Here is a 40,923-nt window from a genome sequence, read left to right as displayed (position 1 = left end):
GAACCGGAAACCGGTTCCGCGCCCCTCGTCATGTCCGGCCCCGGTAGGCCCGGACGCCCGGTACCCGCGCTGCCGCGCCTAGGACGCCTGCCGTGACGGCCGCCGGACCGCGTCCGCGGCCCGCCGGACGGCCGCCGACCAGCGCCGCGTCGCCACCGACCACTGCTCCGACAGCCGCCAGATCACCCGTGCGGCCGAACGTGGCAGGAGAACCGCGCGCAGCCGTCCGCGCCGCCCGGCCGTCCGGTGCAGCCCGGCCCGTACCTGGTGCACATCCGCCGCCAGCCCGGCCACCGGCCGCGGCCTGGGCGAGTACAGCACCTGCTCCACGGCGGCCGCGACCTGTCCGGCGGCCAGCGCCGCCGCCTCGTCGAGCTCGCCCTCCCGCACCAGCCGGGCGGTGGCCCGGCGCGGTGTCTCGGAGTCGTCGGGCAGGATCCCGTAGTCCCACGCGGTGTCGACGAGCTCCCGCCAGGCCGCGAGCGTCCTGGCACCGTCCGCCTGGCCGTGGCCGACGCCGAGCCGCCGGGACCGCTCACGGCGGCGCCACAGCAGCGGCAGCAGGGGCGCACCGACCACCACCAGCGCCAGCAGGGCGATGCCCGCCAGCCGGCCGGCGCTGATCCCGGTGTCGGTCGGTCCGCTGCCCGTGTCCTGGCCGACCGGGGTGCAGTCGCCCAGCGCCTTGTCCTTGACCGAGCAGCTCGCCGAGGCCGAGGCGCCTACGCTCGGTGCCGCCGATTTGCCGGGCTCCGGGACGACCGGGCCGCCGCCGGGGTTCGACGGCTGGTCCACCGTGTAGCTGGGGGCGGTGCCGCGGGACGGGGTGGGCTCGAAGCGGGTCCAGCCGACGCCCTCGAAGTACAGCTCGGGCCAGGCGTGCGCGTCCTGGAGTCCCACCGAGACGCTGCCGTCGGACCGGGGCCCGTTGCCCGGCGCGAAGCCGACCGCGACGCGGGCCGGGATGTGCAGGGTGCGGGCCATCGCCGCCATGGTGAAGGCGAAGTGGACGCAGAACCCCTGCTTGTCCCGGAGGAAGTTGGCGATCGCGTCGACCCCGGTGCCCGAGCGGACCTGCGTGCTGTACCGGAAGTCCCCGGAGTGGAAGTACTTCTGCAGGGCCACGGCCTGCTCGTAAGGGTTCGCCGCACCGCGCGTCACCTCCAGCGCGGTCCTGCTGACCACCTCCGGCAGGGTGTCCGGGACCTGGGTGTACTCCTGCTTGAAGGTGGCCGCCGGATCGGGTGCCGTGGCGAGCTGCGCCGCCGTCGGCTGCACCAGCAGGCTGGTGACCTTGTACTTCACGCCCTTGGTCGTCTGCTTGCGGTCACCGACGACCGTGCGCCCCTCCTTGTCGAACCGCCAGCGGCCGTCGACCTTCAGCTTTTCGACGGGGTAGGGGAGCGGCAGCCAGCTCTGCGCGTAGTTCCCGTCGGCGGCGAGCGAGGTGACGACCTCGGTCGACTTCACCTCGGGGCCCAGCCCGGCCGGGACCGGGAACACCTCGGGGATCTCGGTCACCGGGCGCTCGGAGGAACGCCACTGCGTGCCGTCGAACTTGTCGAGCGCGACGATGCGCAGATACATGTCCGTCGTGCTGGGCGCGTTCGTGCGATACGACAGGACCTCGCGGTTGGTCGGCTGGTTGAGGCTGTCCTGCAGCGCCACCACCGGGTTGACCGACGAGGAGTTGGCACCGCCGAAGCCGGGGCCCGTGCCGGTGCCCGACGGGTCGAGCAGCCCGCTGCCCAGCGAGGGCAGCACGGCGGGGGCGATCAGCGCGATGCCCAGGGCCATCGCCCCGATCCGGCGGCCGGTGCGGACCGGTGCCACGACCGAGCCCTCGGACCGGGTCCCCGAAGCGCCCGCCCAGCCGGTGGACGGCGGACCGCCGCCGAAGACCCGGCCCCAGCGCGACAGCCGGTCCCGGCCCTCGGCGAGGAGCAGCAGCAGATAGCCGGCCGCCGCGATCAGGAACCACAGCCAGCGGCTGCCGCTGCCGGCCAGACCGGAGGCGACGGAGTACAGCGCGAGCAGCGGCAGCCCGGCCGGGGCGGCGCTGCCGTACGTCACCGCCATCGCGTCCACGGCCAGCGCGATCACCAGTACACCGGCGACCAGCAGCAGCCGGATGCCCGGGGTCACCGGGGCGGGGATGGCGAACTGGCTGACGTCCCGCAGTCCGTCACCGAGCCGGTCGCCGAGCCCCACGAACGCCTTGGACCCGGGCAGGATGCCGCCGACCGCCTGCTTCGAGACGAACATCATGGTCAGTATCAGCAGGCTGACCAGGGCCTGCGCCAGCACGGTCAGCGGCCTGGCCAGCGGTACCCGCCGGGCCAGCGCGCCGACGCAGGACTGGAGCGTGACGAGGAAGGCCGCCTGCAGGATCCAGCCGGTCGGGGTGGCCAGCGGCAGCAGGGAGCAGGCCGCCATGATCGACGCCACCGCGGCGCAGACCGTCAGCCGTGCGCGTCCGCTCATGAGCTCGCTCCCGCCTCTTCACGCGAGCGGTACCGGTCCGCCAGCTGCCACAGCGAGGGCAGTCCCTCGCCCGGCGGCACCGGCAGTACCGCCCAGCCGGCCTCGCGCAGCATCCGCACGGCCCGCCGGGCACCGGTGTCCGCGGCCGTGCCCGGACCGTCGCCGCCGTTCACGCCGGAGCCACCGGGGGAGCCGGAGGCCGCGGGGCCGCCGCCGGCCGCCGGTACTTCGGGGTACGGGTCCACGGCGTCGCGTGACGCCCATGCGGAACTGTCCAGGACGAACGCCACCGCGCCGCCGGCCCGCTGGCGCATCCGTCCGACGATCGTCGCCTGCTCCTCGTCCAGGTCCCCCAGGAAGGCCACCAGCAGCCCCTCGCTGCCGACCCGCAGCACGTCGTGCGCCCGGGAGAACCCGCCGCCGTCCGAGTGCTCGACCACCGCGAGGGTGTCGAGCAGCACTCCTGCGGTGTCGGAGGAGTCGCCGCCGAAACCGCCCTCGGGGCCCGGGACGCTGCTGCCGGTGTCGGTCAGCAGCCGCACCGAGTAGCCGCGCTCCAGCATGTGCGTCGAGACCGAGGCCGCTCCGGACACCGCCCATTCGAAGGCGGAGTCGGGTCCGGCGCCGTAGAAGGCGAGCCGCCGGGTGTCCACCAGCACGGTGCAGCGGGCCTTGTGCGGCTGCTCCTCGCGGCGCACCATCAGCTCGCCGTACTTCGCGGTGGAGCGCCAGTGCACCCGCCGCAGATCGTCGCCGTGCCGGTAGCCGCGCGGGATAGCGTCGTCCTCGCCGGCCAGCGACAGCGAGCGGGTGCGGCTGTCGCCGTAGCCGGACGCCTCGCCCGCGAGCCGGACCGCGGGCAGCGGCTCCACCCGGGGCACCACGGTCAGGGTGTCGAACGCGCTGAACGACCGGGTCAGCTCGCACATGCCGAAGGGGTCCGTCAGCCGCAACTGCAGCGGCCCCAGCGGATAGCGCCCGCGCAGATCGGAGCGGACCCGGTAGGACACCTCGCGGTGGCCGCCCGGCTCCACCCGGTCCAGCACGAAGCGCGGCCGCGGCCCGAGCACGTACGGCACCCGGTCCTGCAGCATCAGCAGTCCGGTGGGGATGCGCGAGACGTTGTCGACCCGCAGGTGCACCCGCGCCTCGGACATCGCGGGCACCCGCGACGGCGCGAGCCGCCGGCTGCCCGCCACCCGGTAGCGCGTGCGGTACAGGACCGCGACGCAGACCAGCGGCAGCACCGCCAGCAGCAGCCCGACCCGCAGCAGGTCCGGCTGCCCCAGCACATACGCGCAGATGGCCGCCGCGACCCCGGCCGCGAAGAAGGACCGTCCGCGCGTGGTCAGCCCCGACAACGCCGTACGGAAACCTCCCGCGGCCTGCGGGTCGGTGGACATCACAAGCCCCGGACGCCGGGCGGCTGGGCGCTCTGCGCCTGCCGCCATTGCGCTGCGGACGCCGCCGTGGCCGGGGAGGCGGACGGGTCGGGGACCGGTGTGCGCTGCAGGATCTCCGCGACGACCTGCTCGGGCGTCCGCCGGTTCAGCTGTGCCTGCGCGGTCGGCAGCAGCCGGTGCGCCAGTACCGCGGGGGCGAGCGTCTGCACGTCGTCCGGCAGGACGAAGTCCCGGCCGTCCAGCGCCGCCGAGGCGCGGGCCGCCCGCACCAGGTGCAGGGTCGCGCGCGGCGAGGCGCCGAGCCGCAGGTCCGGGTGGTGCCGGGTGGCACCGACCAGGGCGACGGCGTAGCGCCGCACGGGGTCCGACACATGCACCGTCCGCACCGCTTCGATCAGCTTCACGATCTCGTGGGCGTGCGCCACCGGCTGCAGATCGTCCAGCGGCGGCGTACCGCCGTGCACGTCGAGCATCTGCAGTTCGGCCTCCGGGCTCGGGTAGCCGATCGACACCCGGGCCATGAAGCGGTCGCGCTGCGCCTCGGGCAGCGGATAGGTGCCCTCCATCTCCACCGGGTTCTGGGTGGCGATGACCATGAACGGGTTGGGCAGCTCGTACGTGGTGCCGTCGACGGTGACCTGCCGCTCCTCCATCGACTCCAGCAGCGCCGACTGGGTCTTCGGCGAGGCCCGGTTGATCTCGTCCCCGACCACGATCTGCGCGAAGATCGCCCCCGGCTTGAACTCGAAGTCCCGCCGCTGCTGGTCGAAGACGCTCACTCCGGTGATGTCGGAGGGCAGCAGGTCGGGCGTGAACTGGATACGCCGCACCGAGCAGTCGATGGACCGCGCGAGCGCCTTGGCCAGCATCGTCTTCCCGACCCCCGGCACATCCTCGATCAGGAGGTGCCCCTCTGCCAGCATCACGGTCAGCGAAAGCCGTACGACCTCGGGCTTGCCCTCGATCACGTTCTCCACGGACCGGCGCACCCGCTCCGCCGTCGTGGTCAGATCGCTGAGGCTGGCTCGCGCGTCATAGGTCGTCACCCGGTTCTCCTCGGCCTGTTCATTGGGGCGCGGCCAACCACGGACCGGCCCCTCCCCGAATGCGGTGCACCACGCGCCCTGACGGGCGAGGGGGTGCCGCACGTTGCATTGTTCCCTTGAACAGCGCCCCGCGTCACTCGCCTGCCGTTACTTGGCCGTGATTTCCCGCATCAGACCGGTGTGGACGTCGAACACAAAACCGCGTACATCGTCCGTGTGCGCCAGGAACGGGGACGTACGCACCCGCGCCATCGACTGGCGTACGTCCTGGTCGATGTCGGTGAACGCCTCGACCGACCAGGTCGGACGCTGGCCGACCTCGTGCTCCAGCTCGGTCCTGAAGTCCTCGGTGATGCTCTGCAGGCCGCAGCCCGTGTGGTGGATGAGGACCACCGAACGGGTGCCGAGAGCCCGCTGGCTGATGGTCAGCGAGCGGATGGTGTCATCGGTGACGACACCGCCCGCGTTGCGGATGGTGTGGCAGTCGCCCAGGTCGAGGCCCAGTGCGGCGTGCAGGTCGAGGCGGGCGTCCATGCACGCGACGACGGCGACGCCCAGGACCGGCCGGGCATCCATGCCGGGGTCGTGGAAGGCGACGGCGTAGCGCTCGTTGGCGCCCACGAGCCGGTCGATGACGGAGGCGGATTCGGAGGCGGGCTCGGAGCCGGGTCCGGATGGCTGCGCTGCGGATATCGACATGTGACTGACGTTAGAGGGCGCGGACCCGTCCCACCTGCTGCAGGGGCGGGAAAAAGTCGGTCAATTGGCCGCTGTGTGAGGTAACCCACAGGCGTCGTGCCCCTCGCCCCTGGGGGTGAGGCGCGCGGGCCGTTGATTGCGTTGACCGTGGGGCTTAGTGGAGTAAAGTGGCGCGAAATGGGGTCTCCCCGCCGCAGGTAGGGGCAGCTCCCGTTCTCGACAGGGGTCCCGGTTTCCCGACGGGGATCCCGTCCGGTTACCGACAGGGCCCCGGCGGGCCCGGCTGCGGGAGGTGTGGGTGTTCCTCGGAACGTACGCGCCGCGACTCGACGACAAGAGCCGCCTCGTCCTGCCCGCGAAGTTCCGGGAGCAGCTCGCCCAGGGCCTGGTGATCACCAAGGGTCAGGAGCGCTGCCTGTACGTATGGCCGCTGCGCGGATTCCAGGCCGTCACCGAGGAACTGCGCCGGGCGCCCCTGACGTCCAAGCCCGCAAGGGACTACATGCGGGTGCTGTTCGCCGGAGCCACCGACGAGGTGCCCGACAAGCAGGGACGGATCACCGTCCCGCAGCCGCTGCGGGAGTACGCCGGGCTGGACCGCGACTGTGCGGTCATCGGCGCCAACACCCGGGTCGAGGTGTGGTCCGCCCAGGCCTGGGACCGCTACCTGGCGGCGCAGGAAGACACCTTTTCGGCCCTGTCCGAGGAGGTTCCGACCGGATTACTGTGACCCCGGCCCCTACTCGCAGCGTCACCACGGTGTACGTATGGCTCGGCCTCCTCCCGCTCTCCGGCTCCACTGGCACTACTTCCCCGGCGCCAGAGGGCCACTTCCCTCCCGAGCGGGCGGGGACCAGGCCATATGTCGAAGCAGTCGAAGAAGTCGAAGAACCGAGAAGGGCCCCATGAGCGCCGTCCCCGCCCCGCAGTCCGAGCCGCATGGCGCCCCCGAGGACCCCGCCACCACCGAGCCCACCGGGTCCAGCGAGTCCGCCGAGGCCACCCCCGCGAAGCATGTGCCCGTGATGCTGCGCCGCTGCCTGGACCTGCTGGCTCCCGCGCTGGCCGCACCGGGCGCCGTGGTCGTGGACGCGACGCTGGGGCTCGGCGGCCACAGCGAGGCGCTGCTGACCACGTTCCCGTCGGCCCGGCTGGTCGCCATCGACCGCGACCCCGCCGCGCTCAAGCTCTCCGCCGAGCGGCTGGCGCCGTTCGGCGACCGGGCCACGCTGGTGCACGCGGTCTACGACGAGCTGGCGGACGTCCTCGCCCGGCTCGGCATCCCCAAGGTCCAGGGCGTGCTGTTCGATCTCGGCGTCTCCTCCATGCAGCTGGACGAGGCGGACCGCGGCTTCGCCTACGCGCAGGACGCCCCGCTCGACATGCGGATGGACCAGACGACCGGCATCAGCGCCGCCGAGGTGCTCAACACCTACCCGCCGGGCGACCTGGTGCGGATCCTGCGCACCTACGGCGAGGAGAAGTACGCCCGCAAGATCGTCGACGCGGTCGTCAAACAGCGTGTGAAGGAACCGTTCACCAACAGCGCGCGGCTGGTCGACCTCATCCGCGAGGTGCTCCCGCAGGCGGCCAAGCGCACCGGCGGCAACCCCGCCAAGCGCACCTTCCAGGCGCTGCGCATCGAGGTCAACGCCGAGCTCGCCGCGGTCGAGGGCGCGATCCCCGCGGCGATCGGCGCCCTCGCGGTCGGCGGCCGGATCGCCGTGCTGTCGTACCAGTCGCTGGAGGACCGCATCGTCAAGCAGGCGTTCGCGGCGGGCGCGGCCAACACCGCCCCGCCCGGCCTGCCCGTGGTGCCCGAGCAGTACCAGCCCCGGCTGAAGCTGCTCACCCGCGGCGCGGAACTGCCGACCGAGGAGGAGATCGCGGAGAACAAGCGCGCCACCCCGGCCCGGCTGCGGGGCGCGGAACGGATCCGCGAGGAGGCGCTGTGAGGGCGGCCCGGTCGGCCACGGCGGCCCGCGCGCCCTTCGTCCTGCTGGTGGTGGCGCTGCTGGCCGGCGGCCTCATCTCGCTGCTCCTGCTGAACGGGGCCGTCAACCAGGACTCCTTCGAGCTCAACCGGCTGCAGAAGGACACCACCACGTACACCGACGAGGAGCAGGCGCTCCAGCAGGACGTGGACCGGTACAAGGCGCCCGACGCGCTCGACCGCCGCGCCCGCGAGCTGGGCATGGTGCCCGGCGGCAACCCCGCCTTCCTGAACCCGGACGGCACCGTGCGCGGCGACCCCACCGAGGCCGAGGCCGCGCCGACCGCGGCACCCGTCCGCACCCAGGCGCCGTCCAGCACGGCCCCCACCACGAACGCCCCCGCCACGAACGGCACCCCCGCCACGAAGCCGTCCGGCGGCGCGCCCTCGCCGACCCCCCACGGCTCCCAGACGTCCCAGACCACCGGCAGGTGACCTCGTGACCAGTCCCCGCATCCTGCGCACCGCTCCGGGGGACGGTGCGCATGAGTGAGCCGAGGCGCCCGCAGCGCGGGCGGCTGCCGGGCCCCGGCGGGCCGCGGAAGGCCGGGGCGCCGGGAGCGGCCGGACAGGGCTCGCAGCGGTCGCAGGACGCCAGGAGACCGGGCCGTCCCGCCCCGGGCGACGTCCGCCGGCCCGCCGCCCGCCGCCCGCGCCCGCCACGCCCCCCGGCCCCGCTGCGGCTGGGCCGCCCCAGGCCCCGGCTGCGGCTCGTCAGCGTCGCGCTGACGCTGGTGATGCTCGCGTTCGTCGTCCGGCTGCTGCAGGTGCAGGCCGTCGACGCGCCCGCGTACGCGGCCAAGGCCGCCGTCAACCGCTGGGTCTCGCACACCGTCGCCGCCGACCGGGGGACCATCACCGACCGGTCGGGCACCGACCTGGCGACGACCGTCGACGCGTACGACATCACCGCGGACCCGTTCCTGTTCACCTCCGCCCAGACGAAGACCGCGGACGCGCCCGCGCAGGCGGCCGAGCTCCTCGCGCCGATCGTCGGCGGCGACGCCAGGACCATCGCGAAGAAGCTCGCCACCCCGAACTCCCGCTACCAGGTCATCGCCAGGCAGCAGTCCCCGCAGGTCTGGAACCAGATCAAGGACCTCAAGCGGGCGCTGAACGACAAGGCCGCGAAGACCAAGGGCGGCGGCGGCAGTGTACTGGCCGGCATCTTCAGTGATCCGCACACCAAGCGGATCTACCCCGGCGGCGACCTCGCGGCCGGAGTGATCGGCTTCGTCAACGGCGAGGGCGCCGGCGGCGGCGGTCTCGAGGCGATGCTCGACCAGGAGCTCGCGGGCGAGGCCGGGAAGATCCGCTACGCCCAGTCCAGCGGCCGCCAGGTGCCGACCGCCGGAGTCCAGGAGCACCCCGCCGTGCCCGGCTCGGACGTGCAGCTGACCATCGACCGCGACATCCAGTGGGCGGCGCAGAGCGCCATCACCGCGCAGGTGCAGAAATCCCGGGCGGACCGCGGCTACGTCATCGTCCAGGACACCCGCACCGGCGAGATCCTCGCGATGGCCAACGCCCCCGGCTACGACCCGAACGACCTCACCCACGCCAGCGCCAACGCGCTGGGCAACGCGGCCGTCCAGGACGCCTACGAGCCCGGCAGCGTCAGCAAGCTGATGTCGATGGCCGCGGTCCTGGACCAGGGCGTCGCGACCCCGGAGACCCACGTCACGGTCCCCGGCACCCTGCCGCGCGCCGACCGGATCTTCCACGACGACATCGACCACGGCACCTGGTCGCTGACCCTCAACGGGGTGCTCGCCAAGTCCAGCAACATCGGCACGATCCTGGCGACCGGCCAGCTCGGCAGGACCCAGGCGCAGGCGAACGCGGTGCTGTACTCGTATCTGAAGAAGTTCGGGATCGGCGATCCCACCGGGCTCGGCTTCCCCGGCGAGACCCGCGGGATCCTGGCCAAGCCGCAGAACTGGAACGCCTCCCAGCAGTACACGATCCCGTTCGGCCAGGGCCTGTCGCTCAACGCGCTGCAGGCCACGTCGGTCTACTCGACGGTCGCCAACGGCGGCGTCCGCGTGGAGCCCAGCCTGATCCGCGGCATCACCGGTCCCGACGGCCGCTTCGTACCGTCCGAGGCGCCCAAGACGTCCCGGGTGGTCAGCGAGAAGACCGCCAAGACGCTGGCGACCATGCTGGAGTCCGTGGTCGGCGACGAACAGGGCACCGGAAACAAGGCGCAGATCGCCGGATACCGGGTCGCGGGCAAGACCGGCACGGCCAACCGGGTGGACCCGGTCACCGGCCGGTACAAGGGGTACACGGCCTCGTTCCTGGGCTTCGCGCCCGCCGACAACCCGCGTGTCACCGTCTCCTGCGTGATCCAGAACCCGACCAGCGGCAGCTACTTCGGCGGGCAGATCTGCGGCCCGGTCTTCAAGCAGGTCATGGAATTCGCCCTCAAATCCCTGCAGGCCGCGCCCTCGGGCGCGGAGGCGCCGCACCTGCCCGTCGAGTTCGACCCATCGAAGAGGTGACAACGATCACATCCGACGGCGACCGCCCCGGCCGGGACCGGGGGTCTTTTGGCCCCGACCGGGGCCAGCCCGGTAACCTCACCGCCGTGCCAAAAGCTGATCAGTCCCCCCTCAAGCAGCCGGGCGCGCCCCGCCCGTCCGCAGTCCGTCCCAAAGCGCTGGCGGAGCTGGCCGCGCGGCTCGGTGCGGAGCCGCCCGCGGACGGCGCCCCCGCCACTGGCATCACCCACGACTCCCGGGCGGTCCGCCCCGGCGACGTCTACGCGGCACTGCCGGGCGCCCGCTTCCACGGCGCCGACTTCGCCGTCCAGGCGGCGGACCTGGGCGCCGTCGCGATCCTCACCGATCCAGCGGGCACCGAGCGTGCCGCGGCCACCGGTCTGCCGGTCCTGACCGTGGACGACCCGCGTGCCCGGATGGGCGCGCTGGCCGCCTGGATCTACGACGAACCGGGCGAGGACCTGCTGCAGATCGGCATCACCGGAACGTCGGGCAAGACCACCACCGCCTATCTCGTCGAGGGCGGTCTGCGGGCCGTGCACGGCAAGGCCACCGGTCTCATCGGCACCGTCGAGTCGCGGATCGGCGACGAGCGGATCAAGAGCGAGCGCACCACCCCCGAGGCCACCGACCTCCAGGCGCTCTTCGCCGTCATGCACGAGCGGGGCGTCCGGTCGGTCGTCATGGAGGTCTCCAGCCACGCGCTGGTGCTCGGCCGGGTGGACGGCGCCGTCTTCGACGTGGCGGTCTTCAACAACCTCAGTCCCGAGCACATGGAATTCCACACGGACATGGAGGACTACTTCCAGGCGAAGGCGCGGCTGTTCACGCCGCAGCGCAGCCGGGTCGGCGTCGTCAACCTGGACGACGCGTACGGCCGCCGGCTCGTCGCCGAGGCCGGGGTCCCCATCACCACGTTCTCCGCCGAGGGGGACCTGGACGCCGACTGGCGTGCCACGGACGTCGAGACCGGCCCGCTGGGCAGCACCTTCACCGTGACCGGGCCCAAGGGCGAGACGGCACGGGCCGCCGCCCCGCTGCCCGGCCCGTTCAACGTCGCCAACACCCTCGCCGCGATCACCGCGCTGGTCATCGCCGGCATGGACCCGCAGACCGCCGCGGACGGCGTCGCAGCCGTCCCCGGGGTGCCCGGCCGGCTGGAAGGTGTCGACGCGGGCCAGCCGTATCTCGCGGTCGTGGACTACGCCCACAAGACCGACGCCGTCGAGTCCGTGCTGCGCGCCCTGCGCAAGACCACCGAGGGCCGGATCCACGCCGTGCTCGGCTGCGGCGGCGACCGCGACCAGCACAAGCGCGGCCCGATGGGCGCCGCCTGCGCGCGGCTCGCGGACACCGCCGTACTGACGTCCGACAACCCGCGCTCCGAGGACCCGCTCGCGATCCTCGCCGCGATGCTGAACGGAGCAGCCGAAGTACCCGCCCACGAACGCGGGCACGTCATCGTCGAGCCCGACCGGGCCGCCGCCATCGCCATCGCGGTAGCCCGGGCCGAGCCCGGCGACATCGTGCTGGTCGCGGGCAAGGGCCATGAACAGGGCCAGGACATCGCCGGAGTGGTACGCCCCTTCGACGACCGGGAAGTACTGCGCGCCGCCATCGAGAAGGACCAGGAACAGCTGTGATCCCACTCACCCTCGCCGAGGTCGCTGACGCGGTCGGCGGGAGCATGCACGACATACCGGAACCAGGGACGCGCGTGACGGGCCCCGTGGTCATCGACTCCCGTGAGGTGGTGCCCGGCGCGCTGTTCGCCGCCTTCGCCGGCGAGCGCGTGGACGGCCACGACTACGCGGTGGGCGCCGTGAAGGACGGAGCGGTGGCGGTACTCGCCTCCCGCCCCGTCGGCGTGCCCGCGATCGTCGTCGACGACGTCGTGGCCGCGCTCGGCGCCCTCGCCCGGACCGTCATCGCCCGGCTCGGCGCGACCACCGTCGCCCTCACCGGTTCGGCCGGCAAGACCAGCACCAAGGACCTGATGGCCCAGTTGCTGGAACGGCACGCTCCCACGGTGTGGACACCCGGCTCGTTGAACAACGAGATCGGGCTGCCGCTCACCGCGCTGCGCGCCGAGGAGTCCACCCAGCACCTGGTGCTCGAGATGGGCGCCCGCGGCATCGGCCACATCCGGTATCTGACGGAGCTGACCCCGCCGCGGATCGGCGTGGTCCTGAACGTCGGCGCCGCGCACATCGGCGAGTTCGGCGGCCGGGACCGGACGGCCATCGCGAAGGGCGAACTCGTCGAGTCGCTGCCCGCCGCGGAACAGGGCGGAGTGGCGGTCCTCAACGCCGACGACCCGCTGGTGCGTGCGATGTCCTCGCGCACCTCGGCCCGCGTCGTGCTCTTCGGCGAAGGGCCCGACGCCGAGGTCCGCGGGGAGAATGTCCGGCTCAACGACCGAGGTCAGGCGCTCTTCACACTCCGCACACCCACCGGGTGCGCCGAAGTGACCTTGCGCCTGTACGGTGAGCACCACGTGTCGAACGCGCTCGCCGCGGCCGCCGTCGCCGGTGAACTGGGCATGCCCGTCGAGGAGATCGCCACCGCGCTCTCCGCCGCGGGAACCCTTTCGCACTGGCGTATGGAGGTCACCGAGCGGCCCGACGGCGTGACGGTCGTCAACGACGCCTACAACGCGAACCCCGACTCCATGAGAGCCGCTCTGCGCGCGCTCGCCGCCATGGGGCGCGGGCGCCGTACGTGGGCGGTGCTCGGCGAGATGGCCGAACTCGGTGAGGAGTCCCTCACCGAGCACGACGCGGTCGGGCGACTGGTCGTCCGGCTCAACGTCAGCAAGCTCGTGGCCGTGGGCGGCTTGGAAGCCGCCTGGTTGGATATGGGCGCCAAGAACGAGGGTTCGTGGGGTGAGGAGTCGGTGCACGTGTCCGACGCGGAGACGGCGATCGACCTGCTGCGCAGCGAATTGCGCCCGGGGGACGTCGTGCTGGTGAAGGCATCTAGGTCGGTCGGACTGGAGCGCGTGGCGCTGGCGCTGCTCGACGGCACCGAAGGTGAGGTCGCCGCGCGATGAAGCAGATTCTCGTATCCGGTGTGCTCGGTCTCTTCCTGTCGCTGATCGGCACCCCGCTGCTGATCCGGCTGCTGGCCCGCAAGGGTTACGGGCAGATGATCCGTGACGACGGTCCGAAGGCGCACCACAGCAAGCGCGGCACTCCGACGATGGGCGGCATCTCGTTCATCCTGGCGACCCTGGTCGCCTATGCCGCGACCAAGGTCATCACCAGCGAGCGGCCGACCATGTCCGGTCTGCTGGTGCTGTTCCTGACCGCGGGCCTCGGCCTGGTCGGGTTCCTGGACGACTACATCAAGATCGTCAAGCAGCGGAGCCTGGGCCTGCGGGCCAAGGCGAAGCTGGGCGGCCAGCTCATCGTCGGCATCGCGTTCGCGGTCCTGGCGCTGAACTTCTCGGACTCGCGCGGCCAGACCCCGGCCTCCACCAAGCTGTCCTTCACCCAGGACTTCGGCTGGACCATCGGCCCGGTGATCTTCGTCATCTGGGCGCTGTTCATGATCCTGGCGATGTCCAACGGCGTGAACCTCACCGACGGCCTCGACGGTCTGGCCACCGGTGCGTCCGTGATGGTCTTCGCCGCCTACACCGTCATCGGCGTCTGGCAGTACGGCCAGTGGTGCGGCGCCCCGCTCAGTGCCAACGGCGCCTGTTACGAGGTCAGGGACCCACTCGACCTGGCGGTCGTCGCCGCGGCCCTGATGGGCGCGTGCTTCGGCTTCCTGTGGTGGAACACCTCACCGGCCAAGATCTTCATGGGCGACACCGGCTCGCTGGCCCTCGGCGGCGCGCTCGCCGGTCTGGCGATCTGCTCGCGCACCGAGATGCTGCTCGCGATCCTCGGCGGCCTGTTCGTCCTCATCACGCTCTCCGTCGTCATCCAGGTCGGCTCCTTCCGGCTCACCGGCAAGCGGGTCTTCCGGATGGCGCCACTCCAGCACCACTTCGAACTCAAGGGCTGGAGCGAAGTCCTGGTCGTGGTCCGCTTCTGGATCATCCAGGGCATGTGCATGGCCATCGGCCTCGGACTGTTCTACGCCGGCTGGGTGGCCGCCTCGTGACAGCGCCGCACCCGGTGGCGACCGAACTGGCGGGCGTCCGCGTCACCGTCGCGGGCCTGGGCGTCTCCGGCGTCCCGGCCGCACGGGCACTGCACGCCCTGGGCGCCGTCGTCACCGTCGTGAACAGCGGCGACGGCGAGCGGGAGCGGACCGAGGCCGAGGGGCTGCGGGAGCTGGGCGTCACCGTGCGCCTGGGCGACGGCGACACCCTCCCCGAAGGCACCGGGCTCGTCGTCACCGCACCGGGCTGGAAGCCCACGAGCCCGCTCTTCGCGGCCGCCGAGGCGGCCGGTGTCGAGGTGTGGGGCGACGTGGAGCTGGCCTGGCGACTGCGGGACGAGAGTGCCGCGCCGTGGCTGGCGGTCACCGGCACCAACGGCAAGACCACCACCGTCCAGATGCTCGCCTCCATCCTCAAGGCCGCCGGCCTGCGGACCGCCGCCGTCGGCAACATCGGCGTCTCGGTCCTGGACGCCGTGCTCGGCGAGGAGAAGTACGACGTCCTGGCCGTCGAGCTCTCGAGCTACCAGCTGCACTGGGCGCCCAGTGTCCGGCCGCACTCCGCGGCCGTCCTCAACCTCGCGCCGGACCACCTGGACTGGCACGGCTCCATGGAGGCGTACGCCGCCGACAAGGGCCGGATCTACGAGGGCAACCAGGTCGCCTGCGTCTACAACACCGCGGACCCGGCGACCGAGGCACTGGTCCGCGAGGCCGACGTCGAGGAGGGTGCCCGCGCGATCGGCTTCACCCTCGGCAGCCCCGGTCCCTCCCAGTTCGGCGTGGTGGACGGCATCCTGCTCGACCGCGCCTTCGTCGAGGGACGGCACAAGAACGCCCAGGAGCTCGCGGAAGTCTCCGACGTCCAGCCGCCCGCCCCGCACAACATCGCCAACGCGCTGGCCGCCGCGGCGCTGGCCCGCGCCTTCGGCGTCGAACCGGCCGCCGTACGCGACGGGCTGCGCGCCTTCCGGCCCGACGCCCACCGCATCGCCCTCGTGGAGACCGTCGACGAGGTCGCCTACGTGGACGACTCCAAAGCCACCAACACGCACGCCGCCGAGGCCTCGCTGGCCGCCTACGAGTCCATCGTGTGGATCGCCGGCGGCCTCGCCAAGGGCGCCACGTTCGACGAGTTGGTCATCAGGTCCGCCCCGCGGCTGCGCGGCGCGGTGCTGATGGGCGCCGACCGCGCGCTGATCCGCGAAGCGCTCGCGCGACACGCCCCTGAGGTCCCGGTCACCGACCTGGAACGGACCGACACTGGGGCGATGGCCGCGGCGGTGGAGGCGGCGAGGGAGCTCTCCCGGCCCGGTGACACGGTTCTGCTGGCACCGGCCTGCGCCTCCATGGACATGTTCACCAACTACGGCAAGCGTGGCGAGGCATTCGCCGAGGCCGTGCGGGCCCTGGTACCCGAGAGCGCGGGGCACGACAAGTAGCCGGGCGTCCCCGCTCCCCAAGTCGTAGACCCCCGGCGCTGTACCACTGGAGGGGACGCATGACGGCAGACCGTTCCGCCGCCCGCGGCGTGGAACGCCGTTCCCGCGAAGGGGCGGCCCGCGTGCTGCCCGCCAAGCGCGTCGCTGCGGGCCCCGCCAGGCCCGCCGTACCCGCCCCGGCACGCAAGGAGGCCAGGACCCGGCGGTCCGGCCCCCTGGGGGGCGCACGCAGGCTCCACGACCGCCTCCAGGCGGCCTGGGACCGGCCGCTCACCGCGTATTACCTGATCCTCGGCGGAAGCCTGCTCATCACCGTTCTCGGGCTGGTGATGGTCTACTCCGCGTCGATGATCCAGGCGCTGCGCTACGGCTACCCGTCCACGTACTACTTCCGCAAGCAGTTGCTGGCCGCCGCCATCGGCACCGTGCTGCTGATCTCCGCCGCGCGTATGCCCGTCAAGCTGCACCGCGCGCTGGCGTATCCGCTGCTGCTCGGCGCCGTTTTCCTGATGTGCCTGGTCCAGGTGCCGGGAATAGGGGAAACGGTCCACGGCAATACCAACTGGATCTCTCTCGGCGGGCCTTTCCAGCTGCAGCCCAGCGAATTCGGCAAGCTCGCACTCGTCCTGTGGGGCGCCGACCTGCTGGCCCGCAAGAGCGACAAGAACCTGCTGATCCAGTGGAAGCACCTGCTGGTGCCCCTGGTGCCCGTGACATTCATGGTGCTCGGCCTGATCATGCTCGGCGGCGACATGGGCACCACGGTCATCCTCACCGCGATTCTCTTCGGCCTGCTCTGGCTGGCCGGCGCCCCCACCCGGTTGTTCGTGGGAGTACTTTCCGGCGCCGCCTTCCTCGCGTTCCTGGCCATCAAGACCAGCCCCAACCGGATGTCACGGCTCGGCTGCATCGCCGCCAGCGATCCGGGCACCAACGACCAGTGCTGGCAGGCCGTGCACGGGATCTACGCCCTCGCATCCGGTGGCTGGTTCGGTTCCGGACTGGGCGCGAGTATGGAAAAATGGGGCGAACTGCCCGAGCCGCACACCGACTTCATCTTCGCCGTCACCGGGGAGGAACTGGGTCTCGCGGGGACGCTGTCGGTTCTCGCCCTCTTCGCGGCCCTAGGCTATGCGGGTATCCGCGTGGCCGGTCGTACGGAGGACCCCTTCGTCAGGTTCGCAGCGGGTGGCGTGACAACCTGGATCACGGCTCAGGCCGTGATCAACATTGGTGCGGTGCTCGGCCTGCTGCCGATCGCCGGAGTCCCGCTTCCGCTGTTCTCCTACGGAGGTTCGGCCCTCCTGCCGACGATGTTCGCGATCGGGTTGCTCATCTCCTTCGCTAGGAGTGAGCCCGGGGCGCGAGCGGCACTGGCCGTGCGCGGACCCGGGGTGATGTCACGGACGATGAGACGGTTCGTCAAAGGACGGCCGTCCGGGAAGCGGTGAATTTCGGTGCATGTCGTACTCGCCGGTGGGGGGACCGCCGGCCACATCGAGCCTGCGCTCGCGCTCGCCGATGCCCTGCGCAGGCAGGACCCGACCGTAGGAATCACAGCGCTCGGCACGGAGAAGGGCCTGGAGACCAGGCTCGTCCCGGAGCGCGGTTATGAACTGGCGCTGATCCCGGCCGTTCCGCTGCCACGCCGCCCCACGCCCGAACTGATCACCGTCCCCGGACGGCTGCGCGGCACCATCAAGGCCGCGGAGCAGATCCTGGAACGCACCAAGGCCGATGTGGTCGTCGGGTTCGGCGGCTACGTCGCGCTGCCCGGCTATCTCGCCGCCAAGCGGCTCGGTGTGCCGATCGTCGTCCACGAGGCCAACGCCCGCCCGGGCCTCGCCAACAAGATCGGCTCGCGCTACGCCCACGGCGTCGCCGTCAGCAGCCCGGACAGCAAGCTGCGCAACGCCCGTTACATCGGCATCCCGCTGCGCCGGACGATCGCCACCCTCGACCGGGCCGCCGTGCGCGCCGAGGCACGGGCCTATTTCGGACTCGACCAGAACCTGCCGACGCTGCTGGTCTCCGGCGGCTCCCAGGGCGCCCGCCGGCTGAACGAGGTGATCGCCACGGTCGCCCCGCGACTGCAGCAGTCCGGCGTCCAGATCCTGCACGCGGTCGGTCCGAAGAACGAACTCCCGGTCCCCGACAACATGCCCGGAATGCCGCCCTACCGCCCGGTTCCGTACATCGACCGGATGGATCTCGCCTACGCGGCCGCCGACATGATGCTCTGCCGGGCCGGCGCGATGACCGTCGCCGAGCTGTCCGCGGTCGGCCTGCCGGCCGCCTACGTCCCGCTGCCGATCGGCAACGGCGAACAGCGCCTCAACGCCCAGCCGCTGGTCAAGGCGGGCGGCGGGCTGCTGGTGGACGACGCCGAGGTGACCCCGGACTGGGTCGTCGGCAACGTCCTCCCGGTGCTGACCGATCCGCACCGGTTGTACGAGATGTCCCGGCACGCCGCCGAGTTCGGCCGCCCCGACGCCGACGACCTGCTGGTCGGCATGGTGTACGAGGCGATCGCCGCCCGCCGGGCAGGATAGGAGCCCCCCGGCGGGCTTGGACAGCAAGCCCGCCCAGGGGCGGCCCCCGGTCACGTTCCGGGGGCGGCCAGGGCGCAGGAAGGGGCGAATGCATGGCCGGACCGACCACCGCGGAACGCGGCGGGAAGGCGGAGCCGACCGCCCCCCCGCGTCGCACGCCCGCCCGCCGCAAGCGCGCGCGCCGCGCCGTGCTGATCCTGCTCGTCCTCGTCACCGTGCTGGCCGCCGCCGGGACATGGCTGGTCTACGGCTCGTCCTGGCTGCGGGCGCAGCACGTCACGGTCAGCGGCACCAAGGTGCTCACCGCCGACGAGGTGCGCGCCGCCGCGGCCGTACCGCTCGGGGGACCGCTCGCCTCGGTCGACACCGGCGCCGTCGAACACCGGCTGCTCGCCGCCCTGCCGCGGATCGCCGAGGTGACCGTCGAACGGGACTGGCCGCACGGCATCGGCCTGAAAGTGACCGAGAGAACGCCGTCCGCGGTACTCAAGAGCGGCGAAAAGTTCATCGAAGTGGACGCGGAAGGCGTACGTTTCGCCACCGTCGTCACCGCGCCGGCCGGTGCGCCCCTCGTGGAATTGACTCCGGATCAGTCTCCGAGCCTTCTCCACTTCGGAACAAAGAGCCTGCTGCGGGCGGCCGTCGAAGTCTCCGCGAGTCTCCCCGATTCCGTCCGCAAGGATGCCCGTGTCATCAGGATGCGGTCCTATGACAGCGTCACCGTCGAACTCTCCGGCGGCCGGACGGTGGTGTGGGGGAGCTCCGAAGAGGGTGAGCAGAAGGCGTCGGTGCTGATCGCTCTGATGAAGGCGGCGAAAAACGCGAACAGATTCGATGTAAGTGCTCCCAGCGCCCCTGCGGCATCGGGAAGTTGACGCCGAGTATCCCGGTTCGCCCCCTGGTTCGCCCGACCGGGCCGTGATCACATAGGGTCAAAAGAAAAACGGGAGGTTCGGCGTGTTCGTTGAACGCACACCGCTTGTCGACTTAGTGTCCTGTCCCAAGGAACGCATGGGACAGGCATACTGGTAACCCTAAACCTCAGCGTTAGGGTTCGGGGCAGCACCGGCGAACGTACCGACCGTCCCACAGGCATACGTAACTCGAGGCGAGAGGCCTTCGACGTGGCAGCACCGCAGAACTACCTCGCAGTCATCAAGGTCGTCGGAATCGGCGGCGGTGGCGTCAATGCCATCAACCGGATGATCGAGGTCGGTCTCAAGGGCGTCGAGTTCATCGCGATCAACACCGATGCGCAGGCCCTCCTGATGAGCGACGCCGACGTCAAGCTCGACGTCGGCCGCGAACTCACCCGCGGCCTCGGCGCCGGCGCGAACCCCGATGTCGGCCGCAAGGCCGCCGAGGACCACCGCGAAGAGATCGAAGAAGTGCTCAAGGGCGCAGACATGGTCTTCGTCACCGCGGGCGAGGGCGGCGGCACCGGTACCGGCGGCGCACCCGTGGTCGCGCATATCGCCCGCTCGCTGGGCGCCCTGACGATCGGTGTGGTCACCCGGCCCTTCACCTTCGAGGGACGTCGCCGCGCCAACCAGGCCGAGGACGGCATCGCCGGTCTCCGCGAAAATGTCGACACTCTCATCGTGATCCCGAACGACCGGCTGCTGTCCATCTCGGACCGCCAGGTCAGCGTGCTCGACGCGTTCCGGTCCGCGGACCAGGTGCTGCTGTCCGGCGTGCAGGGGATCACCGATCTCATCACCACCCCGGGTCTGATCAACCTGGACTTCGCCGATGTGAAGTCCGTGATGTCCGAAGCAGGTTCCGCCCTGATGGGCATCGGTTCGGCCCGTGGCGACGACCGCGCGGTAGCGGCCGCGGAGATGGCCATCTCCTCGCCGCTGCTCGAAGCGTCCATCGACGGCGCCCGCGGCGTGCTGCTCTCCATCTCCGGCGGCTCCGACCTCGGCCTGTTCGAGATCAACGAGTCCGCCCAGCTGGTGAGCGAGGCCGCGCACCCCGAGGCCAACATCATCTTCGGTGCGGTCATCGATGACGCGCTCGGCGACGAGGTCCGGGTCACCGTGATCGCGGCCGGCTTCGACGGCGGCCAGCCGCCGCCCAAGGGCAACCGCGACAAGGTGCTCGGCGCGTACAGCGGTCGCGAGGAGACTCCCGCCACCGGACCTGCCCGGGTCGGCAGCCAGGCCGAGGCCCCGCGCCCGACCTCCTACAGCGGTCTCGGCAGTGTGCCGGTCCGTGCCGAGGAGCCGGAGCCGGTCGCTGAGGTCCCGCCGTCCCCGGTCACCCCGCCGCACGTGCCGCCGGCCCGTCCGTACCAGGACTCCGCGGCCGAGGAGCTGGACGTACCCGATTTCCTGAAGTGAGCTTCCCTCAGTTCCCTGGGTGATGTGACCTTCTTGTCCCCTTGTTCGTGAAGTGGCCGGGTTCGGCCCCTCGGTGAACGGCGCGCATTTCGTCCCTCTTTACGGAGGGGCGCGATGAGCGCCGTTCGCTGTGTATCCGCCCAACTCGCCCGATTCGAGACGGCTATGGGTGAGATATCCCATGTTCGTATCATCGGATCGACTGAAGGAACGTGAGCGAGGCAGTGACGGATCGCAAGGCCCAACTGGCCGCGAATCTGGCCCGGGTCGAGGAGCGCATCACCGCCGCGTGCGACGCGGCGGGCCGCGACCGCAAGGACGTGACGCTGGTGGTGGTCACCAAGACCTACCCCGCGAGCGATGTGCGTTTTCTCTCGGAACTCGGTGTTCAGCAGGTCGCGGAGAACCGCGACCAGGACGCCGCCCCGAAGGCTGCCGCGTGTGCGGATCTGCCGCTGACCTGGCATTTCGTGGGTCAGTTGCAGACCAATAAAGTCCGTTCCGTGGTCGGTTACGCCGATGTCGTGCACTCCGTCGACCGGCTCCGGCTGGTCGGCGCGCTGTCCACCGCGGCGGTCGCCCGCGGCCGCGAGGTGGGCTGTCTGGTCCAGGTCGCCCTTGACACCGAGTCAGGAACCCAGGGCAGCAGGGGCGGAGTCGCGCCCGACGTCGTCGGCGGCCTCGCCGACGCGATCGCCGCGGCGCCGGGCCTCCGGCTCGACGGGCTGATGACGGTCGCTCCGCTCGACGGCCCGTACCGGGGCCAACCCCGCGCCGCCTTCGATCGGCTGGCGGAAATCTCATCCGGCCTGCGCGCGGCCCATCCGGCTGCCACCATGGTCTCGGCAGGGATGAGCGCCGACCTGGAGCAGGCGGTGGCGGCGGGAGCGACACATGTACGCGTCGGTACTGCGGTACTCGGAGTCCGTCCCGGGCTCCGGTAACGTCACCAAACAAGTCGGACCACAGCAATAAATATGGTCTTTCCCCGCTGAGAGGACGCAGAGCATGGCCGGCGCGATGCGCAAGATGGCGGTCTACCTCGGCCTCGTGGAGGACGACGGGTACGACGGCCCGGGATTCGATCCCGACGACGAGTTCGAACCCGAGCCGGAGCCTGAGCGCAACCACAGGCCACGCAGCCAGCACAATCAGCACAATGAGCTCGCCCAGCACCAGCCACAACGGGACGAACCGGCACGACTCGTCCATGCGCCGGCGCCCCGCGAACCGCGGATCGCCCCAGTGGCGTCCATCACACCCGAACGTCACAGCATGGAGAAGAACGCACCGGTGATCATGCCCAAGGTCGTGTCCGAGCGTGAGCCCTACCGGATCACCACACTTCACCCCCGCACGTACAACGAAGCCCGTACCATCGGGGAACACTTCCGCGAGGGCACACCGGTGATCATGAATCTGACGGAGATGGACGACACGGACGCAAAGCGTCTTGTCGACTTCGCCGCCGGCCTGGTCTTCGGCCTGCACGGCAGCATCGAGCGGGTGACGCAGAAGGTGTTCCTGCTGTCGCCTGCTAACGTCGATGTCACGGCGGAGGACAAGGCCCGCATCGCCGAGGGCGGGTTCTTCAACCAGAGCTGAGCACCACACACCGAGGAAATCCGGCCACCAGGCCGAAGGCGAGCAGGGGAGAGGGACGCGCGATGAGCTACGCACTACAGGTGCTCTACATCGTGCTGATGTGCTTCCTGATCGTGCTGATCTTCCGGTTGGTGATGGATTACGTCTTCCAGTTCGCGCGCTCGTGGCAACCTGGGAAGCCGATGGTGGTGGTCCTTGAGGCCACCTACACTGTCACCGATCCGCCACTCAAGCTTCTGCGGCGGTTCATTCCGCCGCTGCGTCTCGGGGGCGTGGCGCTCGACCTGTCCTTCTTCGTATTGATGATCATCGTGCTCATCCTGCTCCGCGTTGTCGGGAGTCTGTGATGAACGATGCGGACTCCCGATATGTCGACGATCACGTTGAGGTGAAGAGATGCCGCTGACCCCCGAGGACGTGCGGAACAAGCAGTTCACGACCGTCCGCCTCCGAGAAGGTTATGACGAGGACGAGGTCGACGCCTTCCTCGATGAGGTCGAGGGAGAGCTGACCAGGCTCCTACGAGAAAACGAGGACCTGCGGGCCAAACTGGCCGCGGCCACCCGAGCCGCCGCCCAGAACCAGCAGCAGGGCATGCGCAAGCCGGAGTCTCAGGACCGTCCGGTCCCCGCGGCCATATCCGGACCGCAGCCCGTGCCGCCGCAGCAGATGGGTCCGCCCCAGCAGATGGGGCAGCCCCAGCAGCAGTCCGGCGCACTGCAGCTGCCTGCCGGGCCGAGCGCCCAGCAGCACGGTCCCGGTCCGATGGGCCAGGGCCCCATGGGTCAGGGTCCGATGGGCCAGAACCAAATGGGTCAGGGTCCGATGGGCCAGAACTCCATGGGCCAGCAGCACCCGATGCAGCAGCAGCACCCCATGCAGCAGCAGCATCCGATGCAGCAGCAGGGCCACCCCATGCAGCAGCAGTCGCCCGGCGGCGACAGCGCGGCGCGGGTTCTTTCGCTGGCGCAGCAGACCGCCGACCAGGCGATCGCGGAGGCCCGTTCCGAGGCCAACAAGATCGTCGGCGAGGCACGCAGCCGCGCCGAGGGCCTGGAGCGGGACGCCCGTGCCAAGGCTGACGCCCTGGAGCGGGACGCGCAGGAGAAGCACCGCGTAGCGATGGGCTCGCTGGAGTCCGCCCGCGCCACGCTGGAGCGCAAGGTCGAAGACCTGCGCGGCTTCGAGCGTGAGTACCGGACCCGTCTGAAGTCCTACCTGGAGAGCCAGCTGCGCCAGCTGGAGACCCAGGCGGACGACTCGCTGGCTCCGCCGCGTGCCCCGGCCGCCGCGTCGCTGCCCGCTCCGTCCTCCATGGGCGGCGGGACGATGGGCGGTGGCATGGCTCCGGCCGGTGCCGGTGCGATGGGTCACAACACCGGCCAGAACCCGTCGTACGGGAACCAGGGCATGGGCCACAGCGGCCCGAACCCGACGTACGGCGGCCAGCAGCAGATGTCTCCGGCCATGACGCAGCCGATGGCTCCGGTGCGGCCGCAGAGCCCGCAGCCGCTGCAGCAGGCGCCTACGCCGATGCGTGGCTTCCTGATCGACGAGGACGACAACTAGTCGCCTGCCGCTCGGCGCGTCAGCGCCTGCGGCGGGCATCGGGCCGGGCCCCTGGGGATTTCTCCCTTGGGGCCCGGCCCGTTTTCGTCGTCCGGTGCGTCGGTGGCTGCGGGGCCGGGCCCTCCGGCGTGGGGGTCCGAAATCGACTAGTGAGGGCCTGGCGGCCCACAAGTAGCTCGGCAGCATTTCGGACCCTCCACGCCTGCGGTCCCGGCCCCTCGCGTTCGAGCCCGGATATGGCGGAGGCCGCCGTCCCACTTGGTGTGGTGGGCGGCGGCCTCCGTGGTTTCTACTGCTTGCGCAGGTGGAAGGTCAGGCCCAGCTGGTCGTCCGTGAAGGGCTGGCCGTAGGTCCGGTCCGGGTCGCCGGGGGCGAAGTCCGTGGCCAGGACCTCGTCCGCGATCAGGGTGGCGTGTTCGGTCAGGGCGGTGGTCAGGTCGTTGTCGGCGGAGTGCCAGCGGACGGCGATGCGGTCCGCCACGTCCAGGCCCGAGTTCTTGCGGGCCTCCTGGATCAGCCGGATCGCGTCGCGGGCCAGGCCCGCCAGGCGGAGTTCCGGGGTGATCTCCAGGTCCAGGGCGACGGTGGCGCCGGAGTCGGACGCCACCGACCAGCCCTCGCGCGGGGTCTCGGTGATGATCACTTCGTCCGGGGAGAGCGGGATCTGCTCGCCGTTGAACTCGACGGTGGCGGTGCCGTCGCGCAGCGCTGCGGAGAGCGCTGCCGCGTCGGCGGCCGCGACGGCCTTCGCGACGTCCTGGACGCCCTTGCCGAAGCGCTTGCCGAGCGCCCGGAAGTTCGCCTTGGCCGTCGTGTCGACCAGGGATCCGCCGACCTCCGAGAGCGAGGCGAGGGAGAGCACGTTGAGTTCCTCGGTGATCTGCGTGTGCAGGGCCGGGTCGAGGGAGTCGAAGCCGGCGACGGCCACCAGGGCGCGGGAGAGCGGCTGGCGGGTCTTGACGCCCGACTCCGCGCGGGTCGCGCGGCCCAGCTCCACCAGCCGGCGGACGAGCAGCATCTGCTCGGAGAGGGTCGGGTTGATCGCGGACTCGTCGGCGACCGGCCACGAGGTGAGGTGGACGGAGTCCGGGGCGTCCGGGGTGACCGGGACGACGAGGTCCTGCCAGACCCGCTCGGTGATGAACGGCGTGAGCGGGGCCATCAGGCGGGTGACCGTCTCGACCACGTCGTGCAGGGTGCGCAGCGCGGCGGCGTCGCCCTGCCAGAAGCGGCGGCGCGAGCGGCGGACGTACCAGTTGGACAGGTCGTCGACGAAGGAGGAGAGCAGCTTGCCCGCGCGCTGGGTGTCGTACGACTCCAGGGATTCGGTGACGTCACGTGTGAGAGCGTGCAGCTCGCCGAGCAGCCAGCGGTCCAGCAGCGGGCGGTCGGCCGGGGCCGGGTCGCTCGCGCTGGGGGTCCAGCCGGCGGTACGGGCGTACAGGGCCTGGAAGGCGACGGTGTTCCAGTAGGTGAGGAGGGTCTTGCGGACCACTTCCTGGATCGTGCCGTGGCCGACCCGGCGGGCGGACCAGGGCGAGCCGCCGGCCGCCATGAACCAGCGGACGGCGTCGGCGCCGTGCTGGTCCATGAGCGCGATGGGCTCCAGGGTGTTGCCCAGGTGCTTGGACATCTTGCGGCCGTCCTCGGCGAGGATGTGGCCCAGGCAGACCACGTTCTCGTAGGCGGACCGGTCGAAGACCAGGGTGCCGACGGCCATCAGCGTGTAGAACCAGCCGCGGGTCTGGTCGATCGCCTCGGAGATGAACTGCGCCGGGTAGCTCTTCTCGAAGATCTCCTTGTTGCGGTGCGGGTAGCCCCACTGCGCGAACGGCATCGATCCCGAGTCGTACCAGGCGTCGATGACCTCGGGGACGCGGACCGATTCCAGCGAGCAGCCTTCGGAGGTGCAGGGGAACGTGATCTCGTCGATGTACGGGCGGTGCGGGTCCAGACCGCTCTGGTCGGTGCCCGTGAGGGTGGAGAGGTCCGAGAGGCTGCCGACGCACGTGAGGTGGTTCTCCTCGCAGCGCCAGATCGGGAGCGGGGTGCCCCAGTAGCGGTTGCGCGAGAGGGCCCAGTCGACGTTGTTGTTCAGCCAGTCGCCGAAGCGGCCCTGCTTGACCGAGTCCGGGTACCAGTTGGTCTTCTCGTTCTCGCGCAGCATCGCGTCCTTGACGGCGGTGGTGCGGATGTACCAGGACGGCTGCGCGTAGTAGAGCAGCGCGGTGTGGCAGCGCCAGCAGTGCGGGTAGCTGTGCTCGTACGGGACGTGACGGAAGAGGCGGCCGGTGCGCTGGAGCTCCGCGACCAGTTTTTCGTCCGCCTTCTTGAAGAACTCGCCGCCGACGAGCGGGACCTCCGGCTCGAAGGTGCCGTCGGGGCGGACCGGGTTCACCACGGGGAGGCCGTAGGCGCGGCAGACCTTGAGGTCGTCCTCGCCGAAGGCGGGGGACTGGTGGACCAGACCGGTGCCGTCCTCGGTGGTGACGTACTCGGCGTTGACGATGTAGTGCGCGTCCGGGATCTCGACGAAGTCGAAGGGCCGCTCGTACGTCCAGCGCTCCATCTCGGCGCCGGTGAAGCTGACGCCGGTGGCGGTCCAGCCCTCGCCGAGGGCCTTCTCCAGCAGCGGTTCGGCGACGACCAGCTTCTCGTCGCCGTCGGTCGCCACCACGTAGGTGACCGTGGGGTGGGTCGCGACGGCCGTGTTGGAGACCAGGGTCCAGGGGGTGGTCGTCCAGACCAGGAGGGCGGCCTCGCCCGCGAGGGGGCCCGAGGTGAGCGGGAAGCGGACGAAGACGGAGGGGTCGACGATCGTCTCGTAGCCCTGCGCCAGTTCGTGGTCGGACAGGCCCGTCTGGTCCTTCGGGCACCAGGGGGCGACGCGGTAGTCCTGGACCAGCAGGCCCTTGTCGAAGATCTGCTGCAGCGACCACCACACGGACTCCACGTACTCCGGGTCCATGGTGCGGTAGGCGTCCTCCAGGTCGACCCAGTAGCCCATGCGGTTCGTCAGCTCGGTGAAGGCGTCGGTGTGGCGGGTCACCGACTCACGGCACTTCGCGTTGAACTCGGCGATGCCGTAGTCCTCGATGTCCTGCTTGCTGGTGAAGCCGAGTTCCTTCTCGACGGCCAGCTCGACGGGCAGGCCGTGGCAGTCCCAGCCGGCCTTGCGGGTCACATGGTGGCCCCGCATGGTCTTGAAGCGGGGGAAGACGTCCTTGAAGACGCGGGCCTCGATGTGGTGCGCGCCCGGCATGCCGTTGGCGGTCGGCGGGCCCTCGTAGAACACCCACTCGGGCAGCCCCTCGGACTGGTCGAGGGAGCGGGCGAAGATCTTGTTCTCGCTCCAGAAGCCGAGCACCTCGTGCTCGAGAGCGGGCAGGTCGACCTGGGCGGGTACCTGGCGGTACTGCGGCGTCATCGGTGGTGCCTCCGGCGGACTGTCACGTGTTTCCGTGTTCCGACGAAGGGACGAGAGCCTGGGCTCCCGCGGTACCACCCTTCTTGGCCCGGGAGGCGGCGCCCCCTGGACCCCCTTGATTGGGGCCGCGATGCCGGTTCTACTCGCCCTGCGGCTTTCCTCCGGCGGCTCCGGGGTGATCTTCGCGTCGCGCACACCCCCGGGCTTCCACCGTCCCCGGGTCGCTCTTGGCTGCGTGCGGCGCTACTCGTCCCTTTCCACGCCTTTCGCTGCGGCCAGTGTACGGGGCCGGGGCCGCCGTGTCGGCCCGGTTCCGCGGGTCGGCGGGCCGGGTCCCGCTGACCCGAATGGCCGGATGAAGACAACCGAAGTCCGGCCGTCCGGCGTCACTACCGGTGAATACCGGAATACCTGGTGGAACACCTGGGCACACAGGATGCAGACCTGTCGGCCCACCGGGCGCGACGGGGGGATCAAGCGGCGTGCCCCGTTGCCGCGGGTCCGGAGCCGTTTTACCGTTCCGGCACGATTCGCGAGCAAGATCACAAAATGTGAAGGGGTCGCGGCCATGGTCGTGAAGAAGACCGCCGCCAAGAAGACGACACCGGCGAAGAAGGCGGCCACCGCCGCCAAGAAGGCCGTGAAAAAGGTCGTGGCGAAGAAGACCGCGGCAGCGAAGAAGACGGGAGCCAAAAAGGTGGTTGCGAAGAAGACGGTGGCCGGTACGGTCACGTCCGCGGTTCCCGCCTCCCGGGCGGCCGGGGAGCCCGGCGTGCTCCCGGTACGGCCGGGGGAGGACCGCTGGTCCGCCTCCGAGGTCCTGGAGGCCCGTGCCGAGCTGCTCGCGGAGGCCGAGCGGCTGCGGGCCGAGATCGCGTCCTCGGAGGCGTCGGTGGCGGGGCTGCTGCGCGATTCCGGGGGCGGCGCGGGTGACGACGACGCCGACACCGGCACCAAGAACATCACCAGGGAGCACGAGATGTCGCTGGCGGCGACCGCCCGCGAGATGCTCGCCCAGTCCGAGCACGCCCTGGAGCGGCTCGACGAGGGCACCTACGGCCGCTGCGAGTCCTGCGGCAACCCGATCGGCAAGGCGCGGATGCAGGCGTTCCCGCGGGCCACCCTGTGCATCGACTGCAAGCAGAAGCAGGAGCGTCGCTGAACCCCCTGCCCTCGGCCGGGGGGACCCCCGCGCACGGGTGTGACGTACCCTCGTCAACAGCCAGGATCCGGCCTGGCCGGCACAAGCTGCACAAGGGCTGAGGGACGCACGTGACGGAAGCGGAGCACGGCATCGAGGAACGGGACGAAGAGGCCACGGCAGCGGCCGGGGCCCCTGAGGAGGCGCCGCCCACCGCACCCAGGGGCAAGCGGCGCATCGCCCTCCTGCTCGCGGTGGCGGCGCTGGCGTACGCCCTGGACCTGCTGTCCAAGCTCTGGGTGGTGACCAGCCTCGAACACCGGGACACCCCGATCGACGTGCTCGGCAGCTGGCTGCGGCTCGAGGCGATCCGCAACGGGGGAGCGGCCTTCGGCTTCGGCCAGGGCATGACGATCGTCTTCACGATCATCGCGGCCGGGGTGATCGTGGTGATCGCCCGGCTGGCCCGCAAGCTCTACAGCCTGCCCTGGGCGATCGCGCTCGGGCTGCTGCTCGGCGGGGCCTTCGGCAACCTCACCGACCGGGTCTTCCGGTCGCCGGGGTTCCTGGAGGGGCATGTGGTGGACTTCATCGCGCCCGCCCACTTCGCGGTCTTCAACCTCGCCGACTCCGCGATCGTCTGCGGCGGCATCCTGATCGTGCTGCTGTCCTTCCGCGGACTCGACCCGGACGGCACCCTGCACCGCGACTGAGCCACGGCTGAGCCGAGGCCGGGCCGCCGGTCGGCCACCGGGTCCGGGCCGCCGGGACGGAGCTGCCACCGCCGTCCGTCATACTCGACCAGGTGAGTACCCTTCCCGAGACCCGGACCCTGCCCGTACCCGACGGCCTAGAAGGCGAGCGCGTCGACGCCGCCATCGCGCGTATGTTCGGCTTTTCGCGCACCAAGGCGGCGGAGCTGGCTGCTTCCGGGAAGGTCTCCATCGACGGCAGCCCCGCGATGAAGTCCGACCGGGTGCACGGCGGAGCCTGGCTGGAGGTCGAGATGCCGGCGCCGCCGAAGCCCGTGCAGATCGTGGCCGAGGCCGTCGAGGGCATGGTGATCGTCCATGACGACGACGATCTCGTGGTGATCTCCAAGCCGGTCGGCGTGGCCGCGCACCCCAGCCCCGGCTGGACCGGCACGACCGTCATCGGCGGCCTCGCCGCCGCCGGCTACCGCATCTCCACCTCCGGTGCCGCCGAGCGCCAGGGCATCGTGCACCGTCTCGACGTGGGCACCTCGGGGCTGATGGTGGTCGCCAAGTCGGAGCGCGCGTACACGCTGCTCAAGCAGCAGTTCCGCGAGCGCGTCGTCGACAAGCGCTACCACGCGCTGGTGCAGGGCCACCCGGACCCGATGAGCGGCACCATCGACGCCCCGATCGGCCGGCACCCGAACCACGACTACAAGTGGGCCGTGATCGCCGAGGGCAAGCCCAGCGTCACGCACTACGACCTCATCGAGGCGTTCCGGCACGCCAGCCTGCTCGACATCAAGCTGGAGACCGGCCGCACCCACCAGATCCGGGTGCACATGTCCGCCCACCGCCACCCCTGCGTCGGCGACCTCACGTACGGCGCCGACCCGACCCTCTCCAAGCGGCTCGGCCTGAGCCGCCAGTGGCTGCACGCGGTGAAGCTCGGCTTCGAGCACCCGTCGGACGGCCGCTGGGTGGAGTTCGAGAGCGCGTACGCCGACGATCTCCAGCACGCCCTGGACGTCGTCCGGGAGGACAGCGTCTGATGGACGTCCGGGTCGTCGCGGCGCAGGACGCCGAGGGCATGGCGGCCGTGCACGCCATCCGTCACGAGGTCTTCGTCGTCGAGCAGAACGTCCCGGCCGAGCTGGAGTGGGACGGCAAGGACGACCGTGCCGTGCACGTGCTGGCCCCGGACGCAGGCACCGGACGGCTGCTGCTGGGCGCCGACGCCGCCGCCAAGAACGGCGGCGACCCGGACACCGCGGTACTCGGCCGGCTCGCCGTGCTCAAGCCCGCGCGCGGCACCGGCGTCGGCGCCCGGCTGGTCGCCGCACTCGAGGACGAGGCCCGCAGGCTCGGACTCGCGGGTGTCCACCTGGAGTCCCAGGTGCACGCGATCGCCTTCTACGAGCGGCTGGGCTACACCCCGTTCGGGCCGGAATTCCCCGACGCGGGCATCGCGCACCGCGCCATGCGGCGCTCCCTGGGCTGACGCCCCACTGCCTGTGGCACCCTGAGGCGTCCCGTCCCAGGAGTCCCAGGAGTCCCAGGAGCCGCCCGCCGTGGACCAGCTCGTCCTGTTCTTCTCGCTCATGCTCGCGGCCATCGTCATGGTGCCGCTGGGCGACCGGATGGGGCTCCCGTCGCCGGTCCTGATGACCCTGTTCGGCATCGTGCTGGCCCTGGTGCCGCAGATCCCGAACGTGCAGATCGACCCCGATCTGATTCTGCCGATCGTCCTGCCGCCGCTCCTCTACGCGTCCGTGCAGCGCACCTCGTGGCGGCAGTTCGCGGCCAACAAGCGGGCGATCTTCCTGCTGGCGGTCGCCCTGGTCTTCGTCACGACGGCGGCCGTCGCGGTCGTCGCCAACGCGATCGTCCCCGGCGTGACGGTCGCCGCCGCGGTCGCGCTCGGCGCGCTGGTGGCGCCGCCCGACCCGGTGGCCGCGACGGCGGTGGCCGGGAGCCTGGGGCTGCCGCGGCGGATGGTCTCCATCCTGGAGGGCGAGGGGCTGTTCAACGACGTCACCGCGATCGTGCTCTACCACGTGGCGATCGCCGCGGCCGTGACCGGGAAGTTCTCCGCCGAGCACGCGGCCGGCGAGCTGGTGCTGTCCGCCGTGGTCGCGATCGCGATCGGCATGGCGCTCGGGTGGGCCGCCAACAAGCTTATGGGCATCGTCGGGGACCCGACCCTGCAGATCGGGCTGACGCTGCTGGTCCCGTTCGCCTCGTACGGCCTCGCCGAGGAGCTGGGCGGCTCCGGTGTCCTCGCGGTGCTCACCACCGCGCTCTTCCTGGCCGAGCACGCCGTCGGGGCGGACGATGTGACGGCCCGGCTGGCCGGCACCACCTTCTGGGAGATCGTCGACACCCTCGTCACCGGCGTCGCCTTCGGCCTCATCGGGCTGGAACTGCACAACGTGTTCGCCGTCGGCGCCGGCCGCTGGGGCTCGATGCTCTCGCACGCCGGACTGGTGATCGCCGTGGTCGTCGGCGTCCGGCTGGTGTGGCTGCTGCCGGCCGCCTGGCTGGCCCGCAGGTGGCGGGACAAGCGCCACGACGAGGACATCCCGATGACCTGGCGGGAGACCGTCGTCGTGTGGTGGGCGGGGATGCGCGGCGTGGCGTCCGTCGCCCTGGCCCTCGCCATTCCGCTGACCTCGGACGACGGCCCCTTCCCGGCCCGTGACGAGCTGCTGTTCATCGCCTTCGCGGTCGTCCTGGCCACCCTGGTCCTGCAGGGCCTGACGCTGCCCTGGCTGGTCAGGAGGCTCGGGGTGCGCGGCAACATCGACGCCGAGCACGATCTGGAGCGGAGGCTCGCGCTGCGCGCCACCAAGGCCGCCAAGCAGCGGCTGCGGGAGATCGAGCTGGTCGAGCCGCTGCAGGAGGAGGTGTCGGAGATGCTCCAGCGGCGGGCCTTCGACCTCGGCGCCCGGATCTCGCCCGACATCGTCGACGACGACCGCCGCGAGTCGCACGCCAAGCGCACCGAGCGGCTGCGGGTCATACAGCGGGTGCAGGCCGAGATGATGTCCGCCGCCCGGCACGAGGTGCTGGCCGCCCGCAGCGAGCCGGGCTCCGACCCGGAGATCGTGGACCGGGTGCTGCGCCTGCTGGACCTGCGTTCGGTGCGCTGAGCTCCGTGCTCCGCCGTTATCGTGCGCCCGGCCCGGGGCCGATGTCGTCGGAGGTGGGCGGGGCGGCCGGCGGGCGCGGCGGCTCCGCGTCCAGCCCCGGCGCGGGCGCGGTGTTCAGCCGCGGCAGCGCGTACGGGTGCTCGCGGCGCACCCACTCCAGCAACTGCTCGCGGACGACGCAGCGGACGGTGAAGATGTCGTCCGCGTCCTTGGCGGTGACCAGGGCCCGCACCAGGATCGTGGTCGGCGTGGTGTCGATGACGACCAGGCCCCAGGCCCGCCGGTCCCACTGCTCGCACTCCTTGAGCACCAGGTGCAGCTGCTCGCGCATCAGGTCGACGGGCGTCGAGTGATCCAGATGGAAGAAGACCGTTCCGGTCATCATCGGGTCGCCGCGCGACCAGTTCTCGAACGGTTTGCTGGTGAAATACGACACAGGCATCGTGATGCGGCGCTCGTCCCAGGTCCGCACCGTCAGATAGGTGAGGGTGATCTCCTCGACCGTGCCCCACTCCCCGTCGACCACCACGGTGTCGCCGATCCGCACCATGTCGCCGAAGGCGATCTGCAGCCCCGCGAAGATGTTGCCGAGCGTGGACTGGGCCGCGACACCGGCCACGATGCCGATGATCCCGGCCGAGGCGAGCATCGAGGCGCCGATGGTGCGCATCTCGGGGAACGTGAACAGCATCGCGGCGATCGCCACCACGATCACGACGGCGGTCACCACCCGCTGGATCAGCGTCACCTGGGTGCGGACCCGCCGGACCCTGGCCGTGTTGCGGGCCGTCGAGGCATACCGCTCGTAGGACGCGTCCACCACCGCCGACGCCACCCGTACCGTCAGCCAGGCGCACGCGCCGATCAGCACCAGGCTCAGGCACTGGCCGACCGCCGCCCGGTGGCCCTTGGCGAGATGCGCCGCCGGGTACGAGGCGCGCAGCAGCGCCGTGCACAGCACCAGCTGGAACGGGATCCGGCAGCGGCGCAGCAGGCCCCACAGCGGGGTCTCGGGGTGCCGGGCGTCGACCTTGACGAGCGTCTTGTCCACGACCCAGCCGACGACCAGGGTCACCACCACCGACGCCCCGATGACGATCACCGGCCGCAGCACGTTCTCCATGTCCACAGGCGCTCCCTCCGGTTGCTTTGTCCCCCGACGGTAACTGGCACCATGGACGCGTACCCGACAGCGAGTGAAGGCAGCCCCGTGAAAATCGTGATGTTCCACTCGGCCTATGGGCTCCGGCCCGCCGTACGAGCGGCCGCCGAGCGACTGCGTGCCGCCGGGCACGAGGTGTACGTCCCCGACCTCTACGACGGCCGGACGACCGACACCGTCGAGGAGGGCATGAAGATCAAGGACGCGATCGGCCGCGAGGAACTCCTCCAGCGGGCGGTCGCCGCCGCGGCTCCGCACTCCGACCAGGGGCTGGTCTACGCCGGCTTCTCGCTCGGCGGCTCCATCGCCCAGACCCTCGCGCTGGGCGACGAGAAGGCCCGCGGGCTGCTGCTCCTGCACGGCACGTCGGACATCGCGGACGACGCGGTGACGGATCAGCTGCCGGTGCAGCTGCATGTCGCGGAGCCGGATCCGTTCGAGTCGGAGGACTGGCTCAACGCGTGGTACCTGCGGATGGGCAAGGCGGGCGCGGATGTTGAGGTGCACCGGTACCGGGGTGCGGGCCATCTCTACACGGACCCGGAGCTGCACGACTACGACGCCGAGGCCGCGGAGCAGACATGGGCTGTCGCCCTGAGCTTCCTCGCGGACCTCGACGCCGAAGCCTGAGGCGTCAGCTGGCGCGGTAGGCCAGCCAGGAGTCCTTCATGCGCTGTACCTGACCCGGCGTGAACTGGGTCATGCAGGAGTCGTAGGTGTAGTCCATGAAGTTCTTGATCGGGTCCAGGCCCTCGGCGGTGCAGGTGTCGCTGCCGACCGGGCACTCGAAGGCCGGCTCGCCTTCCTGCGGGGTGTCGGCGACGTAGTCGCCCGGCTCCGTGCAGCCGTCCTGGAAGGTGTGGTAGAGGCCGAGCCAGTGGCCGACCTCGTGGGTGGCGGTGTCGCCCTCGTTGTAGTTGGTGACGGTGCCGCCGGGGATGGACTGGTCGAGGATGACGACGCCGTCACCCTTCGGGTCGCCCGGGTACCACTCGGGGAAGGTCGCCCAACCGAGCAGCCCGCCGCCGAGGTTGGCGCTGTAGAGGTTGAGGCTGCTCACCCCGCCCTTGCGGAGCTTGGACTTCATGGCCTTTTCCTCGGCCGTGTCGGGGGCGACATTGTACCAGGCCGCGTTGTCCGTGTAGTCGGTCTTGAGCAGCTTGAACGTGAACGGGGTGGTGGTGTTGCCGTCGCCCTGGCCGGCGTACGCCTTGTTCAGGACATCGATCTGCCCGGCTATCTGGCTTGCCGTGAGCTTGCCGGTGGCGCCGTCGTGGATGACGTGGAAGTAGACCGGGATCGAGATCGCCTTCGCCTTGACGGAGTTGACGCCGGACCGGCGCAGCGAGGCGGTGCGGTTCTTCAGGTCGCGGTCCATCGCCTTGGCCTGCGCCGGGGTGAGGGCGTTGGGCTCGTGGGCGGTCGCGCCGGGCATCTCGCGGGCTGCGGCGTTCCCAGCAGTGCCCTCCGCACACTGCTGGGCGGACGGCGTCCTCGCGGTGGCTTTGTGGGCGCTGACGGTACCCGCCGAGGCGGCCACCGGGGTGAACGCGAGGGCTCCCGCGATGGCTGCGGCGCCGATCAGGCGGCGTGGGACACGACCGGTGAGTCGGGCGGCGAGTCGGACGGAGGGGCGCATAGTTCTCCTCAACTTCACGACGGCTGGTGCGGCTGGTAACCGCTGCAGCGGAGGCTATAGAGGATCTCCATGTACGCATCAGGGCGGGAATCGGCCCGGGCGTCGAGCGGTTGGCCGAAAACCGTCACTGCTCAGCGGGCCGGGCTGTCCGCTCGCCGGACATGACAAGGGACCGGCCGCGTCCTGCCGGCCGGTCCCTGTGGGTGGGTCACTTCCCGCTGATCGCCTTTTCGATGGCGGCCATGACGGTGGCGGAGGGCTGCCCGATGACCTCGATGGCCTTGCCGTTGAGCTTGACCGTCGGGGTGCCGGTGACGTCCTTGGCCTTGTTGAACTTGTCGCTCATGGTGAGCGCCCACTTGTCGTAGGTGCCGTTCTTCACGGCGGTCTCGAAGGTCTTGTTGCCCTTGAGGGCGGGGACCTTCTGGGCCAGCTCGATCAGCTTGTCGTCGCTGCCGAACTCGTCCTTGGTCTCCTCGGGGTGGACATCCTTGGAGTACAGCAGCGTGTGGTACTGGGTGAACGCGTCGGTGGAGACGTTCAGCGCCGCGCCCAGCGCGCTGAGCGCGTTCTTGGAACCCGTGCCGCCGTTCCCGTCGAGGAAGGTGCCCATGGTGTACGTGATCTTGTACTTCTTGTCCGTGGCGCCCTTCAGGACGGCCGCGCCGGACTCCTGCTCGAAGGAGGCGCAGACCGGGCAGCGCATGTCCTCGTAGGCGTCCAGGTTGTACTTGCTGGCGGGGTCGCCGATGACGACCGTCGTGCCGTCGGTGCCCGAGGTGTTGGCGGGCTTGACCAGGGTCTTCTTCGCCGCGGCCTCCCACTCGCCGGGCTTGTTCATCTCGTTGACGGCCACGGCCACGCCGCCGGCTATCGCGATCGCCGCGATGACGGCGCCGCCGACCAGCAGCTGGCGCTTGAGCTTGGCCTTCTTCGCGTGCTTCTCGCGCTCGGCGCGCAGCCGCTCACGGGCTGCCTGCTTGTTGGCCTGGCTGTTTCTGCTGCTCATGGTGATGGGGTCTCCGTGTCCATCCGTGTGTGGTGGGCGAGCCGGTGGTCAGAGAGCGACCAGCGACGGCGGACCACGCCGTACGAGGGAGTGCAGCAGCGGCCGGAACCGCGAGGGGCCGGCCTGGCCGGACCGGGCGCGGGGCAGCCGCAGCCGGGCGGCCGGGGTGCGCAGCGCGGCGACCGCGGCGAGCAGCGGCCGGAACGCGGCGGCGGCCATCGCGCGCACGACGCGCTGCAGACCGGCCTCGCCGCGCCGCAGCCACCAGGAGGCGAGCAGGCCCACGGTGATGTGTGTCGCGAGCAGCAGCCACGGGCCGGTCGTCGGATCGGTGGCGGCGGGCGCCCCGGGGACGGCCGCCAGCGGGCTGCCGACCTGGCCGCCGTGACACAGCAGCGCCTCGTTCAGGGAGCGCCAGGAGCCGGTGACCGGTCCGCCGCCGGGGCCGTAGCAGGTGTGCTGACCTGCGGTGAACAGCGTGTCCACCGCCAGTTCCAGCGGCACCAGCAGCCCGGCGATGGGCCAGAAGCCGCGCTCCCGGCCGCCGAGCGCGTAGGCCAGCGCGAAGACGGCGCCGTAGGCCCCCGCCACCGTGACCAGCGGCAGGGGCGTGTGCGACATCAGTACGTGCGAGGTGGAGGAGAGAGTGACGCACAACGCCGCGAAGAGCGCGGCACGCAGCGCCCTCAGCGGTGGTCGTATGTCCTTCATGGCGGAGAGTGTGCCATGCCGATAAGTAGGTGGAACCTAAGGGACCCCAACCTGTGTGACTAAAGGCCCGGGATCCGGCCGTTGCGGAACAGGTCGACGAAGATCTGGTGGTCGGCGCGGGCCCGGGCGCCGTAGGAGTGGGCGAAGTCCACCAGCATCGCGGCGAAGCCCTCCTCGTCCCCTTCGATGGCCTCGTTGATGGCGTCCTCGGTGGAGAACGGCACCAGCGAGTGGCCGCTCTCGTCGTCCGCGGCGGCGTGCATCGCGGCCGTCGCCCGGCCGAGGTCGGCGACGACGGCCTCGATCTGCGCCGGGTCGTCGAGGTCCGACCAGTCGAGGTCCACCGCGTACGGGGAGACCTCGGCGACCAGCTGCCCGACGCCGTCCAGCTCGGTCCAGCCCAGCCACGGGTCGGCGTGCGCCTGCAGGGCGCGCTGGGAGATCACCGTGCGGTGGCCCTCGTGCCGGAAGTAGCCGCGCACCGCCGGATCGGTGATGTGCCGGGAGACCGCCGGGGTCTGCCCCTGCTTCATGTAGATCACGACGTCGTTCTCCAGCGCGTCGGTGGTGCCCTCCAGCAGCAGGTTGTACGAGGGCAGCCCGGCGCTTCCGATGCCGATGCCGCGGCGGCCGACGACGTCCTTGACGCGGTGGCTGTCCGGGCGGACCAGGCTGGCCTCGGGGAGGGTCTCCAGATACCCGCCGAAGGCGGCGAGCACCTTCTCGCGCGTCGCCTCGTCCAGCTCGATGGCGCCGCCGCCGGGCCGGAAGCGGCGGTCCCAGTCGCGGACCTCGGTCATGGAGTCGAGCAGTCCGAAGCGGGTCTGCGAGCGGGCGTGCCGCAGGGCGCCGAGCAGCGGGCCCTGCGCGCTGTCCAGGGTCAGCGGCGGCAGGCTCTCGTCCTTGGACAGCTCGCGGATGCGGGCGCGGTAGGCGGCGGCGTAGGTGCGCACCAGGGCGCTGATCGTGTCGTCGCCGAGCGCCTTGGTGTAGCCGATGAGGGCGACGGAGGCGGCGAAGCGCTTCAGGTCCCAGGTGAACGGGCCGACGTAGGCCTCGTCGAAGTCGTTGACGTTGAAGACCAGCCGGCCGTTGGCGTCCATGTAGGTGCCGAAGTTCTCGGCGTGCAGGTCGCCGTGGATCCACACCCGGCCGGTGCGCTGGTTCACATACGGCCCGCTGTCCTTGCCGTCCTCCAGATCGGAGTAGAACAGGCACGCCGTGCCCCGGTAGAACGCGAACGCGGACGCGGCCATCTTGCGGAACTTGACGCGGAACGCGGCCGGATCGGCGGCCAGCAGCTCGCCGAAAGCGGTGCCGAAGACGTCGAGGATCTTCGCACCGCGCTGCTCGTCGGTGGTGTGTGCGATGGGCATCGCTGCCGCCCCTCCAGGGCTCGTGCCGGAGATCTTTCAACGGGCGAGCCTACGCGGCGGGCCGACGGCCGGCGGGGGCGGGACGGCACACCGGGAGAGGCGGCGGTGGAGGGGAATTACCCGTCCGCAAATACCCGGGGCCGGATATCGCGATACGTGGCGCATACCGGCATCGAATATGCCGGGGACAGGGAATTCGATCGTGCGTTCCCTGAAGGGCGGGCCGCGGTGCCGATCGCGGAGCCGGCCGGAGAACCAGGAGGAGCGGTGGTACCCCAGGGCCCGGGGGTGCCACCGCTCCGGGCCGGTCGCGTGCGACCGGCCTGTGATCAGTTGTGACCGAACCTCTTCTGCTGGCGGCGGGAGACCTGCCCCGAGGTCGGAAGTACCTGCTCCTGGGCGGCGGTGCTCTTCGCCTGCTCCTGGGCCTCCGCAGCCTGGCTGCGTTCCTGCTCCTGGGCCTTGCGCTCGCGATTCTTGTTCTTACCCACGATCGTCCCTCCTATAGGGGATCTCGGACGTTGAACCGCTATCAGGCTTGCACGCGAGTACGAAGCGCGCATTTCGGGCAGGTGGTGGGGGAGGACCCCCCTTAATTTCGGAAACCGCCACGCCGATGATCGAGTTCCGGCTTATAACGTCCCGATATTGGGGCAGACTCGGGGAAAATCCGTGCCGGGGGACGACCGGAAGAGGTGCAACATGGACCGCTGCGTTGTCCTGGTGGACGCCGGATATCTCCTGGGCGCCGCGGCGAGCCTTCTGGCCGGTGAACCTTCCCGGTCGCGAATCACCGTCGACCACGCCGCCGTGGTCGCCGGCCTCCGCGAACGCGCGGAGCTGGAGACCGGGCAGCCGCTGCTGCGGATCTACTGGTTCGACGGTGCCCCCGACCGGGTCCCGCAGCCGGAGCACCGGCGGCTGCGCGTCATGCCGCGCGTCACCGTCCGGCTGGGCGCGCTGACCCGGACCGACGGCCGCTGGGCGCAGAAGGGCGTCGACGCCGCCATGCACGCGGAGCTCTCCGAGCTCGCCCGCAACCGGGCCTGCTCCGACGTGGTGCTGGTGACCGGTGACGGCGATCTGCTGCCCGGCATGATGTCCGCGAAGGAACACGGCGTCGCCGTCCACCTGTGGGCCGTGCAGGCCGCCGACGGGGACTACAACCAGTCCGAGGACCTGGTGGCCGAGGCCGACGAGCGCCGGGTGCTGGACCGCGAGTGGATCACCCGGGCGATCCGGGCCCGTGAGGTCGCCGGCGTCTGCGCCCCGCCCACCCCGCGCCCCGAGATCCAGGCGATCCTGTCCGCGCCGCTGCCCGAGCCCTCGGGCTCCGCGGGCGCCGGCACCGGACACCCGGACGCCCACCCCGAGGCCCGCCCCGGCTCCCACCCGGCGAAGAACGGCTCGGCCCCGGCACCCGCCGGCACCGAGCACCCCGACGCGGCCGCCGCCGCCGCTGCCGCCGCCAAGGGGGTGCCCACCCCCAAGGACCTCGCGGGGCTCGGCCGCGTCCAGCAGGCACCGGTCCCGCACCCCGTCCCCAACGCCACGCTCCGGTGGTCATCCGACAAGACCTGGTCGGAACGCGGCCCCGGCAACGGCCCTGACGTACCCGACACCAGCGGCCTGCCGACGCTCGCCCAGCTCACCAGCGCGGAACAGCGCTGGGCGGACCGCGAGGCCGACATCACCGCCGTCAGCGGCGACCCCTTCGAGGTCGGCCAGGTCTTCGCCCGCCGCTGGATCGCCCGCCTCACCGACGCCGCCCACCTGCAGGCCCTGTCCACGCACTACCCGCGGGTGCCGCACCGCATCGACGGCGAGCTGCTGCGCTACGCCGCGCGCTTCGGACTGCTCGCGCACAAGGACGACCAGATCGACGAGCACGACCGGTACGCCATCCGGGCGGGCTTCTGGCGCGAGGTCGACGCCCGCACGGTCGCCGAACACGCCCCCGCGGGTGATTAGGGCGTAAACACGGGGTCGGGACCGGTGCGTGCCGGTCCGGCATTTGAGGGCAGAACCGGACCCGAGGCGCGGACCGGGCGCCGCGACGCGTACTCTCGATCCTCGTGAGTACGGGCACGGAGCAGGCGGCGCCCAGCACAGCCGCCACCGCCCGCGATGCGGTGATCGCCGTACGCGGGCTGGTCAAGACCTACCCGGCCGGACGTGGCCGGCGAGGCGCCGCGACCCCTGCTGTCCGCGCGAGCGACGGCATCGACCTCGACATCCGGCGCGGCGAGATCTTCGGTCTGCTCGGACCCAACGGCGCCGGGAAGTCCACCCTCGTCCGCCAGCTCACCGGGCTGCTGCGGCCGGACTCCGGCGCCATCGGCATGCTCGGGCACGACCTCGTACGCCACCCGGAACGCGCCTCCCGGCTGATCGGCTACCTCGGGCAGGAATCCACCGCCCTGGACGAGCTGACCGTCTCACTGGCCGCCGAGACCACCGGCCGGCTGCGCGGCCTGGACGCGCGCACCGCGCGGGCCGAGCGCGACGCCGTGCTGGCGGAACTGGGCCTCACCGAGCTGGCGGGACGGGCCATCAAGCGGCTCTCCGGCGGCCAGCGGCGGCTGGCGTGCTTCGCCGCGACGCTGGTGGGGGAGCGGCAGGTGCTGGTCCTGGACGAGCCGACCACCGGCATGGACCCGGTCGCCCGGCGGGCGGTGTGGGCCGCGGTCGACCGCCGCCGCGCCGAGCACGGGGCCACGGTCGTGCTGGTCACCCACAACGTCATCGAGGCCGAGACCGTGCTCGACCGGGTCGCGGTGATGGACAACGGGCGGGTCATCGCGTGTGACACCCCGGCCGGGCTCAAGGTGCTCGTCGCGGACGAGGTCAGGCTCG

At 71.2% G+C, this 40,923-nt stretch carries 35 protein-coding genes; 24 read left to right on the top strand and 11 right to left on the bottom strand.

Annotated elements, in window-relative coordinates; translation table 11 throughout:
* Positions 1-78: 78 nt before the first annotated feature.
* The 4 genes from O3W51_RS21840 to O3W51_RS21825 all read right to left on the bottom strand — a co-directional run bounded on the left by O3W51_RS21840 (position 79) and on the right by O3W51_RS21825 (position 5,632).
* The gene (locus O3W51_RS21840; protein ID WP_269287185.1) at positions 79-2,484 is read right to left on the bottom strand and encodes a transglutaminase family protein; all 2,406 of its coding nucleotides are present in this window, start codon (positions 2,482-2,484) and stop codon (positions 79-81) included.
* Positions 2,481-3,887 (bottom strand): DUF58 domain-containing protein, encoded by a 1,407-nt coding sequence (locus tag O3W51_RS21835; protein ID WP_269287183.1) that lies wholly within the window; start codon positions 3,885-3,887, stop codon positions 2,481-2,483. The genes O3W51_RS21840 and O3W51_RS21835 overlap by 4 nt, the downstream gene beginning before the upstream one ends.
* The gene (locus O3W51_RS21830; RefSeq protein ID WP_244809135.1) at positions 3,887-4,933 is read right to left on the bottom strand and encodes an AAA family ATPase; all 1,047 of its coding nucleotides are present in this window, start codon (positions 4,931-4,933) and stop codon (positions 3,887-3,889) included. Before O3W51_RS21830 ends, O3W51_RS21835 begins: the two co-directional genes overlap by 1 nt.
* A 147-nt stretch (positions 4,934-5,080) precedes the next feature.
* Entirely contained in the window at positions 5,081-5,632 is a 552-nt protein-coding gene (locus tag O3W51_RS21825) for a beta-class carbonic anhydrase (RefSeq protein ID WP_138356149.1), read from the bottom strand.
* Between the two features lie 298 nt (positions 5,633-5,930).
* Here O3W51_RS21825 and mraZ point away from each other — a divergent pair, with 298 nt between their 5' ends.
* The 16 genes from mraZ to O3W51_RS21745 all read left to right on the top strand — a co-directional run bounded on the left by mraZ (position 5,931) and on the right by O3W51_RS21745 (position 23,755).
* Complete coding sequence (gene mraZ / locus O3W51_RS21820; protein ID WP_138356148.1) at positions 5,931-6,362, top strand: division/cell wall cluster transcriptional repressor MraZ; 432 nt, start codon at positions 5,931-5,933, stop codon at positions 6,360-6,362.
* 295 nt (positions 6,363-6,657) lie between these two features.
* Positions 6,658-7,587 (top strand): 16S rRNA (cytosine(1402)-N(4))-methyltransferase RsmH, encoded by a 930-nt coding sequence (rsmH, locus tag O3W51_RS21815; protein WP_187145283.1) that lies wholly within the window; start codon positions 6,658-6,660, stop codon positions 7,585-7,587.
* On the top strand, positions 7,584-8,060 hold the full coding sequence (locus O3W51_RS21810; RefSeq protein ID WP_198357160.1) for an FtsB family cell division protein: 477 nt from the start codon (positions 7,584-7,586) through the stop codon (positions 8,058-8,060). The genes rsmH and O3W51_RS21810 overlap by 4 nt, the downstream gene beginning before the upstream one ends.
* 50 nt (positions 8,061-8,110) lie before the next feature.
* A complete protein-coding gene (locus O3W51_RS21805) occupies positions 8,111-10,129 on the top strand; it encodes a peptidoglycan D,D-transpeptidase FtsI family protein (RefSeq protein ID WP_198357161.1) in 2,019 nt (672 codons plus the stop codon).
* The gene (locus tag O3W51_RS21800) at positions 10,126-11,772 is read left to right on the top strand and encodes a UDP-N-acetylmuramoyl-L-alanyl-D-glutamate--2,6-diaminopimelate ligase (RefSeq protein WP_138356959.1); all 1,647 of its coding nucleotides are present in this window, start codon (positions 10,126-10,128) and stop codon (positions 11,770-11,772) included. Before O3W51_RS21805 ends, O3W51_RS21800 begins: the two co-directional genes overlap by 4 nt.
* Complete coding sequence (locus tag O3W51_RS21795; RefSeq protein WP_138356958.1) at positions 11,769-13,181, top strand: UDP-N-acetylmuramoyl-tripeptide--D-alanyl-D-alanine ligase; 1,413 nt, start codon at positions 11,769-11,771, stop codon at positions 13,179-13,181. The genes O3W51_RS21800 and O3W51_RS21795 overlap by 4 nt, the downstream gene beginning before the upstream one ends.
* Positions 13,178-14,242, top strand: coding sequence for a phospho-N-acetylmuramoyl-pentapeptide-transferase (mraY, locus tag O3W51_RS21790; protein ID WP_138356957.1), 1,065 nt, complete (start codon positions 13,178-13,180; stop codon positions 14,240-14,242). The genes O3W51_RS21795 and mraY overlap by 4 nt, the downstream gene beginning before the upstream one ends.
* A 14-nt stretch (positions 14,243-14,256) precedes the next feature.
* Positions 14,257-15,684, top strand: a complete 1,428-nt coding sequence (gene murD, locus O3W51_RS21785; RefSeq protein ID WP_138356967.1) for a UDP-N-acetylmuramoyl-L-alanine--D-glutamate ligase — start codon at positions 14,257-14,259, stop codon at positions 15,682-15,684.
* 59 nt (positions 15,685-15,743) lie between these two features.
* Positions 15,744-17,135, top strand: coding sequence for a putative lipid II flippase FtsW (ftsW, locus tag O3W51_RS21780; protein WP_138356956.1), 1,392 nt, complete (start codon positions 15,744-15,746; stop codon positions 17,133-17,135).
* 6 nt (positions 17,136-17,141) lie between these two features.
* Positions 17,142-18,236, top strand: a complete 1,095-nt coding sequence (murG, locus tag O3W51_RS21775) for an undecaprenyldiphospho-muramoylpentapeptide beta-N-acetylglucosaminyltransferase (RefSeq protein ID WP_138356955.1) — start codon at positions 17,142-17,144, stop codon at positions 18,234-18,236.
* A 92-nt stretch (positions 18,237-18,328) separates the two neighbouring features.
* Positions 18,329-19,111 carry a cell division protein FtsQ/DivIB gene (locus tag O3W51_RS21770; protein WP_138356954.1) on the top strand — a complete coding sequence of 261 codons (783 nt, stop codon included), beginning with the start codon at positions 18,329-18,331 and terminating at the stop codon, positions 19,109-19,111.
* A 249-nt stretch (positions 19,112-19,360) separates the two neighbouring features.
* A complete protein-coding gene (gene ftsZ, locus O3W51_RS21765; protein WP_138356953.1) occupies positions 19,361-20,581 on the top strand; it encodes a cell division protein FtsZ in 1,221 nt (406 codons plus the stop codon).
* A gap of 224 nt (positions 20,582-20,805) precedes the next feature.
* The gene (locus O3W51_RS21760; protein WP_138356952.1) at positions 20,806-21,525 is read left to right on the top strand and encodes a YggS family pyridoxal phosphate-dependent enzyme; all 720 of its coding nucleotides are present in this window, start codon (positions 20,806-20,808) and stop codon (positions 21,523-21,525) included.
* 64 nt (positions 21,526-21,589) lie between these two features.
* Positions 21,590-22,186: a cell division protein SepF gene (locus O3W51_RS21755; protein ID WP_138356951.1), complete on the top strand. Its 597-nt coding sequence runs from the start codon at positions 21,590-21,592 to the stop codon at positions 22,184-22,186.
* A 62-nt stretch (positions 22,187-22,248) separates the two neighbouring features.
* Positions 22,249-22,533 (top strand): YggT family protein, encoded by a 285-nt coding sequence (locus O3W51_RS21750; RefSeq protein WP_138356950.1) that lies wholly within the window; start codon positions 22,249-22,251, stop codon positions 22,531-22,533.
* A 49-nt stretch (positions 22,534-22,582) separates the two neighbouring features.
* Positions 22,583-23,755, top strand: a complete 1,173-nt coding sequence (locus O3W51_RS21745; RefSeq protein ID WP_138356949.1) for a DivIVA domain-containing protein — start codon at positions 22,583-22,585, stop codon at positions 23,753-23,755.
* Between the two features lie 289 nt (positions 23,756-24,044).
* On the opposite strand, the gene ileS is transcribed toward O3W51_RS21745, so the two are convergent.
* Complete coding sequence (ileS, locus tag O3W51_RS21740) at positions 24,045-27,182, bottom strand: isoleucine--tRNA ligase (RefSeq protein WP_138356948.1); 3,138 nt, start codon at positions 27,180-27,182, stop codon at positions 24,045-24,047.
* Between the two features lie 568 nt (positions 27,183-27,750).
* Between ileS and O3W51_RS21735 the strand changes: the two genes are divergently transcribed.
* From O3W51_RS21735 to O3W51_RS21715, 5 genes are all read left to right on the top strand, one after another.
* On the top strand, positions 27,751-28,344 hold the full coding sequence (locus O3W51_RS21735; protein ID WP_232484791.1) for a TraR/DksA family transcriptional regulator: 594 nt from the start codon (positions 27,751-27,753) through the stop codon (positions 28,342-28,344).
* A gap of 110 nt (positions 28,345-28,454) precedes the next feature.
* The gene (gene lspA / locus O3W51_RS21730; protein ID WP_244809133.1) at positions 28,455-29,036 is read left to right on the top strand and encodes a signal peptidase II; all 582 of its coding nucleotides are present in this window, start codon (positions 28,455-28,457) and stop codon (positions 29,034-29,036) included.
* 92 nt (positions 29,037-29,128) lie between these two features.
* Positions 29,129-30,070: an RluA family pseudouridine synthase gene (locus tag O3W51_RS21725; protein ID WP_138356946.1), complete on the top strand. Its 942-nt coding sequence runs from the start codon at positions 29,129-29,131 to the stop codon at positions 30,068-30,070.
* Entirely contained in the window at positions 30,070-30,519 is a 450-nt protein-coding gene (locus O3W51_RS21720; RefSeq protein WP_138356945.1) for a GNAT family N-acetyltransferase, read from the top strand. The genes O3W51_RS21725 and O3W51_RS21720 overlap by 1 nt, the downstream gene beginning before the upstream one ends.
* 70 nt (positions 30,520-30,589) lie before the next feature.
* Positions 30,590-32,170 carry a Na+/H+ antiporter gene (locus O3W51_RS21715; RefSeq protein WP_138356944.1) on the top strand — a complete coding sequence of 527 codons (1,581 nt, stop codon included), beginning with the start codon at positions 30,590-30,592 and terminating at the stop codon, positions 32,168-32,170.
* Positions 32,171-32,186: 16 nt separating this feature from the next.
* Here the strand turns inward: O3W51_RS21715 and O3W51_RS21710 are convergent, their stop codons facing one another.
* Positions 32,187-33,293 carry a mechanosensitive ion channel family protein gene (locus O3W51_RS21710; RefSeq protein ID WP_138356965.1) on the bottom strand — a complete coding sequence of 369 codons (1,107 nt, stop codon included), beginning with the start codon at positions 33,291-33,293 and terminating at the stop codon, positions 32,187-32,189.
* A gap of 51 nt (positions 33,294-33,344) precedes the next feature.
* Between O3W51_RS21710 and O3W51_RS21705 the strand changes: the two genes are divergently transcribed.
* Positions 33,345-33,962 (top strand): dienelactone hydrolase family protein, encoded by a 618-nt coding sequence (locus tag O3W51_RS21705; RefSeq protein ID WP_138356943.1) that lies wholly within the window; start codon positions 33,345-33,347, stop codon positions 33,960-33,962.
* 4 nt (positions 33,963-33,966) lie between these two features.
* Here the strand turns inward: O3W51_RS21705 and O3W51_RS21700 are convergent, their stop codons facing one another.
* The 5 genes from O3W51_RS21700 to O3W51_RS21680 all read right to left on the bottom strand — a co-directional run bounded on the left by O3W51_RS21700 (position 33,967) and on the right by O3W51_RS21680 (position 38,558).
* Positions 33,967-34,971 carry a zinc metalloprotease gene (locus O3W51_RS21700; protein WP_138356942.1) on the bottom strand — a complete coding sequence of 335 codons (1,005 nt, stop codon included), beginning with the start codon at positions 34,969-34,971 and terminating at the stop codon, positions 33,967-33,969.
* A 208-nt stretch (positions 34,972-35,179) separates the two neighbouring features.
* The gene (locus O3W51_RS21695; RefSeq protein ID WP_138356941.1) at positions 35,180-35,980 is read right to left on the bottom strand and encodes a thioredoxin domain-containing protein; all 801 of its coding nucleotides are present in this window, start codon (positions 35,978-35,980) and stop codon (positions 35,180-35,182) included.
* 48 nt (positions 35,981-36,028) lie between these two features.
* Positions 36,029-36,691: a hypothetical protein gene (locus O3W51_RS21690; protein WP_138356940.1), complete on the bottom strand. Its 663-nt coding sequence runs from the start codon at positions 36,689-36,691 to the stop codon at positions 36,029-36,031.
* A gap of 59 nt (positions 36,692-36,750) precedes the next feature.
* Entirely contained in the window at positions 36,751-38,067 is a 1,317-nt protein-coding gene (locus tag O3W51_RS21685; RefSeq protein WP_164296048.1) for a DUF2252 domain-containing protein, read from the bottom strand.
* Between the two features lie 329 nt (positions 38,068-38,396).
* A complete protein-coding gene (locus O3W51_RS21680) occupies positions 38,397-38,558 on the bottom strand; it encodes a hypothetical protein (protein WP_187144835.1) in 162 nt (53 codons plus the stop codon).
* 211 nt (positions 38,559-38,769) lie between these two features.
* Here O3W51_RS21680 and O3W51_RS21675 point away from each other — a divergent pair, with 211 nt between their 5' ends.
* Together O3W51_RS21675 and O3W51_RS21670 are read left to right on the top strand one after the other, a co-directional pair.
* Positions 38,770-40,038, top strand: coding sequence for an NYN domain-containing protein (locus tag O3W51_RS21675; protein WP_269287181.1), 1,269 nt, complete (start codon positions 38,770-38,772; stop codon positions 40,036-40,038).
* A 104-nt stretch (positions 40,039-40,142) separates the two neighbouring features.
* On the top strand, positions 40,143-40,923 hold a 781-nt coding region (locus O3W51_RS21670; RefSeq protein WP_443048316.1), incomplete at its 3' end, for an ABC transporter ATP-binding protein.

It is taken from the genome of Streptomyces sp. H39-C1, from assembly GCF_027158125.1.
Lineage (GTDB): Bacteria > Actinomycetota > Actinomycetes > Streptomycetales > Streptomycetaceae > Actinacidiphila > Actinacidiphila fildesensis.
This window is presented reverse-complemented; position numbering and strand designations above follow the sequence as displayed.

What these genes read in the sequence shown, in the direction of transcription:
- mraY (WP_138356957.1), top strand. Translation starts at nt 13,178, where the DNA reads ATGAAGCAGATTCTCGTATCCGGTGTGCTCGGTCTCTTCCTGTCGCTG.
- O3W51_RS21755 (WP_138356951.1), top strand. Translation starts at nt 21,590, where the DNA reads ATGGCCGGCGCGATGCGCAAGATGGCGGTCTACCTCGGCCTCGTGGAG.
- O3W51_RS21700 (WP_138356942.1), bottom strand. Translation starts at nt 34,971, where the DNA reads ATGCGCCCCTCCGTCCGACTCGCCGCCCGACTCACCGGTCGTGTCCCA.
- O3W51_RS21710 (WP_138356965.1), bottom strand. Translation starts at nt 33,293, where the DNA reads ATGGAGAACGTGCTGCGGCCGGTGATCGTCATCGGGGCGTCGGTGGTG.
- O3W51_RS21720 (WP_138356945.1), top strand. Translation starts at nt 30,070, where the DNA reads ATGGACGTCCGGGTCGTCGCGGCGCAGGACGCCGAGGGCATGGCGGCC.
- O3W51_RS21685 (WP_164296048.1), bottom strand. Translation starts at nt 38,067, where the DNA reads ATGCCCATCGCACACACCACCGACGAGCAGCGCGGTGCGAAGATCCTC.
- O3W51_RS21750 (WP_138356950.1), top strand. Translation starts at nt 22,249, where the DNA reads ATGAGCTACGCACTACAGGTGCTCTACATCGTGCTGATGTGCTTCCTG.
- O3W51_RS21825 (WP_138356149.1), bottom strand. Translation starts at nt 5,632, where the DNA reads ATGTCGATATCCGCAGCGCAGCCATCCGGACCCGGCTCCGAGCCCGCC.
- O3W51_RS21770 (WP_138356954.1), top strand. Translation starts at nt 18,329, where the DNA reads ATGGCCGGACCGACCACCGCGGAACGCGGCGGGAAGGCGGAGCCGACC.
- ftsW (WP_138356956.1), top strand. Translation starts at nt 15,744, where the DNA reads ATGACGGCAGACCGTTCCGCCGCCCGCGGCGTGGAACGCCGTTCCCGC.
- O3W51_RS21805 (WP_198357161.1), top strand. Translation starts at nt 8,111, where the DNA reads ATGAGTGAGCCGAGGCGCCCGCAGCGCGGGCGGCTGCCGGGCCCCGGC.
- ileS (WP_138356948.1), bottom strand. Translation starts at nt 27,182, where the DNA reads ATGACGCCGCAGTACCGCCAGGTACCCGCCCAGGTCGACCTGCCCGCT.
- O3W51_RS21745 (WP_138356949.1), top strand. Translation starts at nt 22,583, where the DNA reads ATGCCGCTGACCCCCGAGGACGTGCGGAACAAGCAGTTCACGACCGTC.
- O3W51_RS21840 (WP_269287185.1), bottom strand. Translation starts at nt 2,484, where the DNA reads ATGAGCGGACGCGCACGGCTGACGGTCTGCGCCGCGGTGGCGTCGATC.
- O3W51_RS21695 (WP_138356941.1), bottom strand. Translation starts at nt 35,980, where the DNA reads ATGAGCAGCAGAAACAGCCAGGCCAACAAGCAGGCAGCCCGTGAGCGG.
- rsmH (WP_187145283.1), top strand. Translation starts at nt 6,658, where the DNA reads ATGCTGCGCCGCTGCCTGGACCTGCTGGCTCCCGCGCTGGCCGCACCG.
- O3W51_RS21675 (WP_269287181.1), top strand. Translation starts at nt 38,770, where the DNA reads ATGGACCGCTGCGTTGTCCTGGTGGACGCCGGATATCTCCTGGGCGCC.
- O3W51_RS21735 (WP_232484791.1), top strand. Translation starts at nt 27,751, where the DNA reads ATGGTCGTGAAGAAGACCGCCGCCAAGAAGACGACACCGGCGAAGAAG.
- O3W51_RS21690 (WP_138356940.1), bottom strand. Translation starts at nt 36,691, where the DNA reads ATGAAGGACATACGACCACCGCTGAGGGCGCTGCGTGCCGCGCTCTTC.
- O3W51_RS21835 (WP_269287183.1), bottom strand. Translation starts at nt 3,887, where the DNA reads ATGTCCACCGACCCGCAGGCCGCGGGAGGTTTCCGTACGGCGTTGTCG.
- O3W51_RS21705 (WP_138356943.1), top strand. Translation starts at nt 33,345, where the DNA reads ATGGACGCGTACCCGACAGCGAGTGAAGGCAGCCCCGTGAAAATCGTG.